The sequence below is a fragment of the Pseudomonas sp. GV071 genome (assembly GCF_003050835.1).
In the GTDB taxonomy this organism is placed as follows: Bacteria; Pseudomonadota; Gammaproteobacteria; order Pseudomonadales; family Pseudomonadaceae; genus Aquipseudomonas.
Genome location: NZ_QAOJ01000001.1, coordinates 57011 through 114681, shown reverse-complemented (window position 1 = coordinate 114681; position 57671 = coordinate 57011). Strand labels below are relative to the sequence as shown.

Genomic DNA, 57671 nt, shown 5'->3' with positions numbered 1-57671 from the left:
ACTGCCCATGGACAGCCGCGTGGAGCAGTTGGCCGCGCACCTGGAAATTACCGAATACCTGGGCAAACGACCGAATAAACTTTCCGTTGGCCAGCGCCAACGGGTGAGCATTGCCCGCGCCCTGGCCCATGCGCCGCGCCTGGTGCTGGCCGACGAGCCGACCGCCTCCCTCGACCCCGCCAACGCGCAACGGGTGATGCAGTTGCTGGTGCAACAGGCGCAGGTCAGCGGCACCTGCACGGTAATCGCCACCCACGATGAACCGCTGGTGCGCAATGCCGGGTTGGCCGTGCTGCCGATTCACTGGCAGCGCGATGCCGATGGCGGCGTCACCGCGACCTTGGGGGAGTGGCGCTGATGCGTATCGGCTTGCTGCTCTCCCTGGCCTGGGCCGACTACCGCACGGAGGCGCGCCTGTCGATTTGTGCGGTGTTGGCGCTGACGGCGGTGATCACCCCGCTGCTGGTGTTGTTCGGGCTGAAATTCGGCCTGGTCAGCACCCTCACTGAACGCCTGGAAAACGACCCGGCGGTGCGCGAGGTGATCACCCTCGGCGGTGGCCGTTATCGCGCCGCCGATGTCGCCCTGCTCAGCCAGCGCGCCGATGTGGCGTTCGCCCTGCCGCGCACCCGGCAGATTGCCGCCACCACCGACTTGAGCCGCGACGGCGGCCCGGCCGTGACCGTGGAAATGATTCCGACCGCCGCCGGCGACCCGCTGCTGGCGCTCGCCCCGCAACCCGACGAGGCGCAGATTCTGCTCAGCCAGAGCGCCGCAGAAAAACTCGGCGTTCGCCCCGGTGACCGCCTCGGTGCACGCTTCGGCCGCCGGCAGAACGGCCAGGTGGAATCGCGTCAGCTCAGCGTTACCGTACTGGCGGTGCTGCCGCTGGAAACCTTTAACCGCGATGGACTGTTTGCGCCCTTGAGCCTGCTCGAAGCCGCCGAGGATTACCGCGATGGCCGTGCGGTGCCGCGTTTCGATTGGCCGGGGGCAGAACCTGCGCCCGTGGGCGAGCGTGTTTACCCTGGCTTGCGCCTATATGCCGCCGACCTCGATGGTGTCGAAAACCTGCGCCAATACTTCGCGGCCAGTGGCCAGGACGTGGCGACACAGGCGGCCACCATCGCCCAGGTGCGCTCGCTGAGCCACAACCTCAACCTGGTGTTCTGGCTGATCAGCGGCCTGGCCGTGGCCGGTGCCTTTGCCGCGGTGGTGGCCAGTACCCTGGCGGCCGTTGAGCGCAAACGCAAAGCCTTGGCCGTGCTGCGCTTGCTCGGTTTCCCGACGGCCGCGCTGGTGGGTTTTGTGCTGTTGCTGGCGCTGTACAGCGGCGCCTTCAGTCTGCTGCTGGCGTGGCTGCTTTACGCCGCCGCCGAGGCCAGCTTGAATCGATTGTTCGACACCGGCAGCGGCGAGTTTGTCTGCCAATTGCTGCCGTACCATTTTCTCGTGGCGGTGCTCGCCACCCTGGCCTGCAGCGTGCTCGCTGCGGCGCTCGGGGGCTGGCGCGCCGCACAGATAGAAGCTTCGGAAGGACTACGTGATGTTTAAGCGGTATTCGGCGGTACTGGCGCTGTGTGTGGCGTCGTTGAGTATGACGGCTGGCGCCGAAGAGGCTTCGGTAGACAACCCCAAGCCGCTGCCCGACGACGTCAGCCTGCCCCTGCCCTGCGGCGGCAGCCTGGTGATGCGCTACGTCTACGTGCTGGCGACCGGCACCCTGGATGACCGCGAAATCAGCCTGGGCTACCCCTTTGCCGAAGGCGAAAGCGGTTACCAGCAGTCGTTTATTTCCGGTTACCGCCGCGACTATATCAACGGCCAGTTCACCCTCTCCGACCTGCCCGACACCTGGCGCGAGACGATCAAACCGGTGCTGCCGAAAAAGGAAAGCGGCACCCCGCTGTCGCCCATGCTGTATTTCATCGGCAAATACGAAGTGACCGCGCGCCAGTACAGCGCGGTGATGGACCAGGCCGCCTCGCTGGCTGGTCAAGGCGAGCCACCGGCCTGCCCGGAACCGGCTACCGGGGCGGCGGCACGCCTGCCCAAGGTCAAGGTCTCGCACTTTGATGCCGAGCGTTTTGCTGCGGTGTACACCGCCTGGCTGATGAAAAACCACCGCGACCTGCTGCCGGTCAGTGGCCGCACCAGCAAAGCCGAAGACGGTGGCGTGAGTTTTGTCCGCCTGCCGTCGGAAGCCGAATGGGAATTCGCCGCTCGCGGCGCCCAGGCCGTCAGCCGCCAGGAACTGGAAGGTCGGCTGTTCCCGCGCAAAGTCGAGGGCAGCGATCAGGAAGGTCCACTGGGCGATTGGGCGGTGTACAACCAGGTGGCCGGCGGTACCGGCCAGGCGGCGCGGCTGTTGCCGATCGGCACCAAACTGCCCAACCCGATCGGCATGTTTGATGTGATCGGCAACGCCGCCGAGATGGTTCAGGAGTCGTTCCAACTGGTGCACGCCGGACGCCGCCAAGGCACCTACGGCGGCTTTGTGGTCAAGGGCGGCAATTACCTGGAAGGCGAAACCACGCTGTTTACCGGCATGCGTCGCGAGTACCCGCTGTTTGCCGCCGATGGCACCGAGCAATTGAATGAAACCACCGGTTTCCGCGTCGCCCTTGGCGCCCTTTCCGCGCCGCGCTCGCGCTACAAGGAGCTGCAAAGCCAGTGGCAACAGGAAGGCCGCCTCGCCGGGCTGACCGATGCCATCGATGACTCCCAGGACCCAACCAAGAGCCTCGACAGCCTGATCGCCGCCAGCACTGACCCGGCGCTGCAGGCGCAGCTGGGAATAATCAACGAAGAATTGAAACGGAACGTCTCGCTGATTGCCCAACAGCGCGAGGAAGCCGCCGGCAACCTGATTCAGTCCGCCGCCCTGGTGGCGGAAACCATCAACAACTACAACATTCGCCTGACCAACCTGAAGAAAAGCCAGGACCAGGCCAAAGCGAACAAGGACGAAGCCTCGGCTAAGCTGTTTGCCACTGCGATGGCCAACGGGCGCAGCGCCCTCGACGGCGCGGTGCAGATTTACATCGACAACCTGGCCACCGGCACCCGCTACACCGATGCGGTGATCCAGGCGCAATTGCAACGCATAAAAGAAGAGCTCAACCGCAAACCAGTGCTCGGCAAGAGCCTGGTCAAACGTGCCACGCTATTCGTTACGCACGTAGGGAAGTATCGCCAGGAAAAGCGTGCCGATCCGGCGGCAATTCTGGAGCAGTTGCTCGCTAACGGCGAGCGTTAAGGAAGCTACTGCGGCCAATCTGGACAGGCCGCAGCGCACAACAACCAAGAACGGGAAATGAACCATGACGCACCACAACCACACTCATGTACTCCACACCTCGGCACGTATCGCGGTGTCTTTTCTGGCTGCCAGCTGCATCTTCATCAGCGGTTGCGCCAGCACCAGCCCGACCTCGAAAGTCGCTGCCACCACCACTGCCCAGTACTACCCGTCCTGCTATGAGCCGGTGTCGCACCTGCGTGGTACTGAAGACTCGGTGAAGAACTCGGCAATGACCGGCGCCATCGCTGGCGGCCTGATCGGCGGCCTGGCTGGCGGTCTGTCGGGTGACGACCACGCGGCACGCAACGCCCTGATCGGCGCCGCCGGTGGCGCACTGGTAGGCGGCGCAGCCGGTTACTACGTCGAGAAGCAGAAACAGATCACCGACGACAACGAGCGTATCGGTTCCTACGCCACCGACATCGAGCGCAGCACCGGCGAAATGGACCGCAGCGTCGGTTACGCGAAAGCCGCCCAGGCGTGCTACCAGCGCGAATTCACTAACCTGCGCGATGCCCGTAAAGCCAAGAAAATCAGCGAAGCCGATGGCCGCGCACACCTGGCTGAGATCGTCAGCGGTCTGAAAGAAACCAACGCCCTGCTTGCCGCTGCCGATGGCCGCACCGGCGAAGACCTCGACGCCTACACCCAAGCCTACGAAAAAGACCTGCAAGCCACCGGCGTGCAGCGTGACACCGTGGCTCAGGTTGCGACCCCGGACACCACTAAAAAGGTCACCGTAACCAAAGCGCAACGCGCCAAAGTCACCACCCAGGCGGTGTCCACCGAGAAGGCTGCCCAGAAAGCGCAGACCTCGCGTACCGAAAGCCAGAAAGTCGCCACCCAGGGTAAAGCCATCGTCAGCGACGTGTGCAACAACCCGGACATGGGTGACTGGGCGCCGGAAAGCTGCGCCAAGGCGTAACGGGCAGTAAGTGCCTGTTTCAGGGCACCAAGCCCGGCCACTGTGCCGGGCTTTTTTGTCGTGCGGATTTACTTCGTGCGCACATTGGTGATCAGGCGCCCGTGACGAAAAAACCCAGGGAGCCTGGGTTTTTTCGTCATCTACATAGCATCGCCACGCACTGGCCCGTTACATCCAACCGGCAATCCAGATAGCCCTAGAGGAATTGGAGACTGTCGCTGAACTCGCGAAAAAGGTGAACCAGCCAGCCCAGCCACCCCTACCGGTCGCGACAAAAGTCGCGCGGCCATTGCTATCTGTAGTGGCAGATGTAGGGATTGTGAAAGGATCTATGCCAGGTGCGGAAGATGTCCACCGCAAACTTACCACCTCCCCAGCCAGAGGCTGCCCCGCACGTTTAACATCCACAGTGATTGTGAAACCGTGACCAAAGCCGACATTACCGTTTGGAACCGTCACAACAATGGAGTCAGCGCTGAACTCCACCGTCGCTTGACCACTTAGCACACCAACGGATGCAGTTACCTGCCCAAAACCCACTACGTCAGCACTGGTTAGCACCATCGTTGCTTTCCCAGCCGCATTGGTTGTCGACTGAGCGCTCGTTAGATTGCCTAGCGTCGTGCTCCAGTTTACGAGCACACCGGCACCTACAGCGTTGTTGTTAGCGTCTCTCAGGGTGGCGGTAAGTGTGGACGTGCTGTCGTTATATGCCGAAATCAATGTTGGAGCCGCGTCTAACTCCAGAGAAACCGGAGCACCCGCAGTAAAAGACACCTTCGTGGTGTTATTCGCAGGACCGGACTCGGCTCCGACAGTGACGATCTCCACCACTTTAGAGCTGGTCAGCACCATAGTGGCTTCACCCGATTGGTCCGTGACCGAGGTGTCATTAGCTAACACACCGCCCGTGGTGCTCCAGGTGATTACGACCCCGGAACCTACCGCATTGCCGTTGTTATCGGTGACCGTGGCCCTGAGGGTCGACGTGCTGCTCCCGTCAGCCTCAATCGAGGTCGGGGTTGCCACCAGTTCGAGCCCATTAGCACCGGACGCAGGCGCGCCAGGCGTAAAGGTGACTGTTGCAGAATCTTTGGCTGCTCCGGCAACCGCCTCGACCGTGGATACACCGGCTACGGTTGCGCTGGTCAGCGTCATGCTGGCCACACCGGAGTTATCCGTCGAAGAGGTATTGCTGGTTAGCGCACCAGCAGTGGCGCTCCAGGTGACCACAACACCTGCACCGACAAGATTGCCGTTGTTATCGGTAACCGTTGCCCTGAGGGTCGATGTGCTGCTGCCATCAGCCTCAATCGACGTCGGGGTTGCCACCAGTTCCAGTCCATTAGCACCGGACGCAGGCGCGCCAGGCGTAAAGGTGACTGTTGCAGAATCTTTGGCTGCTCCGGCAACCGCCTCAACGGTGGTTACACCGGCTACGGTTGCGCTGGTCAGCGTCATGCTGGCCACACCGGAGTTATCCGTCGAAGAGGTATTGCTGGTCAGCGCACCAGCAGTGGCGCTCCAGGTGACCACAACACCTGCACCGACAAGATTGCCGTTGTTATCGGTAACCGTTGCCCTGAGGGTCGATGTGCTGCTGCCATCAGCCTCAATCGACGTCGGGGTTGCCACCAGTTCCAGTCCATTAGCACCGGACGCAGGCGCGCCAGGCGTAAAGGTGACTGTTGCAGAATCTTTGGCTGCTCCGGCTACCGCCTCGACCGTGGTTACACCGGCTACGGTTGCGCTGGTGAGCACCATGCTGGCCACACCGGAGTTATCAGTCGTAGAGGTATTACTGGTCAGCGCACCAGCAGTGGCGCTCCAGGTGACCACAACACCTGCACCGACAAGATTACCGTTGTTATCGGTGACCGTTGCCCTGAGGGTGGAGGTGCTGCTGCCGTTCGCTTCAATGGAAGCGGGTGTGGCCACCAGCGCCAGACCGGCGCTACCCGCCGCCGGAGCACCGGGGATAAAGTCGACGTTCGCAGTGCCTCGCGCCACACCCGCGCTTGCTTCAACCAGGGCTACACCAGCAGCGCTAGCGCTGGTCAGCAAGGTAGTCGCCACGCCATTGCTATTGGTGGTGGACGTGGGCTGGTCCAGCGTACCGGCACCCGTTGTCCAACTCACGGTTACACCGGCAGAGACGAGGTTGCCTTGGGCGTCTTTGATGGTCGCACTCAGCAGGGAGGTGCTAGCGCCGTCAGCGACAATAGTCGCAGGCGCTGCATCGAGCGTCAGCTCGCTAGGTGTACCGGGAATGAAGGACACAACAGCCGAACCCTTGGCGTTGCCACTGCTGGCTTGCACCGTTGCTTGGCCGGGAACCGTCGAGCTCTTCAACACCGTTGTTGCGACACCCTTGGTGTCGGTTAGCGAAACAGTTCGGTCTACCGTGCCGGACGTAGTGGTCCAGTCCACACTTACGCCTTCGCCGACGAGGTTACCGTGCGAGTCCTTGACGATGGCACTTAACGTCGACGTGCTCACACCATCGGCCACCACGACGTCGGGGGTCGCCACCACATCCATTGCGCTGGCGGCGCCTGCGGTAAAGGCCACTGCGATCGAACGCTTCGTGGAGTTGGCTGTGACTTCAACATTAGCGAGGCCCACGGTAGTGGGGCTGGTCAGTACCACCGACGCCTCACCCTTGCTGTCTGTGGTTGAGGTGTCGCTCGACAATACGCCGGCGGTGGTCGTCCAGTTCACCACCACACCGGCCGTTCTTGCCTGGTTTTGCGCGTCCACGATCTTTACGCTGATCGTGCTGGCACTGACGCCATTGGCGGTAATCGAGTCCGGGCTGGCGACCAGAGTGAATTCCACCGCCTGAACCACCACCGTCATCGTGTTGGAGGTAACTGCGCGCCCCGACCTGTCGATGCCAACCGCCTGCAGGTGGTAGGTGTTGTGGCCAGCATCAACATAGGCAGGCAACTGCAACGAACCCTGTTCACTGCCGTCGTGGGGCGTTGCGAAGCTAGCAGCCGTGCCTGTCCAACTGACGGATTTGAAGTTGGCCGCTCCCGATATGGCGAAGGGCACCACTTTCAATTCGGCATCGGAAACCAGATACGGAAGGCTCATTTGAACCACGTCTCGCTTATGGTCCAGCACGATTTCGTTGTTACGGGCGACCAGGTCGTACCGCAGGTTCTCGCGAAGACGGCTGGCCATTACGTTATCGCCAGACAACTGCCGAGCCAGCGGCACGCCAAGCTGATAGTTGAACGACAGATTGGCCGAGGTATCGGCAAGACCGTCCTTGCCCATGCGGTGGTTTACGCTGAAACCGACCAAGGGAATCGGGTTGTAGATAACGCCAACGCCCAGTGCGCGTGGGTCTTTCTGCCGATCACTGGCGGAGAACAGGCTGACTTCTTTGCCGTAGTACTGTTCGTAAGTCACCGTGCCACCCAATTGCGGGTAGGCCGGCAGGTAACCTTCGGCGCGCACATCCCAGCCCTTGGCAGGGCGTTCCAGATAGTCCGTCAGGTCTGGCGACGCTTGCCAGTTGGACAGAGGCAGATAGCTGTTGGCACTCAGTTTGAGAAAATCTCGCCAGGCCTCTACCCCCAGGCCCATACGGTCGTTTTTGCCGGTGATATCCCGGTCGTAAAACGTGTTGCCACCTAACAGCCAGTTCCCTACGTCGCGGCGATAACCCAGGCCGAGGTTTACGGTGCTGCGGTAGTCTTCGGTGTAGGTGTTCATGTAGCGCACGCCGCTCTGCACGAAGAGCAGGTTCTTGCTTTCGTTATAGAACGGCATCAACAGATCTAGGCTGCCGCCGCGAGTGCCACCCTGCCCTGCCTTGAGACTGAGTTCGGAGGTGATGTGATGGCTGGCGAACCAGTTGCGGCTGGCATCGCTGGCAGCGCCGGACAGCAATCCCACGCTTTGCGCCACGGCTTCTTCGATACCTTGTGTGCGGTTTTGCAGCGCGCGAGGACCAAAGTTTTCATCGGTGCCGACTTGCGACAGCCATTCCGGGGCCGGTTTATGTTCTGGAGGTCGGTTCAACGATTGCGACTGCTTGGCCGCTGCGCTTCCCAGCTCGGGTAACTGGTGTTGCTCTGTATTGGGCGAAGCAGATTGCCCATGTGCCAATGCGGGAGCAATTGGAGAAAACACAACACTAAAGGCGAGATACAGCGTTAAGAGTTTCCGGAGGACGGGGCGCATGGGGGTCGGCTTCCACAAAGCTGATAGCAATTGAGGAGCCGAATTCTCGAGAAAGTGTTTTGATATTGAGGCCGCCCAGATCCTTGATGGTCTTAGGAAGCGTCCTGCTATCGCGCAGTAATGGGCGACGCTCGCCGCTATCGCCCTTAACTTTGCCCGCCAGCGTGAACTGGCGTCAGACACCTGGCCTTGTGCTCTATCTCGCGTATGGAAACGTCATGAACCTTCTTTTTATCTGCAGCAAAAACCGTTTACGCATCCCCACCGCGGAACAGGTTTTTGCCGATTGACCCGGGGGGGGAATACGGCCTAGGCGGGTGTCAATCTTGACGCCGATAACACAGCTTTTTATTGCTGGCTTGGCCCATCAGACGTGCTTGATGCCGCGCACTTCGTCCACACCACGGTTGGCCAGTTGGTCAGCGCGTTCATTGCCGTGGTGGCCGGTGTGGCCGCGTACCCATTTCCAGGTCACGGTGTGGCGGTTCACTTGTTCATCCAGCGCTTGCCAGAGGTCGGCATTTTTCACCGGCTGCTTGGCGGCGGTTTTCCAGCCGCGCTTTTTCCAGTTCACCAGCCACTCTTGCATGCCTTTCATGACGTATTCGGAGTCGGTGACCAGCAGCACGTCGCAGGGGCGTTTGAGTTCTTCCAAGCCTTTGATGGCGGCGGTCAGCTCCATGCGGTTGTTGGTGGTGTCGCGCTCGCCACCCCACAACTCTTTTTCCACCCCTTTGAACACCAGCAATGCGCCCCAGCCGCCAACGCCAGGATTACCTTTGCAGGCGCCGTCGGTGAAGATTTCGATCTGTTCGCTCATTGATTCCGCAGCTCACGGTTTGAATCACGCCGGCTGACCTTGGCCACCGGCATGGGCATCAGCTTGCCCATGGGCGCTCGCTGTGCCTGACGCAATGGGCGCAAACCGACTACCAGTTTGCGCGCCACCAATAGATAGAAGCCTGCCCCCGGCATCTGCCAGGCGCCGCCCCATTGTTCCAGGCGACTCAGGCGCGATTGCCAGGCCGCTCCGGCAAGCGGCGGACGATAGCACCCGAAGCGGCGTTTCTCCAGCGCAAAGCCCAGCAGGCGCAGCCAGTCGGTGACCCGGTTGGGGGCGATGCAACGGGCATCGCCGAGGGCGTCACGGGCGAATACGTGGCGCAGGCCCCAGGTGCTCCAGGGGTTGATGCCGATGATGATCAGATGGCCGCCGGGCCGCACACTGCGGGCGGCTTCGCGCAGCAGGCCGTGGGGCGACAGGCAGAAGTCCAGGCCATGTTGCAGCACCAGCACGTCGGCGGCCGATTCGGTCAGCGGCCAGGCCTGCTCTTCACAGACAATCTCGGCACCGGGCAGTGGCGCGCCGATGTGCACGCAGCGTTGAATCTGTTTGGCACCGGGCGGTTTTTCCGCGTGCGGGCCGTAGTGCACCAGGTAGCCGCCGAAAAAACGCCCCAGCTCGTCTTCCAGCAAACGCCGCTCTTCGCCGAGCATCATCTGCCCCAGCGGGCCATTCAGCCAACCACGGGCGGCGCTGATCAGTTCGAGCCAATCGGGGTCTGCCTGGGCGAAAGCCTTGTCGGTCATAACCGTTCCTCAATTCATGGGCACAGCAATGCACAGCTGGAAAAACAAATAAGGCTAAGATGCGCCAATACCGTCAGCTTAGCGACCCGCGCCATGATACAGATCGATGCCCTACCCGCTTTCAATGACAACTACCTGTGGTTGTTACAAGACACTGCCAACCAGCGCTGCGCCGTAGTAGACCCCGGCGATGCCGCTCCGGTTCTCGCCTGGCTGGCGGCACACCCGGGCTGGCAACTGAGCGAGATTCTGGTGACCCACCACCACTTCGACCATGTCGGCGGCGTCGAGCAATTGAAAACCGCCACCGGGGCCAAGGTCTATGGCCCGGCGCAGGAAAAAATTCCCGGCCGCGACATCGCCCTGGATGACGGCGACCAGATCGAAGTACTGGGCCTGACCCTGCGCATCTTCACCGTGCCCGGCCACACCCTCGGGCATATCGCCTATTACGTCGCCAGCGCACCCACCGCTGCCGGTGTGCCGCTGCTGTTCTGTGGCGACACGCTGTTCGCCGCCGGCTGCGGCCGTCTGTTCGAGGGCACGCCGGAGCAGATGTTCACCTCCCTCAGCCGCCTGGCCGCGCTGCCGGACGATACGGCAATCTACTGCACCCACGAATACACCCTGAGCAACCTGCGTTTTGCCCAGGCGGTGGAACCGGAAAACCCCGAGATCGCCGCGCGTTTCGCTCAGGTCAGCCAGTGGCGCGAACAGGGGCAGATCAGCTTGCCGTCGAATCTGGCCCTGGAGCGGGCGACCAATCCGTTTCTGCGCAGCGAGGTTGCCAACGTCGTCGCAAAAATCGACGAACGGGACGGCGTCGCTCAGCGCCAGCCGAGCGAGGTGTTTGCTCGCCTGCGGGCCTGGAAAGACCAGTTTTAAGTCCATTGCTGCCTAACCAGGCAACCGGTTAAAACTTGACCACATTAGGCGGCGTTCCTAGAATCGCCCGATCTTTTTGCCCGGATCACACCCGCCGCCAATGTCGTCAACAGCCCAGAAGTCCCGGAAATTCGACACATTGGCCCGTCTGGCTCGTGCGCTTCCGATTGTCTTCGCCGCTGTTCTGGCCGGCTGTCAAAGCACTGGCAACAGCCACAATCCCGGCACCTCCAGCAACGTCACCCTGAGCAGCCGCACCCAGCCGCCCGAGTGGATGACCGACACCCCCGGCAGCGACAAACCCCAGGACATGTGGGACCGCATGCGCGCCGGTTTCCAGTTGCAAGATGAAATCGGCATCAACCCGCGCATCGAGCAACAGCGCCTGTGGTTCGCCAGTAAACCCTCTTATCTGGAAAGCGCCAGCGGCCGTGGCAGCCTCTACATTCATTACGTGGTAGAGCGCCTGGAAGCCCACAAAATGCCGCTGGAACTGGCCCTGCTGCCAGTGATTGAAAGCTCGTATAACCCGTTTGCCCTGTCGCGCAGCGATGCCGTGGGCCTGTGGCAGTTCATCCCTTCCACCGGGCGCAACTTCAATCTGCAGCAGACCACTTGGTACGACGGCCGCCGCGACATTACTGCCTCGACCAACGCCGCCATCGAATACCTGTCGCGCCTGCATGAGATGTTCAACGGTGACTGGCTGCTGGCCCTGGCCGCCTACAACGCCGGCGAAGGCACCGTGAGCCGCGCCATCGAGCGCAACCAGCGCCTGGGCCTGCCGACCGACTACTGGAACCTGCCGCTGCCCAAGGAAACCCAGGACTACGTGCCCAAGCTGCTGGCCCTGTCGCAATTGGTCAACGCCCCGGCCGCCTACGGCATCAACCTTGAGCCGATCGCCAACGAGCCCTACTTCGAAGTGGTGGAGTTCGACAAGCCGATGGACCTGACACGCGTGGCAGCCATGGCCGATATCGACAAGGACGAGCTGATTCAGCTCAACCCGGCGTTCAAACGCAACATCACCCGCGGCGGCCCATCGCACCTGTTGGTGCCCCACGAGAAAGCCGAACGCCTGACCACCTCGCTGGCGCAGATTCAACCGAGCGACATCACCGATTTCCAGGAATACCGCGTGCGCAAGGGCGACAGCCTGCACGGCATCGCCAGCCGCTATCAGCTGTCGACCAATGACTTGAAGGAAGCCAATTCGCTGTCGGGCAACAACCTCAGCGTCGGCCAGACCCTGACCATTCCGGTGGCAGGCGGCTTGGCACCGACTCCCTCGCCCTTCCCCGCCACCAGCGCCAAACCCACCGCAGTGGCCAGCAGCACCACCACCAGCGTCAAGCTCAAGAGCTACCAGGTGAAGAACGGCGACAACCTCTGGCAAATCGCCAAGGCCAACAAACTGGATGTGGCGGACCTGCGCCGCTGGAACAACCTGCCCAATAACGCCGTGAAGCCGGGCCAGACCCTGGCCTTGCAAGGCACCCAGCAAGTGATCCGCAGTATTGCCAAGAACAGCCCGGCGCAAGGCCGCGAGACTGTCACCTACTACAAGGTGCAGAAAGGCGACTCGATGTACATGATCGCCAAGCGGTTCAATGTTGAGATGCAGAACCTCAAGACGTGGAATCCGAAGACGACGCATGATCTGACGCCTGGGCAGACGATTACCCTGTACCTCACTGACCGCTAGTTCACTGGATCCCAGCCTGCGCTGCGGTCCGACGATTCGGGATGACGGATGTCTGTGCCGAATCCTCCGTCGTCCCAGCGCAGGCTGGGACCCAGAATCTCCCCAGTGTCGAGCCTCCCGCCCAGCTACTTCTTGGTCAACGCCTCCAGACACCGCCCGGTCAATTGGGTAAAGCGCTGAAACGCCACAAACTGCTCATGCTTCAATGCCCGCCCGGAAATCCGGCTGTCGGCGTAGAGCACGCCAATCTGCCGAGTGCCCGCCATCAGCGGCGCAATAAAGAACATGCCCTGCCCCAGCCATTGGCGAATAGGTTGGGTCACCAGTTCGTTGAGGTTGTAGCTGGCCGGCACCCCCATCCATAGCGCTTCACGGTGGCGCAGCACGTAGCTGAAGATATGCGGCTGCTCGGCTTGCTCGGCCGGCAGCACGAACTCGTTCACCCAGCGTTCGGTCTTCTCGCCGACGGCGCGTTTGACCTTGAAGCGCGTCTGCTCCTCGGCCAGTACTGCCAGCATCACCCGTTCCAGCCCGGCCCCCTGGTGCAGGCCTTTGAACAGGCTGTCGAGAATCAACCCGACGTCGGCCCGCTTGGACACCATCATGCCGAGGTCTTGCAGCGATTGTTGCAGGGTCAGCAGGTCGGGTTGCAGCAGGCGCGCTTTGCGTTGCTCCTGCTGGGTGCGGATCAGTTCAGGATCGGTGGAGGGAATCAGCCGACACAGGGAACTGGCGCCAAAGGTCGCCGCCACTTTCACCGCTTCGTCGGCGCTGTCGAGGATCTGTTGCAGCGCTTCTTCGGCGGTGATGCCGGTGAAAGTCGCCATCTGCTGCACCAGGCCTTCCATTTCCGGTGAGTCCCAGCCTTCCAGCGCCGCCTCACTGATGCGCGCGCCGAGGTGCACGGCAAAGGCAGCCGGGTCGTTATGGTTGCTGCTGTTGTGCGCCATGCTGGCGATTTCGCCAAGGTTCCAGCTTTTCACCAGGCCCTGGGTGAGGTGGCGAAAGCTGGTGCCGAGCACCTCGCGCACCACTTCGTCTTCGTTGATGCCGGGGCGCGCCAGGGCGGTGGCCAGTTCATCCGCCTGCTCACCGGCACAGCCCCAGAACGCTAGCGCGCCGAGGTGATAGAGCAAGGCGGCGATAAACACTTCCTCCTGGTTTTTCGTCAGTACGTAGCCGGCCATGTTGCGCGCCTGCACCGCGGCGTGGAACGAGCGCGCCAGCAATTCATGCAACTGCTCACTGGGCGCCCGCCCCAACAGGCCGTCGATCAGGCTGACCGACAGACCGATCAGGCGCACGTTGTCGAAGCCGATCAGCACGATGGCGCGGGAAATGGTGCGAATCTGTTCCTGGGCGGGGTTGTAGTACACGCTGTTGCCGACCCGCAGCACTTTCGAGGTGAGCGAGGCGTCACGCAGCAGCACGTCGGCCAATTGCTGCACTGACGATTTTTCTGCTTGGGCCAGGCGGTGCAAGTCCTGCACTACGGCGGCCAATGCCGGTAACTCGGCTTGATTCAAACGATCGATCCATGACTGCAATCCATGGGTGCGTGTTGCCAAGATAAAAACCTCGCAAAGCATTCTTTCATTGTCGCCATCGGCCTCTGGAACGGGCCTCTGGGCTTTCTCTTTTTCCAGCGGATACAAGCTGTTACTGTACCGGCACGAAGCCCAATGCCGCTACGGAACGGACCACCTAGCCTGATGCGTTGCCTCCTTTCGCTAATCCTGAGTCTGGCTATGTGCGTTCCCGCTTTCGCGACCATCAGCGAAAGCCATGGTTATGCTCAGTTCGGCACACTCAAGTACCCCGCCAGCTTTACCCATTTCGCTTGGGTCAACCCCGACGCGCCCAAAGGCGGCACGATCCGAGTGATGGCATTTGGCACCTTCGATACTCTAAACCCTTATACCTTCAAGGGTAGCAGCCCTTCGTCTACTCCCAACTTCGCCCAGTACGGGATTGGCGAGCTGAATGAACCGTTGATGGCCGGCACCGGCCAGTACGACCCCTCCGGCGACGAACCGGCCTCCAGTTACGGCCTGATCGCCAAATCGGTTGAATACAGCGAAGACCGCAGTTGGGTGGTGTTCAACCTGCGCCCGGAAGCGCGCTTCAACGACGGCAAACCGGTAACCGCCTACGACGTGGCGTTTTCCTACCGCACCCTGCTCAAGCAAGGCCACCCGCAGTACCGCACCAGCCTGCAGGAAGTGGCGCGGGTGGATATTCTCAACCGCCACCGCATCCGCTTCGTGCTCAAGCGTGCCGGCAACCCGCTGCTGATTCTGCGCCTCGGTGAGCTGCCGGTGCTGCCGCAGCACTATTGGAAAGACCGCGACTTCAAAGCCACTACTTTCGACGCCCCGGTGACCAGCGGCCCCTACCGGATCACCGCCGTCAGCCCTGGCCGCAGCCTGGTGTTCGAACGGGTGAAGGACTGGTGGGGCAAAGACTTGCCAGTGAACCGCGGCAAATACAATTTCGATCGCATGGAAGTGGAGTTCTACCGCGACAGCGACGTGGCGTTCGAAGCGTTCAAGGCCGGTGAGTTCGACTTCTATATCGAGCACCAGGCGAAGAACTGGGCCAACGGCTACCGCTTTCCGGCGGTGAAGCGCGGCGACGTGATTCGCGCGCAGCTCCCGCACCAGATCCCCACCCAGACCCAGGGCCTGTTCATGAACAGCCGGCGCAGCACCTTTGCCGACAGCAAAGTGCGCGAAGCCATGGGCCTGATGCTGGATTTCGAGTGGACCAATCGCACCCTGTTCAACGACTCCTACTCCCGCGCCACCAGCTATTTCCCCAACAGCGAATTCAGCGCCAGCGGCAAACCCGAAGGCCAGGAATGGTTGCTGCTCTCGGCGTACCGTGAGCAACTGCCGGCCAGCCTGTTCAGCACCCCGTTCAGCGTGCCGAAAACCCAGGGCAATGGCATTCCTCGGGAAACCCTCAGGCGCGCCCTGGGTCTATTGGCCGACGCCGGCTGGAAACTCAACGGCCAGCGCCTGCAGAACGCCCAGGGCGAGCCGCTGCGCTTCGAGCTGCTGCTGGTCAACCCGAACCTTGAACGCATTCTTCAGCCGTATGTGGAAAACCTCGCCAGCATCGGCGTGCAGGCAAACTTGCGCACCGTCGACCGGGCGCAATATAAACAGCGGCTGGACCAATTCGACTTCGACATGATTCTGATGACGCTGCAGCAAAACCTCAGCCCCGGCCTCGAGCAATGGCAGTACTTCCACTCCAGCCAGGCCAGCGTCAAAGGCAGCAAGAACTATGCAGGCGTGCGCAGCCCGGTGGTCGATGGTCTGCTGGAAAGCCTGCTGGCCGCCCAGACCCGCGATGAACAAGTGGCCGCCACCCGCGCCATGGACCGCGTGCTGTTGTCACAGCACTACATGATTCCCAACTGGTACCTCAACTACCACCGCCTGGCGTACCGCAACCGGTTCGCCTTCGTCACCACGCCGCCCTACACCCTCGGGTTGCGCGCCTGGTGGCTGAAGCCCACGGAGAAGGCCCTATGACCTTGTTTTTGCGCACCGTGCTGCGCGTTGGCAGTGGCGCCCTGCTCGCCGGCTTCTGCCTGGCTGCCGCAGCGGCGCCGCAACATGCCATCACCCTGTACGACGAAGCGCCGAAGTACCCGGCCAATTTCAAACACTTTGATTATGTGAATCCGGACGCGCCGAAAGGCGGCACCTTGCGATTATCCGGCAATGGCGGTTTCGACAGCCTCAACCCGTTCATTCCCAAAGGCGTCGCCGCCGAGCAGTTGGGCCTGGTTTATGACAGCCTGACCTACCACTCCCCCGACGAGCCTTTCACCGAATACGGGTTGCTGGCCGAGAAAATCGAAAAAGCGCCTGACGACAGCTACGTGCGGTTTTTCCTTAACCCCAAAGCCAAGTTCAACGACGGCACGCCGGTAACGGCTGAAGACGTGATTTTCACCTTCAACACCCTGCTGAAAAGCGGCGACCCGATGTACCGCAACTACTACGCCGACGTCGACAAGGTGGTGGCCGAAGCGCCACTGACCGTGCGCTTCGACTTCAAACATGCGGGCAACCGCGAGCTGCCGCTGATTATCGGCCAGCTGCAGATTCTGCCGAAACACTGGTGGGCCACCCGCGACTTCAACAAGGCCAATCTGGAAATCCCCCTGGGTAGCGGCCCGTACCGCATCACCCATGTCTCGCCCGGTAGCAACATCCGTTTCGAACGCAACAAAGACTGGTGGGGCAAAGACCTGCCGGTAAGCCGCGGCTACTACAACTTCGACACCATTCAGGTCGACTACTACCGCGATATGTCGGTGGCCCTGGAGGCTTTCAAGGCCGGGCAGTTCGACTTCAACCTCGAGTACTCGGCCAAGGACTGGGCCACCGGCTACGACTGCCCGGCCCTGCGCGACGGCCGCATCATCAAGGAAGCGCTGCAAAACCAGAACTCGGTGGGCATGCAGTCGTTCGCCTTCAATATTCGCAGGGCGAAGTTCCAGGACCCGCGGGTGCGTGAGGCCATCGGCCTACTGTTCGACTTCGAGTGGTCGAACAAGCAGCTGTTCTTCGGTTCCTACAAGCGCAACAGCAGCTACTTCGAAAACTCCGACATGGCCGCCCACGAACTGCCAGACGCCGCCGAGCTGAAGCTGTTGGAACCGCTGCGCGGGAAGATCCCCGAGCAGGTGTTCACCGAAGTGTTCAAATCGCCGGTCACCGCCGGCGACGGCATGATCCGCGAGCAGAAGCGCAAGGCCTACAAGTTGCTGCTGGAAGCCGGCTACAAGATCGAAAACGACAAGATGGTCGGCCCCGACGGCCAGCCGCTGACCTTCGAATTCATGCTCTACCAACTGAACCTGGAACGCGTGCTACTACCGTTCATGCGCAACCTGGCGGAGCTCGGTATCGACATGCAGATTCGTCGCGTCGACGCCTCGCAATATGTAAACCGCCTGCGCTCGCGGGATTTCGACATGACCACCGCGACCTGGGGGCAGTCCAACTCGCCAGGCAACGAGCAGCGCGAATACTGGCACTCCAGCAGTGCCGACAGCCCGGGCAGCCGCAACTTCATCGGCCTGCGTGACCCGGCCATCGACACCTTGGTGGAGGGCCTGATTCGCGCCGAATCGCGGCAAAGCCTGATCACCCACGCCCGCGCCTTGGACCGCGTGCTGCTGTGGGGCAACTATGTGATCCCCAACTACTACATCGACACCTGGCGCATCGCCCACTGGAACAAATTCGGTCGCCCGGCCATTACGCCGAAATACGACTTCGGCATGATGACCTGGTGGCAAAGCAGCGAGAAAGCCGAGGGCAACGCCCCGCTGGCAGCCGAGCAAGCGGGCAGCGACCCGGCACCGCAGGACGCCGCCCCCAAGGAAACCGAATAAATGCTCGCCTACATTCTGCGGCGCTTGCTGCTGATCATCCCCACCCTGCTGGGCATTCTGCTGCTCAACTTCGTCATCATCCAGGCCGCCCCGGGCGGCCCGGTGGAGCAGATGATCGCCAAGCTGGAAGGCTTCGAAGGCGCCACCAGCCGGATTTCCGGTGGCGGCTCCGAGGTTTCGGTGGCTGGCTCCAACTACCGCGGCGCGCAGGGCCTGGACCCGGAGCTGGTGAAGGAAATAGAGAAGATGTACGGCTTCGACAAGCCGGCCCCGGAGCGCTTCTGGCTGATGCTGAAAAGCTATGCCCAGCTCGATTTCGGCGACAGCTTCTTCCGCGATGCCAAGGTGGTCGACCTGATCGTGGAGAAGATGCCGGTATCGATCTCGCTCGGGCTGTGGAGCACGCTGATCATGTACCTGGTGTCCATTCCGTTGGGCATCACCAAGGCCATGCGTAACGGCAGCACCTTCGATGTCTGGACCAGTTCGGCGATCATCGTCGGCTATGCGATTCCGGCGTTCCTGTTCGCCATTCTGCTGATCGTGCTGTTCGCCGGCGGCAGCTACTACGACTGGTTCCCCTTGCGCGGGCTGACATCCAATCACTTCGACCAGTTGAGCATGGGCGGCAAGATCCTCGACTATTTCTGGCACCTGGTATTGCCGGTGACGGCGCTGGTGATCGGCAACTTCGCCACCCTGACCTTCCTGACCAAAAACAGCTTTCTCGACGAGATCAACAAACAGTACGTGGTCACCGCGCGGGCCAAGGGCCTGACCAACAACGCGATCCTCTACGGCCATGTATTTCGCAACGCCATGCTGCTGATCATTGCCGGTTTTCCCTCGGCCTTTATCAGCATCTTCTTTACCGGCTCGCTGATGATCGAGGTGATCTTCTCCCTCGACGGCCTGGGCCTGATGAGCTTCGAAGCGGCAATCAACCGCGACTACCCGATCGTCTTCGGCACGCTGTTCATCTTTACCCTGCTGGGGCTGGTGGTGAAGCTGATCGGTGATATCACCTACACCTTGGTCGATCCGCGGATCGACTTCGCCAATCGGGAGGGTTGAGAGTGGGCACTGGATTGAAGATGTCACCCCTCAACCGTCGCCGCTTCGAGCGCCTGAAGGCGCACAAGCGTGGCTGGTGGTCGCTGTGGCTGTTCGTGATTCTGTTTGTGCTGAGCCTGGGCGCCGAACTGATCGCCAACGACAAACCGCTGGTGGTGCACTACGACGGCGGCTGGTATTTCCCGGTGCTCAAGCGCTACCCGGAAACCACCTTTGGCGGCGAGTTTCCGCTGGAGGCCAACTACAAAAGCCCGTATATCCGCGAGCTGATCGCCGAGAAGGATGGCTGGGCGGTCTGGCCGCCGATCCCGTTCAATTACTCCACCATCAACTACGACCTCAAGGTGCCCGCCCCCGCGCCACCCTCGGCGGACAACCTGCTGGGCACCGATGACCAGGGCCGCGATGTGCTGGCACGGGTGATCTACGGCTTCCGCATTTCGGTGCTCTTCGCCCTGACGCTGACCATTTTCAGCTCGATCATTGGCGTGGTTACCGGCGCATTGCAGGGCTTTTATGGCGGCTGGGTCGACCTGCTCGGCCAGCGTTTCCTGGAAGTCTGGTCGGGCCTGCCGGTGCTGTATTTGCTGATCATCCTCGCCAGCTTCGTGCAGCCCAATTTCTGGTGGCTGCTGGGCATCATGCTGCTGTTCTCGTGGATGACCCTGGTGGACGTGGTGCGTGCCGAGTTCCTGCGCGGCCGCAACCTCGAATACGTGCGTGCGGCGCGCGCCCTGGGCATGGAGAACGGCGGCATCATGTTCCGCCACATTCTGCCCAACGCCATGATCTCGACCATGACCTTCCTGCCGTTCATTCTCACCGGCGCCATCGGCACCCTGACCGCCCTGGACTTCCTCGGCTTTGGTTTGCCGGCGGGCTCGCCCTCGCTGGGCGAACTGGTGGCCCAGGGCAAATCCAACACCCAGGCTCCGTGGCTGGGGATCAGCGCGTTCGCCGTGCTGGGCCTGATGCTGACCCTGTTGGTGTTTATCGGCGAGGCTGCTCGCGATGCCTTCGACCCGAGGAAATAACGTGGCCCAGAATCCCAACAAAGCGCCGCAGAACACGGCCCCGGAAAACCTCATTGAGGTGCGCGACCTGGCCGTCGAATTCGTCACCGGCACAAGCAGCCAGTGCGTGGTGCACGACCTCAACTTCGATATTCGCCGTGGCGAAACCCTGGCCCTGGTGGGCGAAAGTGGCTCGGGAAAATCGGTGACCGCGCACTCGATTCTGCGCCTGCTGCCCTACCCGCTCGCTCGCCACCCGGCCGGCAGCATCCGTTATGCCGGCCATGACCTGCTGACGGTCAACGAGAAAAAGCTCCGGCACATTCGTGGCAACCGCATCGCCATGATTTTCCAAGAGCCGATGACCTCGCTGAACCCGCTGCACAACATCGAAAAACAGATCAACGAGGTGCTGGCCCTGCACAAAGGCCTCACCGGCAAAGCCGCCACCAAGCGCACCCTGGAGCTGTTGGAGCTGGTGGGCATACCCGAGCCGCACAAACGCCTGAAAGCGCTGCCACACGAGCTCTCCGGCGGCCAACGGCAGCGGGTAATGATTGCCATGGCCCTGGCCAACGAGCCGGAGCTGCTGATTGCCGACGAACCGACCACGGCGCTGGATGTGACCGTACAGCTGAAAATCCTCGAATTGCTCAAGGATTTGCAGGCGCGCCTGGGCATGGCCCTGCTGCTGATTACCCACGATCTCAACCTTGTGAAGCGAATTGCCCACCGCGTATGTGTCATGCAGCGCGGAGTGATCGTCGAACAGGCGTCATGCGATGAGCTGTTCTCCAATCCGCAGCATCCTTACACCAGGGAACTGCTCGGTGCCGAGCCCAGCGGCAAGCCAGTGGCGCATGCCGCCGGCAAGCCAGTGCTACAAGTCGATGACCTGCGGGTGTGGTTTCCGATCAAGAAAGGCGTACTGCGCCGAACGGTCGATCATGTGAAAGCGGTGGACGGCATCAACTTCAGCCTGCATCAGGGCCAGACCCTGGGCATTGTCGGCGAAAGTGGTTCCGGCAAATCCACCCTTGGGTTGGCAATCTTGCGGCTGATCGCCAGCAAGGGTGCCATCTGCTTTCAAGGCCAGGATCTGCATGGCCTGACCCAGCATCAGGTGCGGCCTTTGCGGCGGCAGATGCAGGTGGTATTTCAGGACCCGTTTGGCAGCCTGAGCCCGCGGATGTCGGTGTGCGAAATCATCGGTGAAGGGCTGCGCATCCATAAGATGGGCACTGAAGAAGAACAGGAGCAGGCAATAATCGATGCACTCCTGGAGGTAGGTCTGGATCCGGAAACCCGGCACCGCTACCCCCATGAGTTCTCCGGTGGGCAACGGCAGCGAATCGCCATCGCCCGGGCACTTGTGCTCAAACCGGCATTGATTCTGCTGGATGAACCCACCTCGGCACTGGACCGTACCGTGCAGCGCCAGGTGGTGGAATTGCTGCGATCGCTGCAGCGCAAGTACAACCTGACCTACCTGTTCATCAGCCATGACCTGGCGGTGGTCAAGGCGCTGAGTCACCACTTGATGGTGGTCAAGCACGGTCGGGTTGTGGAACAGGGGCCAGCCGAAGCCATCTTCGCCGCCCCACAACACGTGTATACGCAGCAGTTGCTGGAGGCCGCTTTCCTGGCCCCAGCCACTGCCGATTAATCCTTGAAAGCAGGAAGAGGAATAACACCATGGGTTTTCTCGCCGGTAAGCGCGTACTGATCGTCGGTGTCGCTAGCAAACTGTCCATCGCATCCGGCATCGCTGCCGCCATGCACCGCGAGGGTGCTGAACTCGCCTTCACCTACCAGAACGAAAAGCTCAAAGGCCGCGTCGAAGAATTCGCCGCCGGCTGGGGCTCAAGCCCTGAACTGTGCTTCCCGTGCGACGTGGCCAGCGATGAAGAGATCGCCAACGTGTTCGTCGAGCTGGGCAAGAAATGGGACGGTCTTGACGTGATCGTCCACTCGGTTGGTTTCGCCCCGGGCGACCAACTGAACGGCGACTTCACCGAAGTCACCACCCGTGATGGCTTCCGCATCGCCCACGACATCAGCGCTTACAGCTTCGTGGCCCTGGCCAAAGCCGGCCGCGAGCTGATGAAAGGCCGCAACGGCAGCCTGCTGACCCTCTCCTACCTCGGTGCCGAGCGCACCATGCCGAACTACAACGTGATGGGCATGGCCAAGGCCAGCCTGGAAGCCGGCGTGCGTTACCTGGCCGGCAGCCTCGGCCCGGAAGGCACCCGCGTGAACTGCATCTCCGCTGGCCCGATCCGCACCCTGGCCGCCTCCGGTATCAAGAGCTTCCGCAAAATGCTCGCCGCCAACGAAGCGCAAACCCCCCTGCGCCGCAACGTCACCATCGACGAAGTCGGCAACGTCGGCGCCTTCCTGTGCTCGGACCTGGCTTCGGGTATCAGCGGTGAAATCACCTATGTGGATGGTGGTTTCAATACCACGGCGATGGGCAGCATCGAAGAGTAAGTGCATCGTTGAAATGAAAAAGGGTCGCTCGTTGAGCGGCCCTTTTTTGTGGGCGCAGGATACTTCCGCAGGAGCGGCTTTAGGCTTTTGATCTCAAGAGCATCGCGGCTAAAGCCGCTCCTACAGTTCTGGCGTTTGTGGCCGTAACTCGGTCGAGGGTTTCGGGGCTAAGGTCAGGACCAACGACCATCGGGAGTAACAGCCGTAGGCTGGCCCGCAGGGCGAGCGCCAGCGAGTCAGGCGAAAGTCGGCTTTAAAGCGCAACGTACTCAAGTACGTGAGCATTTAAAGTCGGCTTTCAACGCCGCATGGCCGACGACCCGGAAGCCGATAAGTCGTTCTCAGCCCATAAAAAAACCCCGCACTAGGCGGGGCTTTTTATGGGCTGAGAACGACCGTCAAAAACGCTCGATCTTGGCTTTGGCTTCCAACTCGGCACGGAACGCGGCGAAGTCTTGCTGGCCGCTGCGCGAAGCGAGGAAGCGGCGGTACATCGCCTTATCTTCGTCGCTCAGGCCTTCTTTCGGCTCGCTGACACCTTTGAGCTGAATAACCACGTAGTCGCCATTGGCCAGGGTCACACCGGTGAAGGTGGACTTGTCAGCGGCTTCAGGCTTGTTCATGCGGAACAGCGCCTGCAGCACGGACGGCTCAACGCCTTCCTGGCTGCGGGAAGCGGCTTCGATGACTTTCCAGCCTTGTTCACCTTTGGCCTGGGCAACCGGCGTCTTGCCGGCACGCAGGTCGGCCAGCAAGGCCTGGCCTTTGGCTTCCACTGCTTCACCTGCACGCAGTTGAATCAGGTGGTCGCGGATCGCGGCAGTGACGTTTTCCAACGGCTGCTGCTCAGGCTTCTTGTGCTCTTTGACGCGCACAATCAGCACAGTGTCCGGATCCAGCTCGATGGCGCCGCTGTTGGAGCCTTCTTCCAGCACTTCCGGGCTGAACGCCGCTTGCAGTACTTGGCGATTGGCAGTCAGGCCTTCGCCACCTTCGCGGCCAAAGGCAGCGGTGGTTTGCACTTGCAGGCCTTGTTCCTGAGCCGGCTGGCTCAGGTCAGAGGCTTCGAACGCCGAGTCTTCCAAGGCTTTGCTGGCTTCGACGAACTTCTGCTCGACCTGAGCAGTTTTCAGCTCGCGGGTCAGCTTGTCTTTCAGGCTGGCAAAGGTCGGAATTTCCGGCGCCTGCACACCCAGCAACTTGATCACGTGCCAGCCGTAGCTGCTACGCACCGGAGCCGATACGGCGCCCTTGTCCAAGGCATACAGCGCCTCTTCGAAGGCCGGGTCGTACACGCCTTTACCGGCGTAACCGAGGTCGCCGCCAGTGGCCTTCGAACCTTGGTCGTCAGACAGTTCTTTGGCCAGCTTGGCGAAGTCTTCGCCTTTATCCAGGCGCTGCTTGATCTCGTCGATCTTGGCCTTGGCCTGCGCTTCGGTCTGCTTGTCGCTCACCTCGATGAGGATATGCGCAGCGTCGCGCTGCTCAGCCAGGTTGCCGATTTCTTGCTGGTAGGCCGCTTGCAGGTCTTCGTCCTTGACTTCGACTTTGCTGAAGAAGGCTTCTTTCTTCAGCTCGATGTAGTCGAGAACCACCTGCTCCTGGCTCATGAACTGGCTGGCGTTCTTGTCGTAGTACGCTTTGACTTCGTCGTCAGCCAGCTTCACCGACTTGGGATCGGCCTTGAGGGTCAAGGTGGCGAAATCGCGAGTCTGTTTTTCCAGACGGGCAAACGCCAGCACTTCGTCGTCAGTGACAAAACCGCTACCCGCCAGACCGCTGCTCAGTTGAGAGAGGATCAACTCCTGCTCAAGCATCTGGCGGAATTGCAGGCGGGTATAGCCGCGCTGACGAATGTACTGATCGAAACGTTCAGGGCTGAAAACGCCGTTTTCCTGGAAATCCGGGGTGTTCACAATCTGCTGATCAAGAGCAGCTTGGGAGAATGCGAGGTGTGCATCTTTGGCGCTTTGCAGCAGCAACTTGCGCTCGATCAACCCTTTCAATGCTGCTTCGCGCAGCAGTTTGTCGTCCAGCAAGGACGCGTCGAAATCTTTACCGAGGCGTTGCATCAACTGGCGGCGCTGGACTTCCATCGCTTGGCTCAGTTCGTTCTGACTGACTTCTTCACCATTGACCTTGGCAGCCTGTTGCGTGGTGCTCTGCGAGGTGAAAATAGCCTCGATGCCTGTGAATGCCATCAAGGCAACAATGACACCGATAATGGTCTTGGCAATCCAGCCTTGTGAATTGTCCCTGATGTTCTGCAGCATGCGTCCCCCAGAAACGACCGTACTGAAATAAGCGGCCGTGGAGCGTGGGTAGAATCCGGATAGAAGAAAGGCGCATCCGAGGATGCGCCTTCTCGTAGCTGGCGGGGCGATCAAGACTCCTGTGGAGCCTCTTCAGAGTGGGGTCAATAAACTAACCGGCCCTGCTCTACCGCCTCGCGACCCGATCAGTGTTGAAGCTGACCGAGGTGGGCAAAACCCGAAAGACGCTTAGTTAACGGCGTCTTTCAGAGCTTTACCAGCTTTGAAGCCTGGGATCTTAGCAGCAGCGATGCTGATCGGCTTACCAGTCTGTGGGTTACGGCCAGTACGAGCAGCACGTTCTTTAACAGCGAAAGTACCGAAGCCTACCAGTACAACCGAATCACCAGCCTTGAGAGCGCCAGTTACGGATTCGATTACTGCGTCCAGCGCGCGGCCAGCTACAGCTTTCGGGATATCAGCAGATGCGGCGATAGCATCAATCAGTTCCGACTTGTTCACTCTAAGTCCCCTTATTCCTGTTTGAGTTTATTTCTTAATTTTTGGGTGAAAGCAAAAACGGTGCTGGAAGGCCATTTGGCACAAGAAGAGCCGCTTTATAACAAGGGCTCTAAAAATGTGTCAAGGAAGCCCCCCGGCTAATGCGTGCTAATTCGCTCCTTGGAATCAGTCTCGCGTTTGTCATCCTTTGCAACCATCTCCGGAGCCGCATCGGGCAAGGGCTCCGGGGCGTATTGCAGCGCAATTTGCAGGACCTCGTCAATCCATTTAACCGGTTTAATCTGCAGGTCAGCCTTAATATTCTCCGGAATCTCTTTCAGATCACGAACGTTCTCTTCGGGAATAATCACGATCTTGATTCCACCCCGATGGGCTGCCAGAAGTTTTTCCTTCAAGCCACCAATCGCCAAAACCTGACCTCGTAACGTGATCTCACCAGTCATGGCGACATCGGCGCGCACCGGGATCTGAGTCAGGGCCGAAACCAGGGCCGTACACATGCCAACGCCAGCGCTGGGGCCATCTTTAGGGGTCGCCCCTTCCGGCATGTGGATATGGATGTCGCGCTTCTCGTGGAAGTCCAGAGCGACCCCCAGGCTCTTGGCTCGACTGCGCACCACAGTGAGCGCTGCTGTGATCGATTCGACCATCACATCGCCCAGCGAACCGGTCTTGATCAACTGCCCTTTACCCGGCACCACAGCCGCTTCGATGGTCAGTAATTCGCCGCCCACTTGCGTCCATGCCAGACCGGTTACCTGACCAATCTGGTCCTGTTGTTCAGCCAGACCGTAGCGGTACTTGCTCACGCCGAGGAAATGTTCGAGCGAATCGGCCGCCACCAGCACCTTCATACGCTTCTCGCGGAAGTGCTCTTTCACCGCTTTGCGACAAACCTTGGCGATTTGCCGTTCCAGGCTACGCACACCGGCTTCGCGGGTGTAGTAGCGGATCATGTCGCGAATCGCAGCGTCCTCGAACTCCAGCTCGCCCTTCTTCAGGCCATTGGCCTGCAGCTGTTTGGGCGCGAGGTACTTCACCGCGATATTGACCTTTTCGTCCTCGGTATAACCGGGCAGACGGATCACTTCCATACGGTCCAGCAATGGCGCCGGAATGTTCATGGAGTTGGCGGTGCAGAGGAACATCACGTCGGAGAGGTCGTAATCGACCTCCAGATAATGGTCGTTGAAGTTGTGGTTTTGCTCAGGATCGAGCACTTCCAACAACGCCGACGCCGGGTCGCCACGCATGTCCTGGCCCATCTTGTCGATTTCATCGAGCAGGAACAGCGGATTGCGCACACCGACCTTGGTCATCTTCTGAATAAGACGGCCAGGCATAGAACCGATATAGGTACGGCGGTGACCGCGGATTTCCGCTTCATCACGCACACCACCCAAGGCCATACGCACAAACTTGCGGTTGGTGGCATGAGCGATGGATTCAGCCAGCGAGGTTTTACCTACGCCAGGCGGGCCCACCAGGCAGAGCACCGGACCTTTGACTTTTTTCACGCGCTTTTGCACGGCGAGGTACTCAAGGATGCGCTCCTTGACCTCTTCCAGACCGTAATGATCGGCATCCAGAATGTCTTCCGCCTTGGCCAGATCCAGACGCACCTTGCTCTCGGCTTTCCACGGCACGTTCACCAGCCAGTCGATGTAGGAGCGCACCACAGTGGCTTCAGCGGACATCGGCGACATTTGCTTGAGCTTGTTCAGCTCGGCGTGAGCCTTGGCGTGGGCCTCTTTGGTGAGACCAGCGTTCTCGACGCGCTTTTTCAGCTCGTCGAGTTCGTTATGGCCTTCATCGCCATCACCGAGCTCTTTCTGAATGGCCTTCATCTGCTCATTCAGGTAGTACTCGCGCTGGCTGCGCTCCATCTGCTTTTTCACCCGACCGCGGATGCGCTTCTCGACCTGGAGCAGGTCGATCTCGGCATCCAACAAGGCCAGCACGTGCTCGACGCGCTGGGCCAGATCGGTGATTTCGAGGATTTCCTGTTTCTGCTCGATTTTCAGCGCCATGTGCGCAGCCATGGTGTCGACCAGGCGGCTTGGCTCATCAATGCTGTTGAGCGAGGACAATACTTCAGCCGGGACCTTCTTGCCCAACTGCACATACTGCTCGAATTGGCTGAGCAGGCTGCGGGTAAAAACTTCGGACTCACGCTCCGCGGCGTCAACTTCCTCGATCAGCTCGACCTGCGCACGGCAGTGACCGTCGATCTCGATAAAACGCTCGATGGAACCGCGCTGCTCGCCTTCGACCAGCACTTTGACAGTACCGTCGGGCAGTTTCAGTAATTGCAAAACAGTGGCAACGGTGCCGACGCGGTACAAGGCGTCTTCGGCAGGATCATCGTCGGCAGGGTTCTTCTGGGCTACCAGCAGGATCTGCTTGTCGCCGGTCATGGCGGCCTCGAGGGCCTCAATGGACTTTTCGCGGCCCACGAACAGTGGGATCACCATATGTGGGTAAACCACGACATCGCGCAGTGGCAAGAGAGGCAATTCGACAGTTGTCTTCATGATTTTCAGCTCTACGGCGGCCATTCGGCCGTAAACAGGTGGGAATACCCTTGGACCTAAGATGGGGGCAGCCCAAACAAAAAACAAGCGCTGTAGCAGGAAAAGCAAAGGGGCCCGCAGGCCCCTTGCTTTCAACATGTGACAAACGTGTTTTACGCGTCTGGCGCGGCCTTCGCAGGCGGCTCGCTGTTCTCGTAGATCAGCAGCGGCTTGGAGGTACCGGCAATCACGCTTTCGTCGATCACCACTTTGCTCACCTCGGTTTGCGAGGGGATTTCATACATGGTGTCGAGCAGCACGCCTTCCAGAATGGAACGCAGGCCACGGGCACCGGTTTTGCGCTCCAGAGCCCGGTGAGCGACAGACTTCAGGGCATCCGGACGGAATTCCAAGTCCACGCCTTCCATTTCGAACAGTTTGGCGTATTGCTTGGTCAGTGCGTTTTTCGGCTCGGTCAGAATCTGCATCAGTGCAGCTTCGTCCAGCTCGTCCAGGGTGGCGATAACCGGCAAGCGGCCAACGAACTCCGGAATCAGGCCGAACTTGACCAAGTCATCAGGTTCGACCTGACGCAACGACTCGCCCACTTTCTTGCCCAGGTCGATGCTGCGCACTTCGGCGTTGAAGCCGATGCCACCTTTGGCCGAACGACCCTGAATAACTTTCTCGAGACCCGAGAACGCACCACCGCAGATAAACAGGATGTTGCGTGTATCGACCTGCAGGAACTCCTGCTGCGGGTGCTTGCGACCGCCCTGAGGCGGAACCGAAGCGACCGTACCTTCGATCAGTTTCAGCAAGGCCTGTTGCACGCCTTCGCCAGAAACGTCGCGGGTAATCGACGGGTTATCGGATTTACGCGAAATCTTGTCGATTTCATCGATGTAGACAATGCCCATCTGGGCCTTCTCAACGTCGTAGTCGCACTTCTGCAGCAGTTTCTGAATGATGTTTTCCACGTCCTCACCGACATAGCCGGCTTCGGTCAGCGTGGTGGCGTCAGCAATGGTGAACGGGACGTTCAGCAGGCGTGCCAGGGTCTCGGCGAGCAGGGTTTTACCCGAGCCGGTCGGACCAATCAGCAGAATGTTGCTCTTACCCAGCTCGACATCATCTTTCTTGTCGCGCTGGTTGAGGCGTTTGTAGTGGTTGTAGACCGCTACCGCCAGAACCTTTTTCGCTCGCTCCTGACCGATCACGTACTGATCAAGGATTGTGCTGATTTCCTTGGGAGCTGGAAGTTTATGAGCGCTGCTTTCCGCCTGAGCTTCCTGCACCTCCTCGCGGATGATGTCATTGCACAGGTCAACGCACTCGTCGCAGATAAAGACCGAGGGGCCGGCAATCAATTTGCGTACTTCATGCTGGCTTTTGCCGCAGAAGGAGCAATAAAGCAGTTTGCCGTTGTCCTCGCCGTTGCGGGTGTCAGTCATTCGTTCAATCCAATCCGATAGGCTTGAAACACAAGATGAGGGCAAATGCGGGCATTTTCAAGCCCGCAAGGCGGCCGTGTATCACTGACCGCCGCCGAAAGGTTTATTGAGCCGCCATTTCCCGCTTGCTCAGAACCTTATCGATCAGACCGTAATTTACCGCGACTTCTCCACTCATGAAGTTGTCACGGTCGGTATCACGGGCGATGACGTCAATCGGTTGACCGGTATGGTGCGCCAGAATCTGGTTCAGACGGTCGCGGATGGTGAGGATTTCACGGGTGTGAATCTCGATATCCGAGGCCTGGCCCTGGAAGCCGCCCAGCGGCTGGTGAATCATCATGCGCGAGTGCGGCAGGCAGTAACGCTTGCCCGCAGCGCCACCAGCCAACAGCAAGGCGCCCATGCTGCAGGCTTGGCCGATGCAGATGGTGGACACGTCAGGCTTGATGAACTGCATGGTGTCGTAGATCGACATACCCGCCGTTACCGAACCGCCTGGCGAGTTGATATAGAGGTGGATGTCTTTGTCCGGGTTTTCCGCTTCCAGGAACAGCAACTGCGCTGCTACCAGGTTGGCCATGTAGTCTTCTACCGGGCCGATGAGGAAAATCACGCGCTCTTTGAGCAGGCGCGAGTAGATGTCATAAGCGCGTTCGCCACGGGCGGACTGCTCGATAACCATAGGCACCAGACCACCAGCGGCCTGGATGTCATGCGATTGCGGCATAAAAGGATTACTGGACATGTATCCGACGCTCCCTAGCTTTTGTCATGTCTCAAATACACATAAGCCAGCACGAAGGCTGGCTTATGGTTGCTCGTACGACGGTAGGGGTCAGGCTGCTTGTGGCGCTTCTGCCGGCTTGACCGCTTCTTCGTAAGAGACCTGCTTATCGGTCACATTGGCCTTCTGCAGGACAGTATCTACAACTTGTTCTTCCAGTACAACCGAACGAACTTCGTTCAGTTGCTGGTCGTTTTTGTAGTACCAGGACACGACTTGTTCAGGCTCTTGGTAGGCCGAAGCCATTTCCTGAATCATTTCGCGAACGCGGGCTTCGTCTGGCTTCAGTTCGAATTGCTTGACCACTTCAGCAACGATCAGACCCAGCACGACACGGCGCTTGGCTTGCTCTTCGAACAGCTCGGCCGGCAGTTGGTCTGGCTTGATGTTGCCACCGAACTGCTGCACAGCTTGTACGCGCAGACGGTCAACTTCGTTGCTCAGCAAAGCCTTTGGCACTTCGATCGGGTTGGCCGACAGTAGGCCTTCCATCACTTGGTTTTTAACCTTGGACTTGATCGCCTGACGCAGTTCGCGCTCCATGTTCTTGCGAACTTCGGTGCGGAAACCTTCCAGACCGCCTTCCTTGATGCCGAACAGGGCGAAGAAATCGTCGTTCAGCTCAGGCAGTTTCGGCTCGGCAACGCTGTTCACGGTAACGGTGAACTCGGCTTCTTTGCCGGCCAGTTCCAGGTTCTGATAGTCAGCTGGGAAAGTCAGCTTCAGCACGCGCTCTTCGCCTGCTTTGGCGCCTTCCAGGCCGTCTTCGAAGCCAGGGATCATGCGGCCGGAACCGATAACCAGCTGAGTGCCTTTGGCCGAGCCGCCAGCGAAAGCTTCGCCGTCAACTTTGCCGACGAAGTCGATGTTGACCTGGTCGTCTTTCTGCGCGGCGCGCTCAGCAGTTTCAAAACGGGTGTTCTGCTTGCGCAGGATTTCCAGCATGTTGTCGAGGTCGGCATCAGCGACTTCGGCTTGCAGGCGCTCGATAGCAATGCTGTCGAAGCCGGCAACCTGGAACTCAGGGAACACTTCGAAGGTGGCGACGTATTCGAGGTCTTTGCCTTTTTCGAAGGTTTTTGGCTGTACGGCAGGGGCGCCAGCCGGGTTCAGCTTCTGCTCAACCACTGCTTCGTAGAAGGTGGCCTGGATCAGGTCGCTCAGGGCTTCCTGACGAGCAGCGTCTTCATAACGCTGACGGATAACGCTCATCGGCACTTTGCCTGGGCGGAAGCCCGGGACCTTGGCACGGCGTGCAGTCTGCTGCAGACGCTTGTTTACTTCGGTCTCGATGCGTTCAGCAGGAACGCCAATGGTCATACGACGCTCAAGAGCGGAAGTATTTTCAACAGAAACTTGCATGGATATTCCTCGTTGCACAGACGTTAGCCGGCCGTTTCCGGCCCCAGAATCAAGGGCATGCATTCTAGTGGCGAAAACTCAAGAAGTCACCACACAGGTCGTCAACGGGAAAAACACTCTGATTTGGCCTACAAAAGGCCTTTCTATATATAAGGACAAACTCAGCCGCCCAGCTCTGCCGACAGCTCAGCAGCGGCCTTCTTCACCGGCGCTATCAGCCCCTGCATCTTGTCCAGCGACATATAAGGAACCGTACTGGCCACGCTGATGGCGGCGACAATCTTTCCGCTGGCATCACGCACCGGCGCCGCTACGCAGCGAATCGACGGCTCGTTGTCCTCCAGATCGAAGGCGTAACCGCCCGCCGTATACTCGAGCATGCGCTGCTGAAACTGCTCCCATGTGGCTTCTTCGTGCTGCGGCCATAGCCGATTTTTGCCGCCCACCGGCTGGCTGACCTCATACAGGCGCTGCCATTCCTGCGCCGAGCAGTCGAGCAGCAAGGCTTTGCCGATACCGGTGCGCGCCAGCGGCATACGGTGGCCGACCCGCGAACGCATCTCCGGGCCATTACGCCCAGGATTCTTGTGCAGGTACAAAACATCGTCATCCTCGCGGATCGCCAGGTGCACGGTGTCGCCAGTCAGCGCTGACAGTTCATCAAGATAAGGGGTTGCCAGGGTCGCCAAGGGCAACGCCTCGCGGGCCTGAAAGCCCAGTTCGATCAACTTCGGCCCGAGCAGATAACCCACCTGGGGCACTACGCGCAGGTAGCGTTCATCCACCAGGCAACTGGCCAGGCGATGGGTGGTGCTGCGGGTGGTGCCGATCAGTTGCGCAATCTGCTTGAGATCACGCGCGCCACTGGCCACGGCCTGCACCACACCGAGGCCGCGCAACAGCGTCTGGGTGCCGGTGGGCGCGGCGGTTTTTCCGTCGTCGTCCTGCATAGGTAACCTTTAATGGGAAACGGCGGGCAGCATTATGGCCGCTCGCCCCGGCCGCTGCCCAGGCTCAGCGCTGCTTGAGCCGGTCGATGATCACCGCCACCAGCAGAATCGAGCCGCGGATGACGTATTGATAGAAGGTGTCGATGTTCTTCAGGTTCATCGCGTTTTCGATGATGGCCAGAATCAGCACCCCGGCGATCACATGGCGAACCATGCCAATACCACCACTGAGCGACACCCCGCCCAACACGCAGGCGGAAATCACCGTCAGCTCGAACCCCTGGCCGATCATCGGCTGGCCCGAGGTCATCCGCGAAGCCAGAATCACCCCGGCCAACGCGCCGATCAGGCCATGGGTGGCGAAGATAATGATCTTGGTGCGGTCAACATGTACACCGGCCAGCAACGCCGCCTCCTGATTACCACCGATGGCCAACGTATTACGCCCGTAGGTGGTGTAGTTGAGCAGCCAGCCAAAGAACAGGAAGCACACCAGGGTGATCACGATGGGCACTGGCACGCCGAACAGTTGGCCGTTACCGAAGATAAAAAAGCCTTCGTTGGAAACCCCGACCGCCTTGCCGTTGGAAAAGATGTAGGCCAGGCCACGGACGATCTGCATGGTCGCCAGGGTGGTGATCAGCGCATTAATCTTTAGTTTGGCGATCACGATGCCATTGATCAGGCCCACACACAGCCCCATGGCCAGCGCCGCACTGACACCGAGAAAGACGCTGTCGGTGTCGCGCATGACGATCCCCGCCACCACCCCGGCGCAGGCGATCACCGAGCCCACGGATAAATCGAAATGCCCGGACGCCAGGCAAAACAGCATGGTGCAGGCAGCAATCCCGGTGGTGGAAATCGCCAGCCCGAGGCCGCGCATGTTCAGCGGTGAAAGGAAGTTATCGATAAACAGGGTGCAGAACAGAAAGATGCCGATGGCCGCCAGCAGCATCACCCAATCATCGAAGAACTTGCGCTGACCCAACCCCATCCACAACCCATTGGCTTTTTTAACCTGTGACATACACACCTCGAAGACGTTTAGTTGCGCGAACGCGGGAGGGCCAGTTGCAACAGGCGGGCTTCGTCCGCCTCGTCACGCCGGAGCTCGCCGGTAATGGCGCCCTCACTCATCACCAGAATTCGGTCGGAAATCCCCATGACTTCCATCAGATCGCTGGACACCACAATCACGGCGATGCCCTGCTCCGCCAGGTTATGAATGATCTGGTAGATCTCGGCCTTGGCCCCGACATCGATGCCGCGCGTGGGCTCGTCGAGCAGCAGCACTTTCATCGGCATCGACAGCCAGCGGCCGAGAATGGCTTTTTGCTGGTTGCCGCCGGAGAGAAACATGATTGGCTGGTTGGCTGACGGCGTGCGGATATTCAGCGCGGCGATCTGCTTTTGCGCGTTGCTGCGTTCCCAGCTGTTGTTGATCAGCCCCGCCACTTTCGCGTGGTGGCTGCGGGCGCTGATGTTGATGTTTTCCGCCACACTGGCGAGCGGCACGATGCCCTCTTTCTTGCGGTCCTCCGGGCATAACAACACCCCGGCAGCGATGGCATCACGCGGCGAGTCGAGGTGCACGTCCTGCCCTTCCAGCAGCAACTGCCCGGCGTCTTTTTTCGCCAGGCCGGCGAGCAGGCGCAGCAACTCGGTACGGCCGGCGCCGACCAACCCAAACAAGCCAAGAATTTCGCCGCGCCGCACGTTGAAGTTGGCCGGCTCGACCACGCCGTGGCCTAGCAGCCCCTGCACGCGTAACGCCACCTCACCCTGTTCACGCGGGCGGTAGTTATAGATGTCTTCGATGTTGCGCCCGACCATGCAGTTGACCAATTGGTCGACGCTCAGCTGCTGCATGTCCTCGAAGGTGCATACATACCGGCCATCCTTGAACACCGTCACCGCATCGCAGATCTTGAACACCTCTTCCATGCGGTGCGAGACATAGAGAATCACCCGCCCCTCGTCCCGCAGGCGGGCGATGATCACCATCAACCGCTCGATCTCGCGCGCCGACAGGCTGCTGGTGGGTTCGTCAAACGCAATCACATGGGCATTGCGCGACATCGCCTTGGCAATCTCCACCAACTGCCGCTGCCCCAGAGACAGATCGCCCAGGCGCGCCTGCGGGTCGATTTCATCGGCCAGGCCTTTGAGCAGCTCGCGGGCGCGCCGCACCATGGCACCGCGATTGACCACGCCGAAGCGGCTGGGCATATGGCCCAACAGCAGGTTTTCCGCCACCGACATTTCCGGCACCAACTGCAGTTCCTGGTGAATCACCGCCACCCCGTGGGCGATGCTGTCACCGGCCGACTTGAAGCTCAGCGCCTGGTCACCGATCTGCAGGTGACCGCTATTGGGGGTGTAGAAGCCACCGAGGATTTTCAGCAAGGTCGACTTTCCGGCGCCGTTCTCGCCCATCAAGGCGTGCACGCTGCCGGGCTTGGCTTCAAAGCTGATCTGCGCCAGGGCTTTCACCCCGGGAAACTCTTTGCCGATGCCGTTGAAGCGTAAGCTGGCCGTGGCCTTGGGTGTAGCTGGGGCGTGTTCCAACATGCTTACCTCCTGCACGCCGCCAGCGGGCGGCGTGCCTGTTCAAGAGAAGACCCGCAGCGGCCTATTTCCACAGACCGATCTTGGTCAGCTCCTGCTGGAAGTTTTCCCGGGTAATCAGGGTGACGTTGTCCAGCGCGGTGTATTTCGCCGGCTCTTTACCGGTGGTCACCCAGGTGAACATCTGGCTGGCGGTTTCATAGCCGGAGGTATCCGGGCTGAGCAACATCGAACCGTAGAAGCCGCTACTGGCTTTCTTCAATTCGCCGATCGCGTCGGTGCCGTTGATGCCTACGCCAATCACGTTGGCTGCCGCGAAGCCGGCGCTTTCCGTGGCACGTACACCGCCAAGCACCGAGCTGTCGTTCATGCCGCCGATGATCAGGTTCTTTGCCTCACTGGGCAGCTTGACCAGCGCCGAGTTGGTGGAGTCCATGCTGCCCGGCACATCGAGGGTTTTCTGCGGCGCGAAGAGAATATGGTCCGCCGCCAGGCCAGCGGCCTTGAGCGCCTCCACCGACCCGTCGGTGCGTTTCTTGCCGGTATCCAGCTCGTCAAAGGTATTGATCACAGCAAAGGTTTCTTTCAGATCCCAGCCGCGTTTTTTTGCCTCATCGGCCATGGCTTTGCCTTGCTTCTCGCCGATCTTGAACGCCGCCAGGCCCACGTAGGGCACGTCTTCCATGGGCTGGCCTTTGGCGTCGACGAAGCGGTCATCCACCGCCAGCACCTTGAGGTCATTGAGCTTGGCCTTGGCCATGATCGCCGGGCCGAGGGAAGTGTCCGGCGGACAAATGACAAAGCCCTTGGCGCCATTGGCCGCCAGGGTATCGATGGCCGCCAGGGTTTTCTCGCCATCGGGCACGGCGATCTTGATCACGGTAAAGCCTTTGTCTTTACCGGCTTTTTCGGCGAAGGCCCATTCGGTCTGGAACCAGGGTTCTTCCGCCTGTTTGACCAGAAAGCCGATCTTCACTTCTTCGGCAGCGGCCAGGCTGGTAAAACCGGCCGCCGCCAACACAGTGGCAGCACAAACCAGGGAGCGAGCAAAACGGTGCGCGAACATAAGTAATCCTCTTGTTTTTATTGGATCGTGGTCGGGCGTTTCATACCGTCCTTGCCCCAACGAGGCAGGCGGTTTACTGCGTTACTCGTGGTACATCACGGAGCGGCCACCATCGATCATGATGCAGGTGGCATTGATAAACGGCGCCTCGTCGGTCGCCAGGAACAGCGCTGTCATGGCCACCTCGACCGGCTGGCCAATCCGTCGCGGCGGATGCAGGTCGAACGCGCGCTGGCGTTCGGCATGGGGGTCGTCGAAACCATTCCAGTAATCGACGTTGAGCTGGGTTTCGATATAGCCGGGGGCGATGGCATTGACCCGCACGCCTTTGGCGGCGTACTCGATGCCTAGGGCGCGGGTCAGGCCGAGCAAGCCATGCTTGGCCACCGGGTAGGGGAAGCAGCCGGGAATGATGTGGCTGGAGTGGGTCGAGGCAATATTGATGATGTTGCCGATGCCCTGCTCGATCATGTGCGGCAGCACCGCGCGGCAGCCGTACCAGGCGCCATCGAGGTCGATGGCAAAACAGCGGCGCCAGTCTTCGTCGCTCATCAGCAGCGGGTCGCGAAACACGTTCACACCGGCGCAGTTGACCAGCACGTCGATGCGCCCAAAACGCGCAATGGTCGTGTCGATCAACGCTTGCCACTGGCTCTTGTCGGTAATGTCGACGCCCTGGGCAACTATCTCGGCGCCGCGATCACGCCACCGGGCGGCGACACCCTGGACTTTCTCCGCCTGAATATCGGCAATCACCAGCTTCGCTTGCTGAGCCTGAAAGCAGGCGACTATCGCCTCGCCAATGCCTTGGGCGGCACCGGTCACAATCACTACTTTGCCTTTCAGGCGTTCGCCGTAAGTCGGCTCTGGCACAGGTGGCAAGGTCAAGGGTTGAGCCATTTGAAACACTCCTGCGTTATCGGGTTTGCGGTGTCGTTCTCAGCCCGCGAAGCGCTGAGACGCCACACCGCGCACATCCATCTGAGCCATCAGCACAGCGCCATCCAGCGAGTCTTCCGGCAAGTTGGGATCGCCGGCCGGGCGCGCGCTGGTGACAAACAAGGTGGTGAGATCCGGGCCACCGAAGACGCAACTGGTGGGGTACTTCACCGGCAGTTTGATGACGTCTTCGAGACGCCCATCCGGCGCGTAGCGCAGCAGGCAACCGCCCTGCCAACGGGCGTTCCAGACGTAGCCGTGGCTGTCCATCGCCGAGCCATCGGGCACTCCGCACGCAGAGGATTCGGCCCAGATACGCCGCTCGCCAAGGGCGCCATCGGCGCTCAGCGGGTAGGCGTACAACTCGCCATCGAGGCTGTCGGCGCAGTACAACTCGGTTCCCGCCGCATTCCATAGCAGGGTGTTGACGATGCCCTGACTCTCCAACAACGGCGTCACCTGGCCACCCGGGTCCAAACGAAACAGCCCACCGGAGCGGCGGGTGATCGGCAGGTCACTGCCATCTTCAGCAATGTTGTTTTGCATGCTGCCCAGCCACAGCCGCCCCTGCGCATCGCAGCGCGCTTCGTTGGCGCGGTTGCCGGGGACCGGGTCGACCACCGCCAACAAGGTCAGCACCGGCTGTTCGGCCGGCGAACTCAGGTCGAGGCGATAGACGCCGCTGGCCAGGGTCACCAGCGCATCGCCGCGCTCACAGGGAATAAAGGCCGAGACCACCTCCGGCATCCGCCAGTGCTGGTAGTGCCCCTGCCCCCAACGACAGGCCAGACGACCGGGAATATCGACCCAGAACAGCGCCTGGGTGGCGGCATCCCAGAACGGCCCTTCAGCCAATTTGAAACGTGCATCGCTCAGCGTTTGCCAGTGCATGACTGCCCTCCTCGTCCGGTCGCTGTGCTTACCATTCGGCAAAACTGCCGTCGGCATGGCGCCAGATCGGGTTACGCCAGCGATGGCCAATGGCGGCACGCTCGATCACGTACTCCTCATTGATCTCGATGCCCAGGCCCGGACCGTTGGGAATCTTCACCATGCCTTGCTCATAGGCGAACACTTGCGGGTCTTTGAGGTAATCCAGCAGGTCGTTGCTTTCGTTGTAATGGATGCCCAGGCTCTGCTCCTGGATAAAGGCGTTGTAGCAAGCGGCATCCAGCTGCAGGCAGGCGGCCAGGGCAATCGGCCCCAGCGGGCAATGCAGGGCCAGAGCGACATCGTAGGCTTCGGCCATATTGGCAATCTTGCGGGTTTCGGTGATGCCGCCAGCGTGGGAGGCATCGGGCTGGATGATGTCGACGTAGCCCTCACTGAGCACCCGCTTGAAGTCCCAGCGCGAGAACAAGCGCTCGCCCAGGGCAATCGGCGTACTGGTCAGCGGCGCCAGCTCCTTCAGCGCTTCGTAGTTTTCGCTGAGCACCGGCTCTTCGATAAACATCAGCTTGAAGGCGTCCAGCTCCTTCATCAGCACCTTGGCCATCGGCTTGTGTACGCGGCCGTGGAAGTCCACGCCAATGCCGACGTTCGGCCCTACCGCATCACGCACAGCGGCGACGTTCTGCAGGGCCAGGTCGACCTTGGCGAAGCTGTCGACGAACTGCAGCTCTTCGGTGCCGTTCATCTTCACCGCAGTGAAGCCACGCGATACCGCTTCCTTAGCAGCGCGAGCGGTGTCAGCCGGACGATCGCCACCAATCCAGGAATACACGCGGATTTTGTCACGCACCTGGCCGCCGAGCAGATCGCTGACCGAGACGCCGAGCGCCTTGCCCTTGATGTCCCACAGCGCCTGGTCGATGCCGGCCAGGGCGCTCATATGAATCGGGCCGCCGCGGTAGAAGCCGCCTCGGTAGAGCACAGTCCAGATGTCTTCGATATTGCGAGGGTCTTTGCCGATCAGGTAATCGGCCAGTTCCTCGACAGCAGCTGCCACCGTGTGGGCGCGCCCCTCCACCACAGGCTCGCCCCACCCGGTTACGCCCTGGTCGGTTTCCACCTTGAGAAAGCACCAGCGTGGCGGAACGATGAAGGTGGTCAATTTGGTGATTTTCATCTTCTTGTCTCTCTTATTAGATGTGGCAGCCAGCCGCCAAAAATCGTTAACCCAATGCCTTCCACGCAGCGACGTAGGCGGCGGCATTTTCAGCCACCTGCGCTGCACTCATGCCCGGCTTGAAGAGCCCCGAGCCCAAACCAAAACCTTTTACGCCGGCAGCGAAATACGCCGGCATGTTGTCGGCAGAAATGCCGCCCACCGGCAGCAACACAGTGCCGGGCGGCAGCACCGCCAACCATGCCTTGACCAGCGCGGGTGACATCTGTTCCGCCGGAAACAGCTTGAGCACATCGGCACCCTCGGCCAGCGCGGCAAAGGCCTCGGTGGGCGTCGCCACTCCCGGCGCCAGATACAGACCGGCCGCCTTGGCCGCGCGCAGAACCTGGGGGTCGCTGTGGGGCATGACAATCACTTGGCCGCCTGCCGCATGCACTGCCTGCACCTGCTGCGCCGACAGCACGGTACCGGCGCCCACCAGGCAATCGGCCGGCAGGCTGTCACGCAACAGGCGAATGCTTGCGTAAGGCTCAGGTGAGTTGAGCGGCACCTCGATCACCCGAAAACCGGCGCCGTACAACACCTCGCCAATAGCCAGCGCTTCGCCTGGCTGCACACCGCGCAAAATCGCGATCAAACCGTTTTCTGCCAATGCCTGCTTCAACATGACGGGCCTCGCTTCAGACGGAAAAAGAGGATGGCGCGGCCAACAAGCCCGCCGCTTCGGCCAGGTACCACAGGCCCCGTTCGGTCGCTTGCTCGGCAACGCTCACGACAGCAAAACCGCAGGCAGCAAGCGCCCGGCTGTAGCGCTGACAGAGGGGGTAATTGCCGATCAGCAACACTGCCGGCAGGGGTTGCTCGCCATGGCGTTGGCGCAGGGTAGCGGCCAGTGCTTGCAGTTCATGACCGATCAGCAGGCCGGACAGGTAGTCCGGTTGGGCGGTCGCCGTGAGCATGCCGGTAAGCCCCAGGGTGCGTGCGCTAAACAGAGTAGACAGCGGGCCGATCTGCCCCTCTCGCGACAGCGCTACCTGCACGCCGCGGTCGAAAGCCTCGGTGTCGAAATGGGCGCTGCGTTGTTGGGTACGACCGAGAATGCTGTGTTCGCAGAGCACGGCGAACAGCTCGCCGGTCATAAAGGTGTCGAAGTGGACGATGCAGCGGTCGGCAACTTCCACCCATTTCGAGTGACTGCCGGGCAAGCCGATCAGCAGGCTGCCATCCATCTGCTCTGGCAGATGGGCGAGCGCACCAAGCACCTGGGTTTCTTCGCCGCGCATGACATTGGGCAGGCGGGAGCGCTGAATCACCCCGGGAACGATATGGATATCCACGCCGCGCACGCTGTGCACGGTGACCAGGCTGTGGCCCAGGCGGGTGACATTGGCGGGGGTGTCGCAGTAGGTCGCCTCGCGCCAGCCTTGAGCGCTGCCAACCATGCCGCAGGCAATCACTGGCAGGTGCGGCTCGGCATCCAGCCAATCACCGCAGGCCTCGTCGAAGGCCAATTCAAAACCGTCGCTGCACAACGCACCCGCGAGCACACGTGCGGCCTTGGGCAACTGCATGATTCCGGCATGGAGCGTGCGCTCTTGCAGCACCGTAGCGTCAGCCGCGAGCCGGTAGGCGCGCAATGACGTGGTACCCCAATCGAGGGCGATTAACTGAGCCTGCATCGCTTCACCTGAATTGTTTTTAGGAGTGAGTGCGTAACAGCGAGTGAGGCCGACTATAAAACGAGACCCCGGCAAATCTCAATATATAATTTTGAATCCCATATTTTGGGATATGGACGCCACACAAAAGCAAGAGCAAGACCACCCCGCCATCGGGCCCATACCAACCCCCAGGCAGACCCGCCTGAATCCCCCGCACCGAAGATTCTGCGCAAATAGCGCCAGTGAAGAGCGCCGCACAAAGCAGCGAGATGCACGTTATCCGCGCTACACGCCCTTCCGTCTCTTCACTCATGCCCATTCACCAAAATACATATCGGATATGCATAATGGACTTCAGCATTCAGTTCGATCCCTTCAAGGCACGGCTGAACGCCAGCAAACATGGCGTTCAACTGGCTGACGCGGCAGCAGTTCTGGACGATCCACGCGCCTTAACGGTCGAAGAGTTCCGCTACGACGAAACGCGCTGGATAACCCTGGGCGAGGATGGCGCGGGACGATTGCTGGTGGTGGTTTACACGTATCGGGACCCCGATTACGTGAGGCTGATCTCCGCTCGCAAGGCCGAACCGCAGGAGATTCAACAGTATTACGGAGGGTGAACCATGAAAGATCTTTACGATTTCAGCTCAGCCAAACGCGGCGCCGTTGCCCCCAGCAAGGGCAAAACCCGGATTACCATCATGCTCGATGACACCGTGCTCGAAGCCGCCCGGCAGCGCGCCGACGAGGAAGGCATGGGTTACCAGACGCTGATCAATCGCCTGCTCAAGGACGCCCTGTGCGAGCCCGGCGCCAGCTCGCAGCAGGCCACCCTGAGCGACATTCTCGCCACCCTGGTTACCTTGACCGAAGGCCAGGAAGCACTCCTCGCGCAGCACACCGACAAGCAGCCGAGCGCTCCATTGCAGCGTTATAGCCAGCAGCGGACTGCGCCATTGGAAGCCAGAGACGCGACAACAAGGAAGGCGCCCGAGAAAAAACCTGGCACCAAGCGGTAACGGCAAAGCGCCAAATCTCAAAACACAGAAACAAGAAAAGCCGCACTAGGGCGGCTTTTCTGTTGGCTTCGCGGAACTCAGCGGAAGTCGGCGAAACTATGTTTGGTGCGGACGGAGAGACTCGAACTCTCACGCCTTGCGGCGCTGGAACCTAAATCCAGTGTGTCTACCAATTCCACCACGTCCGCGGAGCTTTGAAGCAAAGACGCCAGACTGGTTAAGGTCTGGCGTCTTTTCGAATATGGGGTGGACGAAGGGGATCGAACCCTCGACAACGGGAGTCACAATCCCGTGCTCTACCAACTGAGCTACGCCCACCATCTTGCGTTGTTGCTGTGTTGCGGTGTTTTTCAACACCTTTGCCTGTATTGCCAAACAGCCTGATGGCGTGCCCGGCAGGACTCGAACCTGCGACCATCCGCTTAGAAGGCGGATGCTCTATCCAGCTGAGCTACGGGCACTTGGCTGTGCTCGACAAGCGGGGCGAATGTTATAGACGAGCTCGGCACTCGTCAACACTAAAACGTAAAAAATTCAGTGAGATAAAGGAGTTACGGGAAAATGCTGACCGCCAGCCTTTGCCCGCCCGAGCGGCCATGCGAGAATGCGCGTCCTTTTTCAATCATTTCCGATGGTTAACCAAGCGTCATGACCGCACAACTTATCGACGGCAAGGCGATCGCCGCTAGCCTGCGCAAGCAGATCGCCCAACGTGTCGCCGAACGCAGCGAGCAAGGTCTTCGGACTCCCGGCCTGGCTGTGATCCTGGTAGGCAGCGATCCCGCATCGCAGGTGTACGTTTCGCACAAGCGTAAAGACTGCGAAGAAGTCGGCTTTCTTTCCCATGCCTACGACCTGCCGGCCAGCACCAGCCAGGACGAGCTGCGTGAGCTGATCGACCGCCTCAACGATGACGCCACCATCGATGGCATCCTCCTGCAATTGCCGCTGCCAGAGCACCTGGACGCCTCGCAACTGCTGGAGCGCATCCGCCCGGACAAAGATGTCGACGGCTTCCACCCTTTTAACATCGGCCGTTTGGCCCAGCGTATCCCGCTGCTGCGCCCGTGCACGCCCAAGGGCATCATGACCCTGCTGGCCAGCACCGGTGCCGATCTGTACGGCATGGATGCGGTGATTGTCGGCGCCTCCAATATCGTCGGTCGGCCGATGGCCATGGAGCTGTTGCTGGCGGGCTGCACCGTTACGGTCACCCACCGCTTCACCAAAGACTTAGCCGGCCACGTCGGCCGCGCCGATCTGGTGGTGGTGGCCGCCGGTAAGCCGGGGCTGGTCAAGGGTGAGTGGATCAAGCCGGGCGCCATCGTCATTGACGTCGGCATCAACCGCCAGGAAGACGGCAAGCTGGTGGGCGACGTGGTCTACGACACCGCCCTGCCCCGCGCTGGCTGGATTACGCCGGTTCCGGGTGGCGTAGGCCCGATGACCCGCGCCTGCCTGCTGGAAAATACCCTGTACGCGGCCGAGCATTTGCACGACTGACGATCGCAGTGTCGGGCTTCGCTTTGCTCAACCCAACCTACTCCGCGTTCCGTAGGTTGGGTTGAGCGCAGCGAAGCCCAACAAGAACGCAAAAAAACGGCACCCCGCGAGGTGCCGTTTTTTATGTCGCAAGAAAGCGCCGCTTACTTGCGCGCCGCTTCCCACTGTTTCAACAGCTCGTTGTAGTTAACTGTCTCGCCTTTAGGCTTCTCGTTAGCCAGTTTCGGTTTCGGTGCGCCCGGTTGGTCGAACCAGTACTGCGCGTCTTTTTCCGGGTTCATTTTCGGTCCGCAGATCGGTTGCACTTTCGAGCGCTCAAGACGGGTCATGATCGCGTCCTGGTCTTTGGCCAGGCCATCCAGTGCTTCCTGCGGGGTTTTCTCGCCGCTGGCCGCTTCCGAGATATGGCTCCACCACAACTGTGCCAAGCGCGGGTAGTCCGGCACGTTGGTGCCGGTCGGCGTCCATTGCACGCGGGCCGGGCTGCGGTAGAACTCCACCAGGCCACCGAGTTTTGGCGCCAGGTCAGTCATGGCTTGCGAGTTGATGTCCGACTCACGAATCGGCGTCAGACCCAACACGGTCTTCTTCAGCGAGACGGTTTTCGAGGTCACGAACTGCGCGTACAGCCAGGCTGCCAGGCGTTGTTTCTCCGGGGTGGACTTGAGGAAGGTCCAGGAACCTACGTCCTGATAACCGAGCTTCATCCCCTCTTCCCAGTACGGGCCACGTGGCGACGGCGCCATGCGCCATTTCGGCGTGCCGTCGGCGTTTACCACCGGCAGGCCCGGCTTGGTCATGTCGGCGGTAAAGGCGGTGTACCAGAAGATCTGCTGGGCGATGTTGCCCTGCGCCGGTACCGGACCGGATTCGGAGAAGGTCATGCCCTGCGCTTCCGGTGGCGCATAGGCGCGCATCCAGTCGACGTATTTCTGCGTGGCGAACACGGCCGCCGGGCCGTTGGTGTCGCCGCCGCGGGTCACGCTGGAGCCCACCGGGTGGCAGTCCTCTACGCGAATGCCCCATTCGTCCACCGGCAAGCCGTTGGGCAGGCCCTTGTCGCCGCCACCGGCCATGGAGAACCAGGCATCGGTGAAGCGCCAGCCCAGCGATGGGTCTTTTTTGCCGTAGTCCATGTGGCCGTACACGCGCTTGCCGTCGATTTCCTTGACGTCTTCGCTGAAGAATTTGGCGATGTCTTCATAGGCGGACCAGTTCACCGGCACACCCAGTTCGTAGCCGTACTTCTCTTTGAACTTGGCCTTGAGGTCGGCACGTTCGAACCAGTCAGCGCGGAACCAATAGAGGTTGGCGAACTGCTGGTCGGGCAATTGATAGATCTTGCCATCCGGCGCCGTGGTGAACGACAGGCCGATGAAGTCTTTGAGGTCGAGGGTCGGCGAGGTGAAGTTCTTGCCCTCGTTGGCCATCAGGTCGGTGATGGACTCGGTCTTGCCGTAGCGGAAGTGGGTACCGATCAGGTCGGAGTCGTTCACCCAGCCGTCGTAGATGTTCTTGTCCGACTGCATCTGGGTTTGCAGTTTCTCTACCACGTCGCCTTCTTGCAGCAGGTCGTGGGTGAGCTGGATACCGGTGATTTCGCTAAAGGCCTTGGCCAGTACCTTGGACTCGTATTCGTGGGTGGTCAGGGTTTCCGACACCACGTTGATTTTCATGCCGCGAAACGGCTCGGCCGCCTTGATGAACCACTTCAGCTCTTCGAGCTGCTGCTCGGGCGTCAGGGTGGACGGCTTGAACTCTGCGCCAATCCATTTTTTCGCCGCGTCTTCGTAAGCATCTGCCCAGGCCGTTGCACTCAAGCCACTCAGGGCGAATATCGCCGCCAACGTCACGCTATGTCGAAGTTTGTTGTTTTTGTTGAACATAGACACCTCCTGGTAATTATTAGGTGGGACACCAAGCACGGCGGGGGCGGATCACTACGGCAGCTCCGTCCCGCCCGCCGGCTACCCCCAACGCATCACAGCCAACAGCCACACCAGGGACAGCGCACTCGCTACCCAGATGCTCCATTCAGTCGCGCCAATCACCAGCAGATGCAGGTAAGCGCTTCCGAGAAGACCAATAAACAGGCGATCGCCACGGGTGGTGGCAATCGGTAGAAATCCACGGCGCTCCACACACGGAGAGCGCAGTTCCCACACCGTCATGCCCGCCAACAGCAGGGCAATAACGCCGAAGAACGCGGCGGTTGGGGTCGTCCAGGCCATCCATTCCATCGTCAGCTCCTCACACCCGGCCCAGGGCAAAGCCCTTGGCTACATGGTTACGCACGAACCAGATCACCAGCATGCCCGGCAAAATGGTCAGCACCCCGGCGGCAGCCAGCACGCCCCAGTCGATCCCCGAGGCCGACACCGTACGGGTCATGACCGCGGCAATCGGCTTGGCATTTACCGAGGTCAGGGTGCGCGCCAACAGCAGCTCGACCCAGGAGAACATGAAGCAGAAAAACGCCGTCACGCCGATGCCCGAGCCAATCAAGGGGATGAAAATCTTGCCGAAGAATTTCGGGAAGCTGTAGCCGTCGATATAGGCGGTTTCGTCGATCTCTTTCGGCACCCCGGACATGAAACCCTCGAGAATCCACACCGCCAGCGGCACGTTGAACAGGCAGTGCGCCAGGGCCACGGCAATGTGTGTATCGAACAGGCCAATCGAGGAATACAGCTGGAAGAACGGCAGCAGAAACACCGCCGGTGGCGCCATGCGGTTGGTCAGCAGCCAGAAGAACAGGTGCTTGTCGCCCAGGAAGCGATAGCGCGAAAACGCATAGGCCGCCGGCAGCGCCACGGTCAGCGAAATCACCGTGTTCAGGCTCACGTAATACAACGAGTTGAGGTAACCGGTGTACCAGCTCGGGTCTGTGAAAATCACATGGTAGTTGGCCAGGGTGAAGTTGCTTGGCCACAGGCTCAGGCCGCCGAGGATCTCGTTATTGGTCTTGAACGACATGTTCAACAGCCAATAGATCGGCACCAGCAGAAACAGGATGTAGAGCACCAGCAGCACTTTTTTTCTAAGTGTCATGGTCGGCCTCAGCGGTTTTTATCGTTGTGGGTCATGGCGGTGTAGAACACCCACGACACCAACAGAATGATCAGGAAGTACACCAGCGAGAATGCCGCCGCCGGGCCCAGGTCGAACTGGCCGATGGCCATTTGCGTCAGGGTCTGGCTGAGGAAGGTGGTGGCGTTGCCCGGCCCGCCGCCGGTGAGCACGAACGGCTCGGTGTAGATCATGAAGCTGTCCATAAAACGCAGCATCACCGCGATCAGCAGCACGCTTTTCAGCTTCGGCAATTGGATATGGCGGAACACCGCCCAGGCCGAAGCGCGGTCGATGCGCGCCGCCTGGTAATACACATCGGGAATGGCGCGCAGCCCCGAGTAGCACAGCAGCGCCACCAAGGAGGTCCAGTGCCACACGTCCATGATCAGCACCGTGGCCCAGGCATCGCCGGTGTTGGCCGCGTAGTTGTAGGAGATGCCCAGCTTGTTCAGGGTCCAGCCCATCAGGCCGATGTCGGCGCGGCCGAAAATCTGCCAGATGGTGCCCACCACGTTCCACGGAATCAGTAGCGGAATGGCCAGCACGATCAGCACCAGCGAGGCCATCTTGCCCTTGGTTGGCATGCACAGGGCGATGCCGATGCCCAAGGGAATTTCGATCAACAGCACGCAGGCCGAGAAGATGAACTGGCGCAGCAGCGAGTCGTGCAGACGTTGATCGGCCAGCACCTGGCGGTACCAATCGGCGCCCACAAAGTAGCGGCTGGACTGGTCGAAAATGTCCTGCAGGGAGTAGTTGACCACCGTCATCATCGGCACGATGGCGCTGAACGCCACCAGCAGAAACACCGGCAATACCAGGAACCAGGCCTTGTTGTTCTGCACCTTCATGGCGTCACCTCCACCTGGCTCTCCACCAGCGCTTCGACAAGATAATCGTCTGCGTAAACCATCAGCCACTGCGCCGGAAAGCTCAGGTAGACCTTCTGCTGTGGCACGGGCTGGTCTTCCTGCAAGCGCACTTTCAACTGCTGGCCGTCGAGGTTGAGGGTGAGGATCTTGTAGGTCCCCAGATCCTCGACATGCTGCACCTCGCCGCACAGCGCATCGTCGTAGGGGCCGTCCCAGATATGGATGAACTCCGGGCGAATACCCACCTTCAACGCCGCATCAGGCAAGGCCGCCAAGCGCTGATTGAGCGCGGCACTCAGCGGCAGAACGGTGTTGGCAAACTGCACGCCGCCGTCGCAACGGCTGACGTCGATCAGGTTCATCCCCGGGCTGCCAATGAAGTAGCCGACAAAGGTGTGGCTCGGCCGCTCGAACAGTTCACGCGGGGTGCCGAACTGCACGATCTGGCCGCCATACATCACCGCAATCTTGTCGGCGAAGGTCGAGGCCTCCAACTGATCGTGGGTGACGTAAACCATGGTGATGTTGAACTGCTCGTGAATCTGCTTGAGCTTGCGCCGCAGCTTCCACTTCAGGTGGGGGTCGATCACCGTCAGCGGCTCATCGAAGAGAATCGCCGACACGTCGTCACGCACCAGGCCACGGCCCATCGAGACTTTCTGCTTCTCGTCGGCGGTGAGGTTCTTGGCCTTTTTGTGCAACAGCGGGTGCAGATCGAGCACCTCGGCAATCTCGTTGACCTTGCTCAGCACCTTGGCCTCGTTCATACCCTGGTTGCGCAGGGGGAAGGCCAGGTTGTCGAACACCGTCATGGTGTCGTACACCACCGGAAACTGGAAAACCTGAGCGATGTTGCGCTCTTCCGGCGGCAACAGATTGACCACCTTGCCGTCGAACTGCACCTCGCCCTCGGACGGGCTGAGCAGCCCGGAAATGATATTGAGCAGGGTCGACTTGCCGCAGCCCGACGGCCCCAGCAAGGCATAGGCACCGCCCTGCTCCCAGATATGGTTCATCTCGCGAATCGCGTAATCGTCCGGCCCGTTGGGGGTTTTGCTGTAGCTGTGGGCCAGGTGGTGCAAACGGATCTCGGCCATCAGGCAACCCTCCCGACGCGTCGACTGGGGGCCTGAATCAGGCGGCCATCGGCGGCGAACACGAACAGCTTGTGGGTGGGGATATAGATGAGGATCGAGGTGTCCACGTCGTACTCGTGCACGCCGGGCAGGTGCAGCACCAGCACGAACTGCTCGTTGCGCACATGCAGAAAGGTTTCCGAGCCGCTGATTTCAGCGAGTTCTACGGTTACCGCCAACTCCAGGTCATCGTCATTGCTTGGCACCAGGCCGATATGGCTGGGGCGCACGCCGAAGCGGTATTCGCCCTCGCCAATGCTTTTCAGGTCGGGGTTCAACGGAAAGTGCACGGCCTCGGCAAAACTCACCTCTGTGCCACTGATACGCCCTGGCATCAGGTTGATCGGTGGTTCGGAGAACAGCTCGGCGGCCAGCACCTGCTGCGGGCGGTGGTAAACGTCAGCAGTCTTGCCGCTCTGCACCACGCGCCCCTCATGCAGGATGGTGGTGGTGCCGCCCAGGGCCAGGGCTTCGTTGGGTTCGGTGGTGGCGTAAATGGCGATGGTGTGGCGTGCCTGGAACAGCTCGCGCATTTCCTGGCGCAGCTCTTCACGCAGCTTGTAATCGAGGTTCACCAGCGGCTCATCGAACAGAATCAGCGAGGCGTCTTTGACCAGCGCTCGGGCCATGGCGGTGCGCTGCTGCTGGCCGCCGGAGAGCTCCAGCGGGTAGCGCTTGAGCAAGGCGTCGATGCGCAGCATCTTCGCCGTGGCCTGCACCTTGTCGACGATCTCCACCTCATTGAGGCCAGCCTGGCGCAGCGGCGAGGCGATGTTTTCGAACACCGTCAGGGTTGGGTAATTGATGAACTGCTGATAGACCATCGACACGTTGCGCTTGCGCACTGGCACGTGGGTCATGTCCGCGCCATTCATCAGAATGCGCCCGCTGTTGGGCTTGTCGAGGCCGGCCATCAGGCGCATCAGACTGGTCTTGCCGGACAGCGTGCGGCCGAGCAGTACGTTGAATGAGCCGGGTTCGAAGCTGAGACAGGCGTCGTCGATATGGGTTATGCCATCGACGACCCGCGTCACATGCTCGAGGGTCAAAGACATAGGGCGTCCTTTTTATTGTTGTTGTCGGCTGCACAAGGCCGCCTTTGCACAGACACAGAGCGAGTTCTGTGCCAACCCCGGCCCGAGGTTTGCAAAGCCTTGTCTGCAAAGGTGTTTAGCCGCCTGAACAGCGGCCGAGCAGGCCACCACTGAACAGCCTTGAACACTTAAACGTGAACAACTGAACAGTGGCCAGTGTTGACTTTGAACAGTCATGAACGACACTGAACCGACCCGGCAAAGACCGGTCGATTGCTGGCTGAGAATAAAAATAAAACCACGCGAGACCCTGTCATGGCTGAAGCCGCCCTGCCCCACGACACCATCATTCAAGACTCCTGGACGCGCTGCCGCAGCTTCGGCCTCACGCACCAGAGCACCCCGGTGTTCACCCAGCCAAGCCCCGGCGACGTCTCGGCGCTGCTGGAAAGCCAGCAGGCGCTGGTGCAGACCACCCATAAGGAAGTGCTGCCCTACTACGGCAACATCCTGGCGAACTCCAACTGCCTGATCATGCTGGCCGACAACCAGGGCCAGGTGCTGCAGAGCTGGGGCGACCAACGCTTTATCGAGCCCAACCACGCCGCCGGCTTCGTGGCCGGCGCCAGCTGGCTGGAGCGTTACACCGGCACCAACGCCATCGGCACCGCCTTGAGTTGTGCGCAGCCGGTGCATATTCAGCACGACGAACACTTCCTCAAGGCCAACCGCTTCATGACCGGTTCGGCCTCGCCTATCTTCAATGAGCAGCGGCAGATGATCGCCGTGCTCGATGTGTCCAGCGACAGCTACCTGCCGCCCTCGCACACCCTGGGCATGGTGAAAATGATGAGCCAGTCGGTGGAGAACCGGCTGATCCTCAACCTGTTCCAACAGCGCTATTTCCAACTCACCTTCAACACCAGCCTGAACAACCTCGACAGCCCCTGGGCCGGTCTGGTGGTGTTCGATGAACAAGGCCAGGTGGTGTCGGCCAACCGCCGGGCCGACAGTTTGCTCGGCATCAGCCTGGCGGCGGTGACCATCGAAAGCCTGTTCGATATCCCCCTGCAGCAACTGCTGAACCAGCCTCAGGACCTGCCGTTCAACCTGCGCGCCGGCGGGCGTTTCCGCTTCCACGCCCAGCTCAAACGCCCGCAGCAACCGGTGCCGATCCAGGCCCGCGACTTCCGCTCGGCGCCGCTGCCTGAAGCACCGAGTAAACCGGCGCCCAGCCCCTTCACCCTGGCCGCCATCAACCTCGGCGACCCCCGCGTGGACAAGGCCGTGCGCCAGGCCGAACGGCTGCTGGAAAAGGACATTCCGATTCTGGTGTACGGCGAAACCGGGGTCGGCAAAGAGGTGTTCGTCAAAGCCCTGCACCAGGCCAGCTCACGGGCGCAGCAAAGCCTGATCGCGGTGAACTGTGCGGCGATTCCCAGCGACCTGGTGGAGTCCGAGCTGTTTGGCTATGAAAAAGGCGCCTTCACCGGCGCCAACCAGAAAGGCAGCATCGGCTTGATCCGCAAGGCACATAAGGGCACGTTGTTTCTCGATGAAGTCGGCGACATGCCGCTGCGGGTGCAAGCGCGTTTGCTGCGGGTACTGCAGGAGCGCTGCGTGCAGCCGTTGGGCAGCAGCGAGCTGTACCCGGTGGACATCCGCCTGATCTCCGCCACCAACCGCGCCCTGCGCCAGGACGTGGACAGCGGCCTGTTCCGCCAGGACCTCTACTACCGCATCAGCGGCCTCAACCTGGAGTTGCCGCCACTGCGCGAACGCACCGACAAACAGGCCATGATCCAGCGCCTGTGGGAGCACCACCGCGAACCCTACCAATGGGCCGGGCTGAGCAACGAGGTAATGGAACTGCTGCTGCGCCACCCCTGGCCCGGCAACCTTCGCCAGCTCAGCAGCGTGCTGCAGATTGCCTTGGCGATGGCCGACGACCAGCCGATACACGCCGAACATTTGCCCGATGATTTTTTTGCCGATTTGCCGGGTGGCGACAGCCCACGAGTGACCGACTGCCGGGCAACGCCCATCACCAACGATGCCGACCTGAAAAGCCAGTACGAACAGTGCGGCGGCAACATCTCCCACCTCGCCCGGCATTTAGGGCTGAGCCGCAACACCTTGTACAAGCGCTTGCGGGAACAGGGTGTGAAGGTTTGAGACGACCAATTTCTATGTCCGCCAAACGAGTCTGGACTCCCGCCTACGCGGGAATGACGGAGTTTTTATCTCTTTCACCGTCATCCCGGCGTAGGCCGGGATCCAGACTCGCGAACTGGATTGCTTACGCCGCCGAAATCGCTCGTTCCACTACCCGTGGCGCCATGCCTAGGGCCGGGTCGCGGCGAAAGGTCAGTACGCCGTCTTCCAGCGCCGAGTAGCGCAGGTTGAACAGGTCAAGAATGTAGTTCTGCTTCATCTGCCACGGTGCGCCAGGGCCCTGTTTGGGCAGTACATCGGCGGCGCGCAGCACGTAACCGGCGGAGATATCCAGCAGCGGGCGCTTTTCCACCGAACTGGCGATGTGGCGCGGCACGCACATCTTGTAGCCGTTCTCGTCCATGTAATTGAGCACCCGGCAGACATAGCTCGAAGCCAGGTCCGAGCGCAGGGTCCAGGAGGCGTTGGTGTAGCCAACACACAGGGCGAAGTTGGGCACGTTGCTGAGCATCATGCCTTTGTAGGCCAGGGTGTCGCCGATCTCTACCGGTTTGCCATCGACGTCCATCGTCATGCCGCCGCAGGTCTGCAGCTTGAGGCCGGTGGCGGTGATGATGATGTCCGCCGGCAACTCTTCACCGGAACGCAGGCGAATGCCGGTTTCGGTAAAGCTGTCGATCTGCTCGGTGACCATCTGCGCCTTGCCGCTTTTCAGAGCCTGGAACAGGTCACCATTGGGTACGGCGCACAGGCGCTGGTCCCACGGCTGGTATTTCGGATTGAAATGGGTATCCACCGCGTAACCGGCCGGCAGCGCACGCTTCACCCCGAAGCGCAGCAGCTTGCGCGCCAGCCCCGGCGCGCGGCGGCAGAACTGGAAGAAGCCCAGGGTCAGCAGCACATTCTTCCAGCGCGCCAGGCTGTGGGCGCGCTGTTCCGGCAGAAACTTGCGGAAGAGATCGGCAATCACATCCTTGGCCGGCAACGAGGCAATGTAGCTGGGCGAACGCTGCAGCATAGTCACCGAGCGCGCCTGCTCGGCCATCGCCGGCACCAGGGTTACGGCCGTGGCGCCACTGCCGATCACCACCACGTTCTTGTCGGTGTAATCGAGGTTTTCCGGCCACTTCTGCGGGTGAATCAGTTGGCCTTTGAACTGCTCGCTGCCGGGAAATTCCGGGCTGTAGCCGCCGGCGTAGTCGTAGTAGCCGCTGCACACGTAGAGGAAGTTGGTGCGGTAAGTGGTCAGCGCGCCGCTTTCCGGGTGCTGCACCTGCACGGTCCACACGGCATCGTAAGACGACCAGGACGCCGACTTGACCATCTGCTTGAAGCGGATGTGCTGGTCGATGCCAAACTCGCGGGCGGTGTCTTTGATGTACTGCAGAATCGAGGCACCGTCCGCGATCGCCTTGGCGTCTTGCCAGGGGCGGAACGGGTAGCCGAGGGTGAACATGTCGGAGTCGGAACGCAGCCCCGGGTAACGGAACAGGTCCCAGGTGCCGCCGATATCGGCACGCCCTTCCAGAATGGCGTAGCGCTTGTTCGGGCTCTGGGTCTGCAGCCGGTAGGCCGCCCCGATGCCCGATAGACCGGCGCCAATAATCAATACATCGAACTGTTCGGTAGCCATAGCGCACTCCGTGTTGCCTGCTCGCAGCCCTAGCTACGGCATGGCTTTCTTGTTCTAAACCCCGGCAGCAACGCACACCGCCAAAGCCCGATAGTGACCAGCCCGCATTCTTACGTGTACAGCCAGAAGCATAGCCAGCCAAAAGCACTGGGCTAGCACGAAAGTACAGAAAATGTCGGAAATGCCGTTATCGGGCATCAGAATCAGCCCACTGTCGTCCCAGCGCAGGCTGGGACCCAGGCTTGTGTGCCGTGCGGCGGAGTTCGTCCACTTCAAGATTCTGGGTCCCAGCCTTCGCTGGGACGACGGAGGGGCTTAGGCCAATTCAGCTACAACAGCAGCCAGCGCCTGAGCCGGGCTGGCGGCCTGGCTGATCGGGCGACCGATCACCAGGTAGTCGGAACCGGCGTCCAGGGCCTGACGCGGAGTCAGAATGCGGCGCTGGTCGTCCTGGGCGCTGCCCGCCGGGCGAATGCCGGGGGTGACCAGTTGCAGATTCGGGTGCGCGGCTTTCAGCGCCTGCGCTTCCTGGGCCGAGCACACCAGGCCGTCCATCCCGGCCTGTGAGGCCAGCCCGGCGAGGCGCAACACTTGCTCCTGCGGCTCGATATCCAGGCCGATACCGGCCAGGTCTTCGCGCTCCATGCTGGTCAGCACGGTAACGCCGATCAGCAGCGGCTTAGGACCGTTGAACTTGTCCAGGGTGTCGCGGCAGGCCGCCATCATGCGCAGGCCGCCCGAGCAGTGCACGTTGACCATCCACACGCCCATCTCCGCTGCGGCTTTAACGGCCATCGCAGTGGTGTTGGGGATGTCGTGGAATTTCAGGTCGAGGAATACCTCGAAACCTTTGTCGCGCAGGGTGGTGACGATGTCCGAGGCGCAACTGGTGAACAACTCCTTGCCGACCTTGACCCGGCACAGCTTCGGATCGAGCTGATCGGCCAGCTGCAAGGCAGCTTCGCGGGTAGGGAAATCCAGGGCGACGATGATGGGAGTCTGGCAGGCGGACATGGGCGACGGGTCTCGGTGGTCGGAATTCGGAGTTCGGTGGTCGAAATCGGCGCGCATTGTAGCGCAAGCCATGGACACGGCGGCAGGTCCGGCCATCACGTGGCGTGATGCAAGGCCAAGGCAGTCATAAAACCGGCCAGGGTGATCAGCCCGGTCCAGGCCTGGGTGCTGGCAAAGGCCTCGGGAATCAGGGTATCGACCAACATGCAGAGTACCGCGCCCGAGGAAAACCCCAGCGCAAACGCCAGCCACATCGCATCCACACCGGCGAACAGCCCAGGTCCCGCCATCGCGGCAAAGCCGGAGAGCAGCACAATCGTGCCCCACAGGGCGAACACATACAGCCGCCGCGTGCCCCCGGCGCGCATGCCGGCCGCGCTGGCCAGGCCTTCAGGCAGGTTGGACAGAAAAATCGCCACCAGCATCACCATGCTGACCTTGCCGCCATCGAGCAAACCCAAGCCCAAGCCGAGGGATTCCGGAATGCCATCGAGAAACGCGCCGGCGGCGATCAACACGCCGAGCAACGCGCTGGCATTGGCCTTGCCCTGCAAACGGTCGAGGCCCTTGCTGGCCACCACAAACACCACGCCGCCACTGGCCAGGCCGAGTAATGTCGGCAGCGGCCCGCCGAGTTCTTCCGCATCGGGAATCTGCTCGAAACACAGCGCCGCAATCAGCACCCCGCTGCCGTAGGCCATGATCGAGGCCAGCAGTTTTTTCGGCAGCTGCACATAGGCGCCAATGGCGGCGCCCAGCAACAGACTGCTGGCAGCCAACCAGCCCCATAGGCCGGCCTGAAGCGTTAATGACTGCGGCATGGTTTTCCCTTGTTGGCCCGGTTCGCCAAGGGTAACCGGGAACGGGCATACTTGCCCCGCTCTCACCTTATAGCCAGCCCCGCATGCGCATTCACGTCAGCTTTATCGACCGCGTTGGTATCACCCAGGAAGTGCTCGCCCTGCTCGGCGGGCGCAATCTCAACCTGGACGCCGTGGAGATGATCCCGCCCAACGTCTACATCGACGCCCCGACCCTCAGCCCCCAGGTGCTCGAGGAGCTGCGCGACGCGCTGCTGCAGATCAAGGGTGTGCAGAGCATGCACGTGGTCGACATCCTCCCCGGCCAGCGCCGCCGCTTACAGCTCGACGCCCTGCTGGCCGCAATGACCGACCCGGTGCTGGCGGTGGACGACTCCGGCCACGTACTGCTGGCCAACCCGGCACTCACCGCCCTCTGCGGCCATGAGGCGGCTGGTGAACCGCTGGCCACCCTGTTCGATGACGAAGGCCTGCAACAGGCGCTGATCGATCATGGTTTTCGCCTGCCCATGCGCGAGGTGTCACTCAAGGGCCAGGCCCTGCTGCTCGACGCCATGCCGATCACCGACACCCCGACCGGCAGCCAACAGCAGCAACTGGCCGGCGGCCTGCTGACCCTGTACCTGCCCAACCGCATCGGCGAGCGCCTGTCGGCCCTGCACCACGACCATGCCGAAGGCTTCGACTCACTGCTTGGCGACTCGCAGCCGGTGCGCAACCTCAAGGCCCGCGCCCAGCGCATCGCCACCCTCGATGCGCCGCTGCTTATCCGCGGCGAAACCGGCACGGGCAAAGAGCTGGTGGCGCGCGCCTGCCATGCCTTGAGTCCACGCAGCAACGCGCCGTTTCTGGCGCTGAACTGCGCCGCCTTGCCGGAGAACCTCGCCGAAAGCGAGCTGTTCGGTTACGCCCCCGGCGCCTTCACCGGCGCGCAACGCGGTGGCAAACCAGGGCTACTGGAACTGGCACACCAAGGCACGGTGTTCCTCGATGAAATCGGCGAAATGTCGCCGTACCTGCAAGCCAAGCTGCTGCGTTTTCTCAGCGACGGCAGCTTCCGCCGTGTCGGCGGCGACCGCGAAATGAAGGTCGATGTACGCATCCTCAGCGCCACCCACCGCGACCTGGAACAGATGGTCAGCCAGGGAAGCTTCCGTGAAGACCTGTTCTACCGCCTCAACGTACTGACCTTGGAAGTGCCGCCGCTGCGTGAACGTGGCCACGACATCCTGCTGCTGGCCCGGCACTTTATGCAGCAAGCCTGCGCGCAGATTCAACGACCCATCTGCCGCCTGACGCCCGGCACCTACCCGGCACTGCTGAGCAACCCGTGGCCGGGCAACGTGCGGCAACTGCAAAACGTGATCTTCCGCGCCGCCGCGGTGTGCGACAGCCCGTTGGTGGATGTTGGCGATCTGGATATTGCCGGCACGGCGGTGGCGCCCCAGGCAGAGGGCGAAGTTCGCAGTTTGGAAGAAGCGGTGGATGGCTTTGAGAAGGGTTTGCTGGAGAAGCTCTACAGCAGTTACCCGTCGAGCCGGCAGTTGGCAGCGCGGTTGCTGACCTCGCATACGGCGATTGCCAAGCGGCTGAAAAAGTATGGGATTTCGAAAGGCTGAAGCCCAACGAAGACTCCTGTGGGAGGGGCTTTAGCCGCGAGCTTTTGACCTTCTTCACGGCCGTAAAGAACTCGCGGCTAAAGCCCCTCCCACACAAGCAGATCGTCGGTTACTTAATCACCCCGCACGCAAACCGCGCCCCGCCACCGCCCAATGGCGCCGGGTGATCGGCGTGGTTATCACCACCGGCATGCAGCATCAACGCATGCCCACTCAGCTCGGACAGCTTCTTCAATCGCGGCGCCAACACCGGTTGGCTGGCCTTGCCGTCTGCGGTCACGTAGAGCGCAGGCAGATCACCGAGGTGATTACCGTCCTCCCACGGATAGCCGTGCTTGCCGGTCTTTTCCGGGTCCCAGTGACCGCCCGCAGCGCCGGCCGGGGTCACTTTGCCATCGACGGTCGCCACGTCGCAGCTCGGGTTCATGTGCACGTGAAAACCGTGAACGCCGGGCTGCAGACCGCTGAGCGTGGGGGTAAACACCAGGCCGTATTTCGACTCGGTGACCACCACATTGCCCACCGGCTTTCCGGCGCCGTTTTCGGTGGCCTGGTTGAGTTGCACCGTGAGCGATTCGGCCGCCTGGGCGCCGGTGGCGACGGCAAGCAGCACGGCGGCAGCCAGCAGATGACGAGAAACCTTTTGCATAGCGAGCATCCTATTTCCATGGGCAGGTGGGTAAATGACTGTAGTAGAGCGCCAGCGGTTCCTCAGCAAATGTAACCGTATCGATTTCATTACATCGTAACGATAACGCTCCAAAACCAGCACGCCCACGCTCCCAGCCGCTCTAGCGCAATTAATTTTACGACCGCCGCGTCACTGTAGCGTTTTCATTCCAGCCAGCCCGCCGCTGAATCCTCCTACTTCGCGCAAAGCCCCGGATTACCTACTTCGGCACAACCTGGCACCGCCCTTGCTAACAGCCCTGAGCATTACTCTGGCATTGCCCACCCCTCAGAACGGGCAAGCCCCTGACCATAGGAAGCGACATGAGCGAATTGCGATTCACCAGCGAA

47 protein-coding genes and 3 tRNA genes (2 of these 50 running past the window's edge) are annotated in these 57671 nt (G+C 60.8%); 18 read left to right on the top strand and 32 right to left on the bottom strand.

The features are described from left to right. The 4 genes from C8K61_RS00495 to tagQ form a co-directional block, all read left to right on the top strand. Positions 1-358: the end of an ABC transporter ATP-binding protein gene (locus C8K61_RS00495; RefSeq protein WP_108094123.1), read on the top strand. 359 nt of this gene lie to the left of the window's left edge; only the last 358 of its 717 coding nucleotides appear in the window; its start codon lies beyond the left edge, outside the window; it ends in the stop codon at positions 356-358. Further along, on the top strand, positions 358-1554 hold the full coding sequence (locus tag C8K61_RS00490; protein ID WP_108094121.1) for an ABC transporter permease: 1197 nt from the start codon (positions 358-360) through the stop codon (positions 1552-1554). Before C8K61_RS00495 ends, C8K61_RS00490 begins: the two co-directional genes overlap by 1 nt. Next, positions 1547-3259 carry an SUMF1/EgtB/PvdO family nonheme iron enzyme gene (locus tag C8K61_RS00485; protein WP_108094119.1) on the top strand — a complete coding sequence of 571 codons (1713 nt, stop codon included), beginning with the start codon at positions 1547-1549 and terminating at the stop codon, positions 3257-3259. The genes C8K61_RS00490 and C8K61_RS00485 overlap by 8 nt, the downstream gene beginning before the upstream one ends. 64 nt (positions 3260-3323) lie before the next feature. Then, positions 3324-4229 (top strand): type VI secretion system-associated lipoprotein TagQ, encoded by a 906-nt coding sequence (gene tagQ, locus C8K61_RS00480; protein WP_108094117.1) that lies wholly within the window; start codon positions 3324-3326, stop codon positions 4227-4229. Between the two features lie 168 nt (positions 4230-4397). Here tagQ and C8K61_RS00475 read toward each other — a convergent pair whose 3' ends face one another. The 3 genes from C8K61_RS00475 to C8K61_RS00460 form a co-directional block, all read right to left on the bottom strand. Next, positions 4398-8426 carry an Ig-like domain-containing protein gene (locus C8K61_RS00475; protein WP_108094115.1) on the bottom strand — a complete coding sequence of 1343 codons (4029 nt, stop codon included), beginning with the start codon at positions 8424-8426 and terminating at the stop codon, positions 4398-4400. A gap of 367 nt (positions 8427-8793) precedes the next feature. Beyond that, positions 8794-9246 carry a ribonuclease HI gene (rnhA, locus tag C8K61_RS00465; RefSeq protein ID WP_108094113.1) on the bottom strand — a complete coding sequence of 151 codons (453 nt, stop codon included), beginning with the start codon at positions 9244-9246 and terminating at the stop codon, positions 8794-8796. Next, positions 9243-10016, bottom strand: coding sequence for a methyltransferase domain-containing protein (locus C8K61_RS00460; protein ID WP_108094111.1), 774 nt, complete (start codon positions 10014-10016; stop codon positions 9243-9245). Before C8K61_RS00460 ends, rnhA begins: the two co-directional genes overlap by 4 nt. Before the next feature lie 93 nt (positions 10017-10109). Between C8K61_RS00460 and gloB the strand changes: the two genes are divergently transcribed. Both gloB and C8K61_RS00450 read left to right on the top strand, forming a co-directional pair. Then, on the top strand, positions 10110-10901 hold the full coding sequence (gloB, locus tag C8K61_RS00455; RefSeq protein WP_108094109.1) for a hydroxyacylglutathione hydrolase: 792 nt from the start codon (positions 10110-10112) through the stop codon (positions 10899-10901). A gap of 100 nt (positions 10902-11001) precedes the next feature. Beyond that, positions 11002-12609 (top strand): lytic transglycosylase domain-containing protein, encoded by a 1608-nt coding sequence (locus C8K61_RS00450; RefSeq protein WP_108094107.1) that lies wholly within the window; start codon positions 11002-11004, stop codon positions 12607-12609. Between the two features lie 125 nt (positions 12610-12734). Here C8K61_RS00450 and C8K61_RS00445 read toward each other — a convergent pair whose 3' ends face one another. Beyond that, on the bottom strand, positions 12735-14156 hold the full coding sequence (locus tag C8K61_RS00445) for an HDOD domain-containing protein (RefSeq protein ID WP_108094105.1): 1422 nt from the start codon (positions 14154-14156) through the stop codon (positions 12735-12737). Positions 14157-14321: 165 nt separating this feature from the next. On the opposite strand from C8K61_RS00445, the gene C8K61_RS00440 reads away from it, so the two are divergent. From C8K61_RS00440 to fabI, 6 genes are read left to right on the top strand one after another with little or no spacing between them, the layout of a single operon-like run. Further along, complete coding sequence (locus tag C8K61_RS00440) at positions 14322-16151, top strand: extracellular solute-binding protein (protein ID WP_178086397.1); 1830 nt, start codon at positions 14322-14324, stop codon at positions 16149-16151. After that, positions 16148-18028, top strand: coding sequence for an extracellular solute-binding protein (locus C8K61_RS00435; RefSeq protein ID WP_108094103.1), 1881 nt, complete (start codon positions 16148-16150; stop codon positions 18026-18028). The genes C8K61_RS00440 and C8K61_RS00435 overlap by 4 nt, the downstream gene beginning before the upstream one ends. Next, a complete protein-coding gene (locus C8K61_RS00430; protein ID WP_108094101.1) occupies positions 18029-19102 on the top strand; it encodes a microcin C ABC transporter permease YejB in 1074 nt (357 codons plus the stop codon). It begins immediately after the preceding gene. 14 nt (positions 19103-19116) lie between these two features. Beyond that, complete coding sequence (locus C8K61_RS00425) at positions 19117-20136, top strand: ABC transporter permease (protein WP_108094865.1); 1020 nt, start codon at positions 19117-19119, stop codon at positions 20134-20136. After that, complete coding sequence (locus C8K61_RS00420; RefSeq protein ID WP_108094099.1) at positions 20114-21781, top strand: ABC transporter ATP-binding protein; 1668 nt, start codon at positions 20114-20116, stop codon at positions 21779-21781. Before C8K61_RS00425 ends, C8K61_RS00420 begins: the two co-directional genes overlap by 23 nt. A gap of 29 nt (positions 21782-21810) precedes the next feature. Then, on the top strand, positions 21811-22605 hold the full coding sequence (gene fabI, locus C8K61_RS00415; RefSeq protein WP_108094097.1) for an enoyl-ACP reductase FabI: 795 nt from the start codon (positions 21811-21813) through the stop codon (positions 22603-22605). Between the two features lie 398 nt (positions 22606-23003). On the opposite strand, the gene C8K61_RS00410 is transcribed toward fabI, so the two are convergent. The 15 genes from C8K61_RS00410 to C8K61_RS00340 form a co-directional block, all read right to left on the bottom strand. Continuing rightward, a complete protein-coding gene (locus C8K61_RS00410; protein ID WP_108094096.1) occupies positions 23004-24878 on the bottom strand; it encodes a SurA N-terminal domain-containing protein in 1875 nt (624 codons plus the stop codon). A 228-nt stretch (positions 24879-25106) separates the two neighbouring features. Next, positions 25107-25379 (bottom strand): nucleoid-associated protein HU-beta, encoded by a 273-nt coding sequence (hupB, locus tag C8K61_RS00405; protein WP_003239952.1) that lies wholly within the window; start codon positions 25377-25379, stop codon positions 25107-25109. Between the two features lie 137 nt (positions 25380-25516). Beyond that, positions 25517-27913 (bottom strand): endopeptidase La, encoded by a 2397-nt coding sequence (gene lon / locus C8K61_RS00400; protein ID WP_108094864.1) that lies wholly within the window; start codon positions 27911-27913, stop codon positions 25517-25519. Between the two features lie 152 nt (positions 27914-28065). Continuing rightward, positions 28066-29346 (bottom strand): ATP-dependent Clp protease ATP-binding subunit ClpX, encoded by a 1281-nt coding sequence (gene clpX / locus C8K61_RS00395; RefSeq protein WP_108094094.1) that lies wholly within the window; start codon positions 29344-29346, stop codon positions 28066-28068. Between the two features lie 103 nt (positions 29347-29449). Continuing rightward, positions 29450-30094, bottom strand: a complete 645-nt coding sequence (clpP, locus tag C8K61_RS00390) for an ATP-dependent Clp endopeptidase proteolytic subunit ClpP (protein WP_108094092.1) — start codon at positions 30092-30094, stop codon at positions 29450-29452. A 90-nt stretch (positions 30095-30184) separates the two neighbouring features. Continuing rightward, positions 30185-31495, bottom strand: coding sequence for a trigger factor (tig, locus tag C8K61_RS00385; RefSeq protein WP_108094090.1), 1311 nt, complete (start codon positions 31493-31495; stop codon positions 30185-30187). A gap of 161 nt (positions 31496-31656) precedes the next feature. Further along, the gene (locus tag C8K61_RS00380) at positions 31657-32445 is read right to left on the bottom strand and encodes an IclR family transcriptional regulator (RefSeq protein WP_108094088.1); all 789 of its coding nucleotides are present in this window, start codon (positions 32443-32445) and stop codon (positions 31657-31659) included. Positions 32446-32509: 64 nt separating this feature from the next. Then, positions 32510-33475: an L-arabinose ABC transporter permease AraH gene (gene araH, locus C8K61_RS00375; RefSeq protein WP_108094086.1), complete on the bottom strand. Its 966-nt coding sequence runs from the start codon at positions 33473-33475 to the stop codon at positions 32510-32512. Between the two features lie 17 nt (positions 33476-33492). Further along, positions 33493-35019 carry an L-arabinose ABC transporter ATP-binding protein AraG gene (araG, locus tag C8K61_RS00370; protein WP_108094084.1) on the bottom strand — a complete coding sequence of 509 codons (1527 nt, stop codon included), beginning with the start codon at positions 35017-35019 and terminating at the stop codon, positions 33493-33495. A gap of 61 nt (positions 35020-35080) precedes the next feature. Continuing rightward, entirely contained in the window at positions 35081-36082 is a 1002-nt protein-coding gene (locus C8K61_RS00365; RefSeq protein WP_108094082.1) for a substrate-binding domain-containing protein, read from the bottom strand. A gap of 81 nt (positions 36083-36163) precedes the next feature. Beyond that, positions 36164-36982: an SDR family oxidoreductase gene (locus tag C8K61_RS00360; protein WP_108094081.1), complete on the bottom strand. Its 819-nt coding sequence runs from the start codon at positions 36980-36982 to the stop codon at positions 36164-36166. A gap of 39 nt (positions 36983-37021) precedes the next feature. Next, positions 37022-37912, bottom strand: a complete 891-nt coding sequence (locus C8K61_RS00355; RefSeq protein WP_108094079.1) for an SMP-30/gluconolactonase/LRE family protein — start codon at positions 37910-37912, stop codon at positions 37022-37024. A 28-nt stretch (positions 37913-37940) separates the two neighbouring features. Further along, the gene (gene dgoD / locus C8K61_RS00350) at positions 37941-39089 is read right to left on the bottom strand and encodes a galactonate dehydratase (protein ID WP_108094077.1); all 1149 of its coding nucleotides are present in this window, start codon (positions 39087-39089) and stop codon (positions 37941-37943) included. A 46-nt stretch (positions 39090-39135) separates the two neighbouring features. Beyond that, positions 39136-39756, bottom strand: coding sequence for a 2-dehydro-3-deoxy-6-phosphogalactonate aldolase (locus C8K61_RS00345; protein WP_108094075.1), 621 nt, complete (start codon positions 39754-39756; stop codon positions 39136-39138). Between the two features lie 13 nt (positions 39757-39769). Then, positions 39770-40768: a 2-dehydro-3-deoxygalactonokinase gene (locus C8K61_RS00340; protein WP_108094073.1), complete on the bottom strand. Its 999-nt coding sequence runs from the start codon at positions 40766-40768 to the stop codon at positions 39770-39772. Between the two features lie 329 nt (positions 40769-41097). Between C8K61_RS00340 and C8K61_RS00335 the strand changes: the two genes are divergently transcribed. Both C8K61_RS00335 and C8K61_RS00330 read left to right on the top strand, forming a co-directional pair. Next, a complete protein-coding gene (locus C8K61_RS00335; protein ID WP_108094071.1) occupies positions 41098-41373 on the top strand; it encodes a BrnT family toxin in 276 nt (91 codons plus the stop codon). Between the two features lie 3 nt (positions 41374-41376). Further along, complete coding sequence (locus C8K61_RS00330; protein ID WP_108094069.1) at positions 41377-41772, top strand: BrnA antitoxin family protein; 396 nt, start codon at positions 41377-41379, stop codon at positions 41770-41772. Positions 41773-41875: 103 nt separating this feature from the next. Here the strand turns inward: C8K61_RS00330 and C8K61_RS00325 are convergent. The 3 genes from C8K61_RS00325 to C8K61_RS00315 all read right to left on the bottom strand — a co-directional run bounded on the left by C8K61_RS00325 (position 41876) and on the right by C8K61_RS00315 (position 42233). Further along, positions 41876-41960 (bottom strand) — tRNA-Leu (locus C8K61_RS00325). Between the two features lie 54 nt (positions 41961-42014). Continuing rightward, positions 42015-42090 (bottom strand) — tRNA-His (locus C8K61_RS00320). A 66-nt stretch (positions 42091-42156) separates the two neighbouring features. After that, positions 42157-42233: transfer RNA gene (locus C8K61_RS00315), tRNA-Arg, on the bottom strand. Between the two features lie 187 nt (positions 42234-42420). Between C8K61_RS00315 and folD the strand changes: the two genes are divergently transcribed. Beyond that, a complete protein-coding gene (gene folD, locus C8K61_RS00310; RefSeq protein WP_108094067.1) occupies positions 42421-43275 on the top strand; it encodes a bifunctional methylenetetrahydrofolate dehydrogenase/methenyltetrahydrofolate cyclohydrolase FolD in 855 nt (284 codons plus the stop codon). Between the two features lie 143 nt (positions 43276-43418). Here folD and C8K61_RS00305 read toward each other — a convergent pair whose 3' ends face one another. The 6 genes from C8K61_RS00305 to C8K61_RS00280 all read right to left on the bottom strand — a co-directional run bounded on the left by C8K61_RS00305 (position 43419) and on the right by C8K61_RS00280 (position 49410). After that, a complete protein-coding gene (locus C8K61_RS00305) occupies positions 43419-45161 on the bottom strand; it encodes an ABC transporter substrate-binding protein (RefSeq protein ID WP_108094065.1) in 1743 nt (580 codons plus the stop codon). Between the two features lie 81 nt (positions 45162-45242). Then, positions 45243-45515, bottom strand: coding sequence for a DUF2160 domain-containing protein (locus C8K61_RS00300; protein ID WP_108094063.1), 273 nt, complete (start codon positions 45513-45515; stop codon positions 45243-45245). Positions 45516-45525: 10 nt separating this feature from the next. Continuing rightward, positions 45526-46326, bottom strand: a complete 801-nt coding sequence (locus tag C8K61_RS00295) for a carbohydrate ABC transporter permease (RefSeq protein ID WP_108094062.1) — start codon at positions 46324-46326, stop codon at positions 45526-45528. An 8-nt stretch (positions 46327-46334) separates the two neighbouring features. Next, a complete protein-coding gene (locus C8K61_RS00290; protein WP_108094060.1) occupies positions 46335-47198 on the bottom strand; it encodes a carbohydrate ABC transporter permease in 864 nt (287 codons plus the stop codon). Further along, positions 47195-48316, bottom strand: coding sequence for an ABC transporter ATP-binding protein (locus C8K61_RS00285; protein WP_108094058.1), 1122 nt, complete (start codon positions 48314-48316; stop codon positions 47195-47197). The genes C8K61_RS00290 and C8K61_RS00285 overlap by 4 nt, the downstream gene beginning before the upstream one ends. Beyond that, complete coding sequence (locus C8K61_RS00280; RefSeq protein ID WP_108094056.1) at positions 48316-49410, bottom strand: ABC transporter ATP-binding protein; 1095 nt, start codon at positions 49408-49410, stop codon at positions 48316-48318. The genes C8K61_RS00285 and C8K61_RS00280 overlap by 1 nt, the downstream gene beginning before the upstream one ends. 294 nt (positions 49411-49704) lie before the next feature. On the opposite strand from C8K61_RS00280, the gene C8K61_RS00275 reads away from it, so the two are divergent. Further along, positions 49705-51564 carry a sigma-54-dependent Fis family transcriptional regulator gene (locus C8K61_RS00275; RefSeq protein WP_108094054.1) on the top strand — a complete coding sequence of 620 codons (1860 nt, stop codon included), beginning with the start codon at positions 49705-49707 and terminating at the stop codon, positions 51562-51564. Positions 51565-51688: 124 nt separating this feature from the next. On the opposite strand, the gene C8K61_RS00270 is transcribed toward C8K61_RS00275, so the two are convergent. The 3 genes from C8K61_RS00270 to C8K61_RS00260 all read right to left on the bottom strand — a co-directional run bounded on the left by C8K61_RS00270 (position 51689) and on the right by C8K61_RS00260 (position 55032). Further along, positions 51689-53197, bottom strand: coding sequence for an NAD(P)/FAD-dependent oxidoreductase (locus tag C8K61_RS00270; RefSeq protein WP_108094053.1), 1509 nt, complete (start codon positions 53195-53197; stop codon positions 51689-51691). Between the two features lie 315 nt (positions 53198-53512). Beyond that, the gene (pyrF, locus tag C8K61_RS00265) at positions 53513-54211 is read right to left on the bottom strand and encodes an orotidine-5'-phosphate decarboxylase (protein WP_108094051.1); all 699 of its coding nucleotides are present in this window, start codon (positions 54209-54211) and stop codon (positions 53513-53515) included. A gap of 95 nt (positions 54212-54306) precedes the next feature. After that, positions 54307-55032: a ZIP family metal transporter gene (locus C8K61_RS00260; RefSeq protein WP_108094049.1), complete on the bottom strand. Its 726-nt coding sequence runs from the start codon at positions 55030-55032 to the stop codon at positions 54307-54309. 83 nt (positions 55033-55115) lie between these two features. On the opposite strand from C8K61_RS00260, the gene C8K61_RS00255 reads away from it, so the two are divergent. Next, positions 55116-56651, top strand: coding sequence for a sigma-54-dependent transcriptional regulator (locus tag C8K61_RS00255; protein WP_108094048.1), 1536 nt, complete (start codon positions 55116-55118; stop codon positions 56649-56651). 109 nt (positions 56652-56760) lie between these two features. Here C8K61_RS00255 and sodC read toward each other — a convergent pair whose 3' ends face one another. Next, positions 56761-57300, bottom strand: a complete 540-nt coding sequence (sodC, locus tag C8K61_RS00250; RefSeq protein WP_108094863.1) for a superoxide dismutase family protein — start codon at positions 57298-57300, stop codon at positions 56761-56763. Positions 57301-57644: 344 nt separating this feature from the next. On the opposite strand from sodC, the gene gcvH reads away from it, so the two are divergent. Continuing rightward, positions 57645-57671, top strand: partial view of a glycine cleavage system protein GcvH gene (gene gcvH, locus C8K61_RS00245; RefSeq protein WP_108094046.1) — the 5' end (the start) only. Its footprint extends 357 nt past the window's final position; 27 of the gene's 384 nt are visible here — the first part of the coding sequence; it begins with the start codon at positions 57645-57647; the stop codon falls past the right edge of the window.

Excerpts from the sequence above, each read along its gene's own strand:
- C8K61_RS00330 (WP_108094069.1), top strand. The coding sequence starts at position 41,377 with ATGAAAGATCTTTACGATTTCAGCTCAGCCAAACGCGGCGCCGTTGCC.
- C8K61_RS00490 (WP_108094121.1), top strand. The coding sequence starts at position 358 with ATGCGTATCGGCTTGCTGCTCTCCCTGGCCTGGGCCGACTACCGCACG.
- C8K61_RS00270 (WP_108094053.1), bottom strand. The coding sequence starts at position 53,197 with ATGGCTACCGAACAGTTCGATGTATTGATTATTGGCGCCGGTCTATCG.
- C8K61_RS00335 (WP_108094071.1), top strand. The coding sequence starts at position 41,098 with ATGGACTTCAGCATTCAGTTCGATCCCTTCAAGGCACGGCTGAACGCC.
- C8K61_RS00360 (WP_108094081.1), bottom strand. The coding sequence starts at position 36,982 with ATGGCTCAACCCTTGACCTTGCCACCTGTGCCAGAGCCGACTTACGGC.
- C8K61_RS00380 (WP_108094088.1), bottom strand. The coding sequence starts at position 32,445 with ATGCAGGACGACGACGGAAAAACCGCCGCGCCCACCGGCACCCAGACG.
- C8K61_RS00450 (WP_108094107.1), top strand. The coding sequence starts at position 11,002 with ATGTCGTCAACAGCCCAGAAGTCCCGGAAATTCGACACATTGGCCCGT.
- C8K61_RS00420 (WP_108094099.1), top strand. The coding sequence starts at position 20,114 with ATGCCTTCGACCCGAGGAAATAACGTGGCCCAGAATCCCAACAAAGCG.
- C8K61_RS00305 (WP_108094065.1), bottom strand. The coding sequence starts at position 45,161 with ATGTTCAACAAAAACAACAAACTTCGACATAGCGTGACGTTGGCGGCG.
- C8K61_RS00475 (WP_108094115.1), bottom strand. The coding sequence starts at position 8,426 with ATGCGCCCCGTCCTCCGGAAACTCTTAACGCTGTATCTCGCCTTTAGT.
- C8K61_RS00440 (WP_178086397.1), top strand. The coding sequence starts at position 14,322 with ATGCGTTGCCTCCTTTCGCTAATCCTGAGTCTGGCTATGTGCGTTCCC.
- tagQ (WP_108094117.1), top strand. The coding sequence starts at position 3,324 with ATGACGCACCACAACCACACTCATGTACTCCACACCTCGGCACGTATC.
- fabI (WP_108094097.1), top strand. The coding sequence starts at position 21,811 with ATGGGTTTTCTCGCCGGTAAGCGCGTACTGATCGTCGGTGTCGCTAGC.
- C8K61_RS00345 (WP_108094075.1), bottom strand. The coding sequence starts at position 39,756 with ATGTTGAAGCAGGCATTGGCAGAAAACGGTTTGATCGCGATTTTGCGC.
- clpX (WP_108094094.1), bottom strand. The coding sequence starts at position 29,346 with ATGACTGACACCCGCAACGGCGAGGACAACGGCAAACTGCTTTATTGC.
- C8K61_RS00255 (WP_108094048.1), top strand. The coding sequence starts at position 55,116 with ATGCGCATTCACGTCAGCTTTATCGACCGCGTTGGTATCACCCAGGAA.
- C8K61_RS00280 (WP_108094056.1), bottom strand. The coding sequence starts at position 49,410 with ATGTCTTTGACCCTCGAGCATGTGACGCGGGTCGTCGATGGCATAACC.
- C8K61_RS00295 (WP_108094062.1), bottom strand. The coding sequence starts at position 46,326 with ATGACACTTAGAAAAAAAGTGCTGCTGGTGCTCTACATCCTGTTTCTG.
- folD (WP_108094067.1), top strand. The coding sequence starts at position 42,421 with ATGACCGCACAACTTATCGACGGCAAGGCGATCGCCGCTAGCCTGCGC.
- C8K61_RS00355 (WP_108094079.1), bottom strand. The coding sequence starts at position 37,912 with ATGCACTGGCAAACGCTGAGCGATGCACGTTTCAAATTGGCTGAAGGG.
- clpP (WP_108094092.1), bottom strand. The coding sequence starts at position 30,094 with ATGTCCAGTAATCCTTTTATGCCGCAATCGCATGACATCCAGGCCGCT.
- C8K61_RS00460 (WP_108094111.1), bottom strand. The coding sequence starts at position 10,016 with ATGACCGACAAGGCTTTCGCCCAGGCAGACCCCGATTGGCTCGAACTG.
- C8K61_RS00365 (WP_108094082.1), bottom strand. The coding sequence starts at position 36,082 with ATGTTCGCGCACCGTTTTGCTCGCTCCCTGGTTTGTGCTGCCACTGTG.
- C8K61_RS00285 (WP_108094058.1), bottom strand. The coding sequence starts at position 48,316 with ATGGCCGAGATCCGTTTGCACCACCTGGCCCACAGCTACAGCAAAACC.
- dgoD (WP_108094077.1), bottom strand. The coding sequence starts at position 39,089 with ATGAAAATCACCAAATTGACCACCTTCATCGTTCCGCCACGCTGGTGC.
- sodC (WP_108094863.1), bottom strand. The coding sequence starts at position 57,300 with ATGCAAAAGGTTTCTCGTCATCTGCTGGCTGCCGCCGTGCTGCTTGCC.
- araG (WP_108094084.1), bottom strand. The coding sequence starts at position 35,019 with ATGTTGGAACACGCCCCAGCTACACCCAAGGCCACGGCCAGCTTACGC.
- C8K61_RS00485 (WP_108094119.1), top strand. The coding sequence starts at position 1,547 with ATGTTTAAGCGGTATTCGGCGGTACTGGCGCTGTGTGTGGCGTCGTTG.
- tig (WP_108094090.1), bottom strand. The coding sequence starts at position 31,495 with ATGCAAGTTTCTGTTGAAAATACTTCCGCTCTTGAGCGTCGTATGACC.
- C8K61_RS00275 (WP_108094054.1), top strand. The coding sequence starts at position 49,705 with ATGGCTGAAGCCGCCCTGCCCCACGACACCATCATTCAAGACTCCTGG.
- C8K61_RS00260 (WP_108094049.1), bottom strand. The coding sequence starts at position 55,032 with ATGCCGCAGTCATTAACGCTTCAGGCCGGCCTATGGGGCTGGTTGGCT.
- pyrF (WP_108094051.1), bottom strand. The coding sequence starts at position 54,211 with ATGTCCGCCTGCCAGACTCCCATCATCGTCGCCCTGGATTTCCCTACC.
- C8K61_RS00430 (WP_108094101.1), top strand. The coding sequence starts at position 18,029 with ATGCTCGCCTACATTCTGCGGCGCTTGCTGCTGATCATCCCCACCCTG.
- araH (WP_108094086.1), bottom strand. The coding sequence starts at position 33,475 with ATGTCACAGGTTAAAAAAGCCAATGGGTTGTGGATGGGGTTGGGTCAG.
- C8K61_RS00340 (WP_108094073.1), bottom strand. The coding sequence starts at position 40,768 with ATGCAGGCTCAGTTAATCGCCCTCGATTGGGGTACCACGTCATTGCGC.
- gloB (WP_108094109.1), top strand. The coding sequence starts at position 10,110 with ATGATACAGATCGATGCCCTACCCGCTTTCAATGACAACTACCTGTGG.
- C8K61_RS00290 (WP_108094060.1), bottom strand. The coding sequence starts at position 47,198 with ATGAAGGTGCAGAACAACAAGGCCTGGTTCCTGGTATTGCCGGTGTTT.
- rnhA (WP_108094113.1), bottom strand. The coding sequence starts at position 9,246 with ATGAGCGAACAGATCGAAATCTTCACCGACGGCGCCTGCAAAGGTAAT.
- lon (WP_108094864.1), bottom strand. The coding sequence starts at position 27,913 with ATGAAGACAACTGTCGAATTGCCTCTCTTGCCACTGCGCGATGTCGTG.
- C8K61_RS00410 (WP_108094096.1), bottom strand. The coding sequence starts at position 24,878 with ATGCTGCAGAACATCAGGGACAATTCACAAGGCTGGATTGCCAAGACC.
- C8K61_RS00435 (WP_108094103.1), top strand. The coding sequence starts at position 16,148 with ATGACCTTGTTTTTGCGCACCGTGCTGCGCGTTGGCAGTGGCGCCCTG.
- C8K61_RS00300 (WP_108094063.1), bottom strand. The coding sequence starts at position 45,515 with ATGGAATGGATGGCCTGGACGACCCCAACCGCCGCGTTCTTCGGCGTT.